51 protein-coding genes and 1 tRNA gene are annotated in these 53494 nt (G+C 51.2%); 39 read left to right on the forward strand and 13 right to left on the reverse strand.

The window, feature by feature from the left end:
• Positions 1 to 400: 400 nt before the first annotated feature.
• Positions 401 to 1849 (forward strand): decarboxylating NADP(+)-dependent phosphogluconate dehydrogenase, encoded by a 1449-nt coding sequence (gnd, locus tag ACI43T_RS09225; RefSeq protein WP_405386642.1) that lies wholly within the window; start codon positions 401 to 403, stop codon positions 1847 to 1849.
• A gap of 571 nt (positions 1850 to 2420) precedes the next feature.
• Positions 2421 to 2747 (forward strand): FKBP-type peptidyl-prolyl cis-trans isomerase, encoded by a 327-nt coding sequence (locus ACI43T_RS09230; protein ID WP_009175141.1) that lies wholly within the window; start codon positions 2421 to 2423, stop codon positions 2745 to 2747.
• A 76-nt stretch (positions 2748 to 2823) separates the two neighbouring features.
• On the opposite strand, the gene lpxC is transcribed toward ACI43T_RS09230, so the two are convergent.
• On the reverse strand, positions 2824 to 3741 hold the full coding sequence (lpxC, locus tag ACI43T_RS09235) for a UDP-3-O-acyl-N-acetylglucosamine deacetylase (protein WP_377082323.1): 918 nt from the start codon (positions 3739 to 3741) through the stop codon (positions 2824 to 2826).
• A 486-nt stretch (positions 3742 to 4227) separates the two neighbouring features.
• Between lpxC and gap the strand changes: the two genes are divergently transcribed.
• Entirely contained in the window at positions 4228 to 5232 is a 1005-nt protein-coding gene (gap, locus tag ACI43T_RS09240) for a type I glyceraldehyde-3-phosphate dehydrogenase (RefSeq protein WP_405386645.1), read from the forward strand.
• Positions 5233 to 5318: 86 nt separating this feature from the next.
• Here the strand turns inward: gap and tsaA are convergent, their stop codons facing one another.
• Positions 5319 to 5999, reverse strand: coding sequence for a tRNA (N6-threonylcarbamoyladenosine(37)-N6)-methyltransferase TrmO (gene tsaA, locus ACI43T_RS09245; RefSeq protein ID WP_314105341.1), 681 nt, complete (start codon positions 5997 to 5999; stop codon positions 5319 to 5321).
• A 111-nt stretch (positions 6000 to 6110) separates the two neighbouring features.
• Here tsaA and ACI43T_RS09250 point away from each other — a divergent pair, with 111 nt between their 5' ends.
• The 7 genes from ACI43T_RS09250 to ACI43T_RS09280 all read left to right on the forward strand — a co-directional run bounded on the left by ACI43T_RS09250 (position 6111) and on the right by ACI43T_RS09280 (position 12283).
• On the forward strand, positions 6111 to 6746 hold the full coding sequence (locus ACI43T_RS09250) for a nicotinamidase (protein ID WP_009175137.1): 636 nt from the start codon (positions 6111 to 6113) through the stop codon (positions 6744 to 6746).
• Positions 6747 to 6782: 36 nt separating this feature from the next.
• Positions 6783 to 7793 carry a lipopolysaccharide heptosyltransferase I gene (gene waaC / locus ACI43T_RS09255; protein ID WP_405386647.1) on the forward strand — a complete coding sequence of 337 codons (1011 nt, stop codon included), beginning with the start codon at positions 6783 to 6785 and terminating at the stop codon, positions 7791 to 7793.
• A gap of 47 nt (positions 7794 to 7840) precedes the next feature.
• The gene (locus ACI43T_RS09260; RefSeq protein WP_405386649.1) at positions 7841 to 8590 is read left to right on the forward strand and encodes an electron transfer flavoprotein subunit beta/FixA family protein; all 750 of its coding nucleotides are present in this window, start codon (positions 7841 to 7843) and stop codon (positions 8588 to 8590) included.
• Positions 8591 to 8605: 15 nt separating this feature from the next.
• Positions 8606 to 9541 carry an electron transfer flavoprotein subunit alpha/FixB family protein gene (locus tag ACI43T_RS09265; RefSeq protein ID WP_405386651.1) on the forward strand — a complete coding sequence of 312 codons (936 nt, stop codon included), beginning with the start codon at positions 8606 to 8608 and terminating at the stop codon, positions 9539 to 9541.
• An 86-nt stretch (positions 9542 to 9627) separates the two neighbouring features.
• On the forward strand, positions 9628 to 10242 hold the full coding sequence (locus tag ACI43T_RS09270) for an IMPACT family protein (RefSeq protein ID WP_405386653.1): 615 nt from the start codon (positions 9628 to 9630) through the stop codon (positions 10240 to 10242).
• 136 nt (positions 10243 to 10378) lie between these two features.
• Positions 10379 to 11650, forward strand: coding sequence for a phosphoribosylamine--glycine ligase (gene purD, locus ACI43T_RS09275; protein WP_405386655.1), 1272 nt, complete (start codon positions 10379 to 10381; stop codon positions 11648 to 11650).
• A 63-nt stretch (positions 11651 to 11713) separates the two neighbouring features.
• Positions 11714 to 12283 carry an L-threonylcarbamoyladenylate synthase gene (locus ACI43T_RS09280; protein ID WP_405386657.1) on the forward strand — a complete coding sequence of 190 codons (570 nt, stop codon included), beginning with the start codon at positions 11714 to 11716 and terminating at the stop codon, positions 12281 to 12283.
• A gap of 89 nt (positions 12284 to 12372) precedes the next feature.
• Here ACI43T_RS09280 and ACI43T_RS09285 read toward each other — a convergent pair whose 3' ends face one another.
• Positions 12373 to 12804: a surface-adhesin E family protein gene (locus ACI43T_RS09285; RefSeq protein ID WP_405386659.1), complete on the reverse strand. Its 432-nt coding sequence runs from the start codon at positions 12802 to 12804 to the stop codon at positions 12373 to 12375.
• A gap of 169 nt (positions 12805 to 12973) precedes the next feature.
• Between ACI43T_RS09285 and recQ the strand changes: the two genes are divergently transcribed.
• Positions 12974 to 14842, forward strand: a complete 1869-nt coding sequence (gene recQ / locus ACI43T_RS09290) for a DNA helicase RecQ (protein WP_405386661.1) — start codon at positions 12974 to 12976, stop codon at positions 14840 to 14842.
• A gap of 12 nt (positions 14843 to 14854) precedes the next feature.
• Here recQ and ACI43T_RS09295 read toward each other — a convergent pair whose 3' ends face one another.
• On the reverse strand, positions 14855 to 16192 hold the full coding sequence (locus ACI43T_RS09295) for a M16 family metallopeptidase (RefSeq protein WP_405386663.1): 1338 nt from the start codon (positions 16190 to 16192) through the stop codon (positions 14855 to 14857).
• A 69-nt stretch (positions 16193 to 16261) separates the two neighbouring features.
• Complete coding sequence (locus tag ACI43T_RS09300) at positions 16262 to 17578, reverse strand: M16 family metallopeptidase (RefSeq protein ID WP_405386665.1); 1317 nt, start codon at positions 17576 to 17578, stop codon at positions 16262 to 16264.
• Positions 17579 to 17811: 233 nt separating this feature from the next.
• On the opposite strand from ACI43T_RS09300, the gene ACI43T_RS09305 reads away from it, so the two are divergent.
• The gene (locus ACI43T_RS09305) at positions 17812 to 19371 is read left to right on the forward strand and encodes a diflavin oxidoreductase (RefSeq protein ID WP_405386667.1); all 1560 of its coding nucleotides are present in this window, start codon (positions 17812 to 17814) and stop codon (positions 19369 to 19371) included.
• A gap of 159 nt (positions 19372 to 19530) precedes the next feature.
• Complete coding sequence (locus tag ACI43T_RS09310; RefSeq protein ID WP_003779993.1) at positions 19531 to 20709, forward strand: phosphoglycerate kinase; 1179 nt, start codon at positions 19531 to 19533, stop codon at positions 20707 to 20709.
• Positions 20710 to 21644: 935 nt separating this feature from the next.
• Here ACI43T_RS09310 and ACI43T_RS09315 read toward each other — a convergent pair.
• The 3 genes from ACI43T_RS09315 to ACI43T_RS09325 form a co-directional block, all read right to left on the reverse strand.
• On the reverse strand, positions 21645 to 22166 hold the full coding sequence (locus ACI43T_RS09315; protein WP_314105318.1) for a c-type cytochrome: 522 nt from the start codon (positions 22164 to 22166) through the stop codon (positions 21645 to 21647).
• A gap of 187 nt (positions 22167 to 22353) precedes the next feature.
• Complete coding sequence (locus ACI43T_RS09320; protein WP_314105316.1) at positions 22354 to 22638, reverse strand: GIY-YIG nuclease family protein; 285 nt, start codon at positions 22636 to 22638, stop codon at positions 22354 to 22356.
• Positions 22635 to 23525, reverse strand: coding sequence for a LysR family transcriptional regulator (locus tag ACI43T_RS09325; protein WP_314105314.1), 891 nt, complete (start codon positions 23523 to 23525; stop codon positions 22635 to 22637). Before ACI43T_RS09325 ends, ACI43T_RS09320 begins: the two co-directional genes overlap by 4 nt.
• Before the next feature lie 120 nt (positions 23526 to 23645).
• Here ACI43T_RS09325 and ACI43T_RS09330 point away from each other — a divergent pair, with 120 nt between their 5' ends.
• The 4 genes from ACI43T_RS09330 to adhE all read left to right on the forward strand — a co-directional run bounded on the left by ACI43T_RS09330 (position 23646) and on the right by adhE (position 30217).
• Positions 23646 to 24302 carry an NAD(P)-dependent oxidoreductase gene (locus ACI43T_RS09330; protein WP_405386671.1) on the forward strand — a complete coding sequence of 219 codons (657 nt, stop codon included), beginning with the start codon at positions 23646 to 23648 and terminating at the stop codon, positions 24300 to 24302.
• Positions 24303 to 24389: 87 nt separating this feature from the next.
• Complete coding sequence (locus ACI43T_RS09335) at positions 24390 to 24875, forward strand: nuclear transport factor 2 family protein (protein WP_405386673.1); 486 nt, start codon at positions 24390 to 24392, stop codon at positions 24873 to 24875.
• 120 nt (positions 24876 to 24995) lie between these two features.
• On the forward strand, positions 24996 to 27146 hold the full coding sequence (dinG, locus tag ACI43T_RS09340; protein ID WP_405386712.1) for an ATP-dependent DNA helicase DinG: 2151 nt from the start codon (positions 24996 to 24998) through the stop codon (positions 27144 to 27146).
• A gap of 455 nt (positions 27147 to 27601) precedes the next feature.
• Positions 27602 to 30217 carry a bifunctional acetaldehyde-CoA/alcohol dehydrogenase gene (gene adhE, locus ACI43T_RS09345; protein ID WP_405386675.1) on the forward strand — a complete coding sequence of 872 codons (2616 nt, stop codon included), beginning with the start codon at positions 27602 to 27604 and terminating at the stop codon, positions 30215 to 30217.
• Positions 30218 to 30344: 127 nt separating this feature from the next.
• Here adhE and ACI43T_RS09350 read toward each other — a convergent pair whose 3' ends face one another.
• Together ACI43T_RS09350 and bioH are read right to left on the reverse strand one after the other, a co-directional pair.
• Positions 30345 to 31139, reverse strand: coding sequence for a class I SAM-dependent methyltransferase (locus ACI43T_RS09350; RefSeq protein WP_405386677.1), 795 nt, complete (start codon positions 31137 to 31139; stop codon positions 30345 to 30347).
• Positions 31140 to 31396: 257 nt separating this feature from the next.
• Entirely contained in the window at positions 31397 to 32143 is a 747-nt protein-coding gene (gene bioH / locus ACI43T_RS09355; protein WP_405386679.1) for a pimeloyl-ACP methyl ester esterase BioH, read from the reverse strand.
• On the opposite strand from bioH, the gene ACI43T_RS09360 reads away from it, so the two are divergent.
• The 10 genes from ACI43T_RS09360 (at position 32142) to purB (ending at position 41770) form a co-directional block, all read left to right on the forward strand.
• Positions 32142 to 32864, forward strand: a complete 723-nt coding sequence (locus ACI43T_RS09360) for a ComF family protein (RefSeq protein ID WP_405386681.1) — start codon at positions 32142 to 32144, stop codon at positions 32862 to 32864. The two genes, bioH and ACI43T_RS09360, sit on opposite strands and share 2 nt — an antisense overlap.
• Positions 32865 to 32927: 63 nt before the next feature.
• Positions 32928 to 33392, forward strand: a complete 465-nt coding sequence (gene trmL / locus ACI43T_RS09365) for a tRNA (uridine(34)/cytosine(34)/5-carboxymethylaminomethyluridine(34)-2'-O)-methyltransferase TrmL (protein ID WP_293278115.1) — start codon at positions 32928 to 32930, stop codon at positions 33390 to 33392.
• Between the two features lie 147 nt (positions 33393 to 33539).
• Positions 33540 to 34208, forward strand: coding sequence for a septal ring lytic transglycosylase RlpA family protein (locus ACI43T_RS09370; protein WP_405386714.1), 669 nt, complete (start codon positions 33540 to 33542; stop codon positions 34206 to 34208).
• 206 nt (positions 34209 to 34414) lie between these two features.
• Positions 34415 to 34996 carry a Holliday junction branch migration protein RuvA gene (ruvA, locus tag ACI43T_RS09375; RefSeq protein ID WP_405386684.1) on the forward strand — a complete coding sequence of 194 codons (582 nt, stop codon included), beginning with the start codon at positions 34415 to 34417 and terminating at the stop codon, positions 34994 to 34996.
• Positions 34997 to 35054: 58 nt separating this feature from the next.
• Positions 35055 to 35282, forward strand: coding sequence for a methionine-binding protein (locus ACI43T_RS09380; RefSeq protein WP_377081146.1), 228 nt, complete (start codon positions 35055 to 35057; stop codon positions 35280 to 35282).
• Positions 35283 to 35436: 154 nt separating this feature from the next.
• The gene (locus tag ACI43T_RS09385; RefSeq protein ID WP_405386686.1) at positions 35437 to 37293 is read left to right on the forward strand and encodes an ABC transporter ATP-binding protein; all 1857 of its coding nucleotides are present in this window, start codon (positions 35437 to 35439) and stop codon (positions 37291 to 37293) included.
• A 47-nt stretch (positions 37294 to 37340) separates the two neighbouring features.
• Positions 37341 to 38258 (forward strand): patatin-like phospholipase family protein, encoded by a 918-nt coding sequence (locus ACI43T_RS09390; RefSeq protein WP_405386688.1) that lies wholly within the window; start codon positions 37341 to 37343, stop codon positions 38256 to 38258.
• A gap of 153 nt (positions 38259 to 38411) precedes the next feature.
• Positions 38412 to 39515, forward strand: a complete 1104-nt coding sequence (gene prfB / locus ACI43T_RS09395) for a peptide chain release factor 2 (protein ID WP_377081143.1) — start codon at positions 38412 to 38414, stop codon at positions 39513 to 39515.
• Between the two features lie 139 nt (positions 39516 to 39654).
• Positions 39655 to 40254, forward strand: a complete 600-nt coding sequence (locus ACI43T_RS09400; RefSeq protein ID WP_377081141.1) for a YdcF family protein — start codon at positions 39655 to 39657, stop codon at positions 40252 to 40254.
• 145 nt (positions 40255 to 40399) lie between these two features.
• Positions 40400 to 41770 carry an adenylosuccinate lyase gene (purB, locus tag ACI43T_RS09405; RefSeq protein ID WP_405386691.1) on the forward strand — a complete coding sequence of 457 codons (1371 nt, stop codon included), beginning with the start codon at positions 40400 to 40402 and terminating at the stop codon, positions 41768 to 41770.
• Between the two features lie 101 nt (positions 41771 to 41871).
• On the opposite strand, the gene ACI43T_RS09410 is transcribed toward purB, so the two are convergent.
• A complete protein-coding gene (locus ACI43T_RS09410) occupies positions 41872 to 42489 on the reverse strand; it encodes a tellurite resistance TerB family protein (protein WP_009175104.1) in 618 nt (205 codons plus the stop codon).
• 158 nt (positions 42490 to 42647) lie between these two features.
• Between ACI43T_RS09410 and rsgA the strand changes: the two genes are divergently transcribed.
• The 3 genes from rsgA (at position 42648) to ACI43T_RS09425 (ending at position 44758) form a co-directional block, all read left to right on the forward strand.
• Positions 42648 to 43514 (forward strand): ribosome small subunit-dependent GTPase A, encoded by an 867-nt coding sequence (rsgA, locus tag ACI43T_RS09415; protein WP_405386694.1) that lies wholly within the window; start codon positions 42648 to 42650, stop codon positions 43512 to 43514.
• A gap of 136 nt (positions 43515 to 43650) precedes the next feature.
• Entirely contained in the window at positions 43651 to 43878 is a 228-nt protein-coding gene (locus ACI43T_RS09420; RefSeq protein WP_452299607.1) for an exodeoxyribonuclease VII small subunit, read from the forward strand.
• On the forward strand, positions 43862 to 44758 hold the full coding sequence (locus ACI43T_RS09425; RefSeq protein ID WP_405386698.1) for a polyprenyl synthetase family protein: 897 nt from the start codon (positions 43862 to 43864) through the stop codon (positions 44756 to 44758). The genes ACI43T_RS09420 and ACI43T_RS09425 overlap by 17 nt, the downstream gene beginning before the upstream one ends.
• A 97-nt stretch (positions 44759 to 44855) precedes the next feature.
• On the opposite strand, the gene ACI43T_RS09430 is transcribed toward ACI43T_RS09425, so the two are convergent.
• Positions 44856 to 45068: a glycine zipper 2TM domain-containing protein gene (locus tag ACI43T_RS09430; RefSeq protein WP_039851165.1), complete on the reverse strand. Its 213-nt coding sequence runs from the start codon at positions 45066 to 45068 to the stop codon at positions 44856 to 44858.
• Positions 45069 to 45242: 174 nt separating this feature from the next.
• Between ACI43T_RS09430 and ACI43T_RS09435 the strand changes: the two genes are divergently transcribed.
• A complete protein-coding gene (locus ACI43T_RS09435; RefSeq protein WP_009175100.1) occupies positions 45243 to 45692 on the forward strand; it encodes a CopD family copper resistance protein in 450 nt (149 codons plus the stop codon).
• Positions 45693 to 45764: 72 nt separating this feature from the next.
• A complete protein-coding gene (locus ACI43T_RS09440) occupies positions 45765 to 46748 on the forward strand; it encodes a TerC family protein (RefSeq protein WP_405386701.1) in 984 nt (327 codons plus the stop codon).
• 86 nt (positions 46749 to 46834) lie between these two features.
• On the opposite strand, the gene ACI43T_RS09445 is transcribed toward ACI43T_RS09440, so the two are convergent.
• Positions 46835 to 47248, reverse strand: coding sequence for an Ag473 family lipoprotein (locus ACI43T_RS09445; RefSeq protein WP_405386716.1), 414 nt, complete (start codon positions 47246 to 47248; stop codon positions 46835 to 46837).
• A gap of 164 nt (positions 47249 to 47412) precedes the next feature.
• Here ACI43T_RS09445 and ACI43T_RS09450 point away from each other — a divergent pair.
• The 7 genes from ACI43T_RS09450 to ACI43T_RS09480 all read left to right on the forward strand — a co-directional run bounded on the left by ACI43T_RS09450 (position 47413) and on the right by ACI43T_RS09480 (position 53441).
• Positions 47413 to 47488 (forward strand) — tRNA-Lys (locus tag ACI43T_RS09450).
• Between the two features lie 283 nt (positions 47489 to 47771).
• Complete coding sequence (locus tag ACI43T_RS09455) at positions 47772 to 48488, forward strand: hypothetical protein (RefSeq protein WP_405386703.1); 717 nt, start codon at positions 47772 to 47774, stop codon at positions 48486 to 48488.
• Positions 48485 to 49162: a lytic transglycosylase domain-containing protein gene (locus ACI43T_RS09460; protein WP_009175096.1), complete on the forward strand. Its 678-nt coding sequence runs from the start codon at positions 48485 to 48487 to the stop codon at positions 49160 to 49162. Before ACI43T_RS09455 ends, ACI43T_RS09460 begins: the two co-directional genes overlap by 4 nt.
• A gap of 77 nt (positions 49163 to 49239) precedes the next feature.
• Complete coding sequence (locus ACI43T_RS09465; protein ID WP_405386705.1) at positions 49240 to 49593, forward strand: TrbC/VirB2 family protein; 354 nt, start codon at positions 49240 to 49242, stop codon at positions 49591 to 49593.
• A 14-nt stretch (positions 49594 to 49607) separates the two neighbouring features.
• On the forward strand, positions 49608 to 49922 hold the full coding sequence (locus ACI43T_RS09470; protein WP_314105295.1) for a type IV secretion system protein VirB3: 315 nt from the start codon (positions 49608 to 49610) through the stop codon (positions 49920 to 49922).
• Positions 49923 to 50099: 177 nt separating this feature from the next.
• Entirely contained in the window at positions 50100 to 52538 is a 2439-nt protein-coding gene (locus tag ACI43T_RS09475; protein WP_293278103.1) for a VirB4 family type IV secretion/conjugal transfer ATPase, read from the forward strand.
• 24 nt (positions 52539 to 52562) lie between these two features.
• Positions 52563 to 53441: a hypothetical protein gene (locus tag ACI43T_RS09480; protein ID WP_405386708.1), complete on the forward strand. Its 879-nt coding sequence runs from the start codon at positions 52563 to 52565 to the stop codon at positions 53439 to 53441.
• Positions 53442 to 53494 lie beyond the last annotated feature (53 nt).

Below are 53494 nucleotides of genomic sequence, written 5' to 3' on the forward strand. Positions count from 1 at the left end.
CTAACCCGTCTTGAAACTATACATGAAAAGATTTTCAGGAGCTAAGGATAAAACGGTCCCTTACTGTGGGAACTGCCTGACTTATACACAGTATTTCGGCTAAAACCAAAATCATCCACATTTTTTAACAATGTCCGGTATGAATTGTCCCAAGCAAAATTTACCAGCTAATAATTTGAAAAATAAGGTTTTTAAAACTTATCCACAAAACAGGGATACACTCAATATCAAAATCTTTTTATATTTTAAATTCTAGTTATATTCAAACCATTACTCTGCCGTAGCCCTCTTTTAAACGTAAACCCATCTTTTCAAAAAATTAAATAGTTAATGATTGTTAAACAAATGTAAATGAAGTAGAGTTACAGCCTACAAACAATCTAGTAACGGAGTAGTCAAGATGAAAGGCGATATTGGCGTAATCGGTTTGGCCGTAATGGGGCAAAATCTGATTTTGAATATGAACGACAACGGATTTAAGGTAGTGGCTTTCAACCGTACAGTCAGCAAAGTAGACGATTTTCTCAACGGCGCAGCCAAAGGCACCAACATTATCGGTGCCTATTCATTGCAAGATTTAGTGGACAAACTGGAAAAACCGCGCAAAATCATGATGATGGTACGCGCAGGTTCTGTCGTGGACGACTTTATCGAGCAACTTGTCCCGCTTTTGGAACAAGGCGACATTATTATTGACGGCGGCAACGCCAACTATCCCGATTCCACCCGCCGCACGCACGAGCTGGCGGCAAAAGGCATCCGCTTTATCGGCGCAGGCGTTTCCGGTGGCGAAGAAGGCGCGCGTCACGGCCCGTCCATCATGCCCGGCGGCGACGAAGCCGCATGGCCTGCCGTCAAACCCATTTTCCAAGCCATTGCCGCCAAAACCCCGCAAGGCGAACCCTGCTGCGACTGGGTCGGCCGCGACGGCGCAGGCCATTTCGTCAAAATGGTGCACAACGGCATCGAATACGGCGATATGCAGTTGATTTGCGAAGCCTACCAATTCATGAAAGACGGCTTGGGTCTGAGCTACGACGAAATGCACCGCATTTTCAGCGAATGGAACCAAACCGAGCTGGATTCCTACCTGATTGAAATCACCGCCGCGATTTTGGGCTACAAAGACGAAAACGGCGAACCTTTGGTCGAAAAAATCCTCGATACCGCCGGACAAAAAGGCACAGGCAAATGGACCGGCATCAACGCCCTCGACTTGGGCATCCCGCTGACGCTGATTTCCGAAGCCGTGTTCGCCCGCTGCGTGTCCGCGTTCAAAGACCAACGCGTTCAAACCGGCGGCTTGTTCGGCAAAACCGTTACCCCCGTCGAAGGCGACAAAGCCGCATGGGTCGAAGCCCTGCGCCAAGCCCTGTTGGCATCCAAAATCATTTCCTACGCACAAGGCTTCATGCTCATCCGCGAGGCCAGCGAAAACAACGATTGGGTATTGAACTACGGCAACACCGCCCTTCTGTGGCGCGAAGGCTGCATTATCCGCAGCGCGTTCTTGGGCAACATCCGCGACGCATACGAAGCCAATCCCGATTTGGTGTTCTTGGGTTCCGACCCCTATTTCAAAGGCGTATTGGAAAACTGCCTGCCCGCATGGCGCAAAGTCGTCGCCAAAGCCATCGAATGCGGCATCCCCATGCCTTGCATGGCTTCCGCGATTACCTTCCTCGACGGCTACACCACCGAACGCCTGCCCGCCAACCTGCTGCAAGCCCAACGCGACTACTTCGGCGCGCACACCTACGAGCGCACCGACAAACCGTGCGGCGAGTTCTTCCATACCAACTGGACAGGCAAAGGCGGCGATACCGCATCGACCACTTACGATATTTGATAAGTTACATTGCAGCAGCCGTCCGAACGTGTTTCGGACGGTTTTTTATTTTATCCACAAATTTTTCGGTAAATATTTCCACAGGATTTTCGTTTTTCTTTGAATGTCGTAACAATATTATCCTTTTGATAAACATATAAATAATAAGGCCGTCTGAAAAATTTTCAGACGGCCTTTCTGATTGTGCACAAAATTATCCACAATATATCCCGCTAATGGGGTGTTATTTAATTAATACTATTTATTTTTATAAAATAATATCTATAAACTAAAACAATATAAATACAATCAACTGTACCCATTCGAGAATAATTACTATTATTTTTGTAATAAATAACCATTCAGACGGCCTGTTTTTAGTTTAAAAGCCATCCGGAAACAGATAGGAAACATATCATGTTGAAAACCATAACTTTTTCCGTTTTACACTTCAGCACCGCTATGAAATGAGGAAAAACGGTAAACGGCAGGAATCGGCCGGACCGCTACGCCAATGCGTGAACTGCGGTTGAAAATATGCTAACCTGACGTCTTCTTTCACCCGATTAGCGGAAAATATCAAGGAAAAACCATGAGTTTGATTATCGAAGACTTACAGGAAGGTTCCGGCAAAGAAGCCGTCAAAGGTAAAGAGATTACCGTCCACTATACCGGTTGGCTGGAAGACGGCACCAAATTCGATTCAAGTTTGGACCGGCGCCAGCCGCTGACCATTACTTTAGGCGTCGGCCAAGTGATTCAGGGCTGGGACGAAGGTTTCGGCGGTATGAAGGAAGGCGGCCGTCGCAAACTGACTATTCCGGCAGAGATGGGATACGGTGCGCGTGGAGCGGGCGGCGTGATTCCGCCGAATGCCACTTTGGTTTTTGAAGTAGAATTGTTGAAGGTATATGATTAAGGTTTGATGCAAGTCTAAAGGCCGTCTGAAACAGATTATTCCGTTTCAGACGGCCTTTTTCCGTTCAAACGATACATCAGGCGACGCTGGGCAGCTCGTGAAAAGCTGAAGGCAGGTCGGCATCGTTTGGAAATTCCACCCATTCGTAACATGATTCGTCAGCCAAAATCGCGCGCAACAGGGCGTTGTTGATGGCATGGCCTGATTTATAGCCTTCGAATGCACCGATAATCGGGTGGCCGACGATGTATAAGTCGCCGATGGCGTCCAAAATCTTATGGCGGACGAACTCGTCGGGATAACGTAGGCCTTCCGGATTCAGAACGTCGGTGTCGTCGATGACGATGGCGTTGCTCAGGTTGCCGCCCAAACCGAGATTGTGGGCGCGCATCAGTTCGACTTCCTGCATAAAACCAAAGGTGCGGGCGCGGGCGATTTCATCGATGTAGGATTTTCCGGCGAAGTCGATTTCAAACGTCGGCGCACTGCGGTTGAACACGGGATGGTCGAATTCAATGGTCAGCGTTACTTTGAAGCCGTCGTAAGGAGTAAAACGCACCCATTTGCCGGTTTCTTTGATTTCTACGGGTTTGAGAATTTTCAAAAACCGTTTCTGCGCCTTTTGGTCGATGATTCCCGCGTCTTGCAAAAGATAAATGAACGGCAGGCTGGAGCCGTCCATAATCGGAATTTCGGGTGCGTTCAATTCGATGAGACAGTTATCCACACCGTAGGCCGACAATGCGGACATGATGTGTTCGATGGTGCCGACGCGGACGCCGTCTTCGGTTACAACGGTGGATGACAGGCGTGTATCGTTAATCAGATACGGACTCAGCCGGATAATTTCGCCTTGTTTGCCACCTAAGTCGGTACGGCGGAAAGCAATGCCGCTGTTTTCTGCCGCAGGATGGAGGGTAAGCGCGACCCGCTCGCCCGAATGCAGGCCGACGCCGGTTACGTTAATGGATTTGGCAAGGGTTCTTTGCAACATATTTTTGCTTCTTTCAATAGTTTATGTGCGGATAATACGATAAATTGGAACCAATCATCTATTATTTTTCATAGAATTTACTTATCGTCAGCCGAATCAAATAATAGGCCGTCTGAACAATTAAGGATTCACATGTAGATAAACTTGGTGTTATCCACAGATTTTTGTCTCAATGCAAAGTTATCCCAAATTGCACTTCACGGAAAATGGGGATTGCACTATACTTTAATGGTAATATATCTTTTTGTTTATATAAAATAATGTTTCGTTATCCACAAATATGGTCCTGATTCATCTAAATCATAATATTTATTTCAAAATTTAAAAATTAAAACCGGCTTATCTTTTTCAGACGGTCTCCTTTTAAAAGTTTTCCAATCAAACGGAAACCGGTAAGGAATCAATGTAATACTAGGTAGTAGTTTTATTTCAGGCTACAATGGATTGAAAATATTCTTTTCCCTTCTAAACCTTAGGAGAATACAAATGAGCATTAAAGTTGCAATTAACGGCTTCGGCCGTATCGGACGTCTGGCCTTACGCCAAATCATAAAAACGGAAGGTATCGAAGTTGTCGCCGTAAATGATTTGACGCCGGCAGAAATGTTGCTGCACTTGTTCAAATACGACAGCACCCAAGGCCGTTTTCAAGGCGCCGTCGAATTGAAAGAAGATGCGATTGTTGTAGATGGCAAAGAAATCAAAGTATTTGCCAAACCTAATCCGGAGGAGCTGCCTTGGAGCGAACTGGGTGTCGATGTGGTATTGGAATGTACCGGTTTCTTCACCAGCAAAACCAAAGCCGAAGCCCATATCCGCGCAGGCGCACGCAAGGTAGTGATTTCTGCTCCTGGTGGTAATGACGTGAAAACGATTGTATACGGTGTGAACCAAAATACGTTGGACGGTAGCGAAACCGTGATTTCGGCCGCTTCCTGCACCACCAACTGCTTGGCGCCGATGGCTGCGGTATTGCAGCGCGAATTCGGTATCGTCGAAGGTTTGATGACAACCATTCACGCCTTTACCGGCGACCAAAATACTTTGGATGCTCCACACCGCAAAGGCGATCTGCGTCGCGCCCGTGCCGCTTCGCTGAATATTGTGCCGAACAGTACCGGCGCTGCCAAAGCCATTGGTTTGGTCATCCCTGAATTGAATGGTAAATTGGACGGTTCCGCCCAGCGCGTGCCGGTGGCTACCGGTTCGCTGACCGAATTGGTATCCGTACTGGAACGCCCCGTTACCAAAGAAGAAATCAATGCGGCGATGAAAGCGGCCGTCAGCGAATCTTACGGTTATACCGAAGAACAGTTGGTTTCTTCCGACGTAATCGGTATGGAAGAAGGTTCTTTGTTTGACGCCACTCAAACACGCGTGATAAACGTAGGCGACAAACAGTTGGTCAAAACTGTGGCTTGGTATGATAATGAAATGTCTTATACCTGCCAGTTGGTCCGCACTTTGAAATATTTTGCGACTAAAATCTAGTTTGTTTTAGTTGTGGATAATTGAGAGGCCGTCTGAAAACTTAAAATACGGGTTTTCAGACGGCCTTTTTTGATTTTCAAACTGTGTTATGGTTTTTGGTAGGTATCGGTGCTGATGATAAAGGCGGTTTTATTCCGAATTTGGAATTTTACTTCATAATCTAAAATATTCATTACATAAATTCTCTCGGGAATATTTTGATAAGCCGGACGTGGGTCTTGCGCAATACTTTGACTGATGATTTCGCGTTCTTTATCGGATAATTCTTTACCGCAATTTTCTGCCCATTCGATGTTGAGTTGCTCAGGCTTTTCCGTTGCAAACCCGCTGCGGGCATCAGGTTTGGACTCGATGAAAGGAATATAGGGTTTGATATCCGTTACAGGTGTACCGTCCAGCAAATCCGCTCCGCTGCAATAGATTTTGACCGGCCGTCCGGTTTCTATTCGTTCTAGTTTCAATAACGATAAGCCCATATGGTTCGGCCGGTGCGGGCTGCGCGTGGCAAATACGCCCATTTTCTGCCTTCCGCCTAATCGTGGCGGGCGCACCAGCGGCGACCAACCTTCTCCGATAACTGAGTGAAAAATAAAACTTATCCACACATATTCAAAGGCTTCTAATCCGCGTACGCTGTCGGCAGTAAATTTGGAATTTAATTCGATACATACTTCTGCTGCCGGTACCAATCCGGGTTGGCGGGCAATGCCGAATTTTTGTTTGTAGGGGGAATGTACGGTGGCGATGGCGTCGATAGTATGCCGCATGATTTGTAAATTCAAATAAAACAAATCATATCACAGTATCCGTATGACTTTGCCGCCCTTTCCCTATGGTGATTTGCTATAATGAAAGCCGTTTGTTTCGGATGTGCTGATATGATTGTTTCAATAGATGTAGACGCTCAGAAAACATTTTCTCCCCTGTGTCCGGCAGAATTACCGGTAATGGAAGGAAATCTGATTGTTGAAGAATTGAATGCACAGGCTAAATTGGCCGATTTGCGTGTTATGACCAAAGATGCACACAGTCCTTCAGCTAAATGGTTGGTAGAAAATCCGGCGGATATGCTGAAACCGACCGGCTTGAACGATGCCGATTTGACATGGGTATCTCATGCAATAGTAGGTACTTACGGTTATGAATTACTGGATGGGCTGCCTCAGACTAAAGAATATGACTATTGTGTATGGAAAGGTGTTGATCCCGAACTGCATCCTTATGGCGCATGTTTTCACGATATAGAAGAAAAATTAAGTACGGGTTTGCTTGAATGGTTGAAATGCAAAGGTGCGGATACGGTTATTGTCGGAGGTCTGGCAACAGATTATTGTGTGAAAACAACGGTATTACAGTTGCTTAAAGGTGGAAAGTGGAAGGTCATCGTTAATGCTGCCGCATGTCGTGGTATTGCTCCGGATACAGTTAATGCTGCTTGGAAAGAAATGTCTGATGCCGGTGCAGTTATTTTAGAGAATACTGAAAAAATATATAATTACATTAATAATCAATAAGTTATTTTTGTTTCACGTGAAACATCAGGATTTTTTATGAAAATACTGCTTGTCCGGTTATCTAGTATGGGAGATTTAATTCATACGCTTCCTGCTGTTGAAGATTTATCCCGTTTACGCCCGGACATTCGATTGCATTGGTTAAGTGAAGCAGGTTTTGCAGATATTGCTCGATTGCATCCGTTTGTGAAGAAAATACATGAGATGCGTTGGAGAAAATGGCGCAAGCAGTTGTTTAAATCCGAGACATGGCACGAGATAGGTCGTCTGAAAAAAGAGTTACGGCAGGAAAAGTTTGATTTTGTATTAGATAGCCAGGGGCTCATAAAAAGTGCTTTATTTGCAAGAATGGCTGACGTACAAGTTAAAGGTTTGGATAAAAACAGTTCCCGTGAGAGATTGGCCGCACTGGCGTACGGCCAAACGTTTAATGTCCCGAAAGGTAAGAACGCAGTATGGCGTAATCGTGAATTGTTCGCTCAAGTGTTTAATTATCAAATACCGCAACTTCAACGATTTGGTTTATATGTTCCAGCAGAAGGCCGTCTGAAGAATTTAAAAACACCTTATTATGTCGCTTTGCATGCTACCAGTAGAGACAGTAAATTGTGGCCTGTTGAAAATTGGTTGGATACGCTGACTAAGCTACACAACGATAGTGGCTATTCTATTTATTTGCCGTGGGGTAACAATATAGAAAAACAGCGTGCACAAGTGATTGCTGCAGAACTTCCGTTTGCCGTTGTATGCGATAAAATGAATTTGTTGCAGGCTGCTTCTCTGTTAGAGCAATCTGTCGGTGTCGTTGGCGTGGATACTGGTTTGTTACATTTGGCTAATGCATTGGATAAACCTGTAGTCGGTATTTATACTGATACTGATCCGATAAAAACCGGAGTGCAGGTTTCTGATTGGGCAAAAAATTTAGGCGGAATGGGACAAATTCCTTTATCCGAAGAAGTTTATCAGGTATTTACAGATTGTGTAGCTGCCAAGAAGTTTGATTTAGAACACAAATCAAAATCGGCTAGTATTGAGACTGATTGAAAAATTGTCGGTAGAAGACTGAATTCAAATCCTTTAAAGGAGAATTTATGAAAGCATTGGTCGCAGTAAAACGCGTAGTAGATTATAACGTTAAAGTACGCGTCAAGGCGGATGGGTCGGATGTAGACATCGATAATGTCAAAATGTCAATGAATCCGTTTGATGAAGTTGCAGTGGAAGAAGCGGTTCGTTTGAAAGAAGCCGGTAAGGTTAATGAAATTATTGCCGTGTCTTTAGGTAATAAAAAATGTGAAGAAACATTACGTACGGCTTTAGCTATGGGAGCTGACCGTGCAGTACATATTGAAACCGATAAAAAATTGGAGCCATTGACAGTTGCCAAATTGTTAAAAGCATTGGCAGATAAGGAAAATCCGCAGATTTTGCTGTTAGGTAAACAGGCGATTGATGATGATGCAAATCAAACAGCACAAATGTTGTCTGCCCTATTGAATGCAGCCCAAGGTACGTTTGCTTCCAAAATAGAACTTAATGCTGATGAAGTTTTGGTAACACGCGAGATTGATGGCGGTGAAGAAACGCTTGCTCTGAAATTGCCTGCGGTAATTAGTGCGGATTTACGTTTAAATGAGCCGCGTTTTGTAAAATTGCCTAATATCATGCAGGCAAAGAAAAAACCATTGGAAAAATTAAGTCCTGAGGAGTTAGGCATTAGTATTGTCCCCCTTATTCGTACGATTAAAGTAGCTGAACCCAGAGAGCGTCAAGCAGGTATAAAAGTCGGCAGCGTTACCGAATTGGCTGATAAATTGAGAAATGAAGCTAAAGTGATTTAATGGAGGGAGAGGAAAATGAGTGTATTGATTATTACCGAACACAATAACCAGCAGTTAAATCCTGCTACACTTCATGCAGTTGCTGCTTCTGCCAAATTGGGTGAAGTTCATTTGTTGGTAGCGGGGAAAGATACTACTTCTGTTGTTGAAGCAGCCAGACAGGTACAAGGTATTAGCAAAGTATTGGTGTCGGATGCATCTCATTATGCAGAGGGTTTGGCAGAAGAATTGGCACCGCTAGCCGTTAAATTAGCTGGTGATTATCGCTATATTGCCGCTACTGCAACTGCTTTCGGTAAAAATCTGATGCCACGTATAGCTGCTTTATTGGATATACCGCAGATTTCTGATTTAACTGAAGTGGTGGATGCAAATACTTTTGTACGGCCTATTTATGCCGGTAATGCGTTTGAAACGGTACAAAGTCAATCTGAGAAAGTAGTATTGACTTTCCGTGCAACGGCTTTTAATGCTGCGGCCCTTGTTGGAAACAATGCAGAAATTGTAAAAATTGATGCTATTCCGGCACAAAATTTAAGCCGTTTTGTATCACGCAATTTGTCTCAATCTGATAGACCGGAACTGACTCAAGCTAAAGTTGTTGTATCGGGCGGACGTGCATTAGGTAGTGCCGAAAACTTTAATTCTGTTTTGACGCCGTTGGCCGATATATTAAATGCGGCAATTGGTGCATCACGTGCGGCAGTTGATTTGGAATATGCGTCAAACGATATACAAGTTGGACAAACCGGTAAAGTTGTTGCCCCTCAGTTGTATATTGCGGTGGGTATTTCAGGTGCGATACAGCATGTTGCAGGTATGCAGGATAGTAAAGTTATTGTTGCCATCAATAAAGATGCCGATGCACCTATTTTTAATGTAGCGGATTATGGGTTGGTTGGAGATTTGTTTGAAATAGTTCCGCAACTGGTTGATGCCTTAAAAAGCTGATGTCTGTTTCACGTGAAACGCTTTTCAGACGGCTTCTTAGTAATCTTATTAAGGCCGTCTGAATTTTTTTAGATTTGGTGAAATAAATGGATATTGCTATTTACAAGACCATTGCTTCAACTACTCAAGCCGAATTTAAGGATAAAGGAAGCCGTTTTATTGCGTTTGCGTATCCTATTCAGACATTAGAAGAAGTTAAACAGTACGTTTCAATTCTTAGAGAAGAACACCATAAAGCAAGGCACTGGTGTTACTCATATCGTTTGGGTGTTGATGGTACGCAATTCCGTGCTAATGATGACGGAGAACCAGCGGGCAGTGCAGGGCGTCCGATTTTAGGGCAGATTGATTCAGCAGGCCTAACGGATGTATTGGTGATTGTTGTACGGTATTTCGGCGGTACATTATTAGGTGTGCCAGGTTTGATTCATGCTTATAAAACAGCGGCAGCGAAGGCTTTGACCGTTGCGGAAGTGATTGAAAAAAACGTTGAAAAAATGGTATGGTTGCGTTGCGAATATCCCTATCTTAATGAGGCTATCAGAATTACCAAACAAAATCAGGGCAATATTATCGAGCAAGATTTGCAATTGGATTGCAGATTAACTGTCCGACTTCCTTTGGCCTGTTATACGTTATGTATTACGGCATGGGAGAACACTCGCAATATCGAAATTTATACTGAAAATCCTTATTTATAGAGGCCGTCTGAATTTATTTATTAATATGTTTTCAGACGGTCCATTATATTGTTGAATACAGATATAAACCTGTCTAATTAAAGTTAAATGGGCTATAATCGTACAATTTAAAAACTTTATTTATCAAGGAGAAGGCATGAAATTACTCGTTGTCGGCAGTGGTGGCCGTGAACATGCTCTGGCTTGGAAATTGGCACAATCCCCAAAAGTAGAAACCGTTTTCGTTGCGCCTGGTAATGCCGGTACATCGATTGAGCCTAAATTGAAAAATCTGACTTTAACAGCTCATGCCGACCTGATTGATTTCTGTAAAAAAGAACATATTGCTTTTACTGTAGTAGGTCCGGAAGCGCCGTTGGCCGCTGGTATTGTGGATGATTTTCGTGCTGAAGGTTTAAAGGCTTTTGGTCCCACCCAGTATGCGGCCCAGCTGGAAAGTTCGAAAGATTTTGCCAAAGCATTTATGAAAAAATACGGTATTCCTACCGCGCAATATCAGACTTTTGAAAATGCAGAAAAGGCACATGAATATGTAAATCAGAAAGGTGCACCGATCGTTATTAAAGCAGACGGCTTGGCAGCAGGTAAGGGAGTGGTTGTGGCCGTTACTTTGCATGAGGCACATGTTGCGATTGATGATATGTTGCTGGGTAACAAAATGGGCAATGCGGGCGCAAGAGTGGTTATTGAAGATTTTCTGCAAGGAGAAGAGGCCAGCTTCATTGTGATGGTGGACGGTGACAATGTGTTGCCAATGGCGACCAGTCAAGACCACAAACGTTTGCTGGATGATGATTGTGGTCCGAATACGGGCGGTATGGGTGCGTACAGTCCGGCGCCAGTGGTAACGTCAGATGTATACGAACGTGCTATGAACGAGATTATCTTGCCTACAGTCAATGGTATGAAGGCGGAAGGCCACAAATTTACCGGTTTTCTGTATGCCGGTTTGATGATTGATAAAACCGGAGCACCATATACGGTTGAATTTAATTGTCGTTTCGGTGATCCTGAAACTCAACCGATTATGAGCCGTTTGAATAGCGACTTGGTTGATTTGTTGGAAGCTGCAATAGACGGCAAACTGAATAGTACCATTGCGGAATGGAATCCTCAGACTGCAGTCGGCGTGGTATTGGCAGCCGAGAATTACCCTGATATGCCTAAAAAAGGCGACATTATTACCGGTTTGGACGAAGCAGATCGAATTGGAAAAGTGTTTCATGCCGGCACTGCTTTAAACGAAAACGGTAAAGTTGTAACCAACGGCGGCCGAGTATTGTGTGTCGTCGGTTTGGGCGATAATGTGGCTGCTGCCAAAACCAAGGCTTATCAGGCAGTACAAAAAATCAGTTTTGACGGAATGCAGTATCGTAAAGATATTGCGGATAAAGCCATCAACCGTTAATTATTTTTTAAAGATATAGAGAGGCCGTCTGAATTTTTCAGACGGCCTTCAAACCATTCCATTATGTTGTTTCCACGAATACTTACTGCATCGGCGCAGCGCAAATTGAAAATCCACCTTAAACGGGGCGGATTGGTTGCATATCCGACCGAGTCTTGTTATGGGTTAGGCTGTATTCCAACTTTTCCCAGAGCGCTAAGTCGGGTGGTCAGTTTGAAAAAACGGCCGCAGGATAAAGGTATGATTGTTATCGGCAGCCGTTTGGAACAATTACAGTCGCTATTGGAAAGGCCGTCTGAAAAAACAATTTTTATGTTGGAACGAGAATGGCCGGCACCGAAAACCTTTTTGCTCCCCTCTCGGGCTGGAATACTGCCTTTACTGAGAGGGAAGGGGAGGAATAAACTGGCTGTGCGCGTTCCCGCCCATCAAGGTGCGCGGAGGTTGTGTAAGGTACTGGGAACACCGTTGGTGTCAACGTCGTGCAACCGTGCCGGCAAACGGCCGTGTAAAACCGAGCGCGAGGTCCGGCGGCAATTTGGTAGGAAAGTGTGGGTGGTAAGCGGTTTAATCGGAGGGCAAGAAAAACCAAGTCAGATTATTGACGGAGAAACGGGCGTCCGTTTAAGGTAAACCGTAACTATGATTTAAGAAAAGAAAGGCCGTCTGAAACCTTATGACACGAGTTTCAGACGGCCTCTCTTTTTAGATGAATTAAACTGTTACAACTTTTTGCCGCAAACAGTTTCAAACTGTTTTTCAATGATAGTGCCGTTCATTACGCTCATAGGACGCACGCTGACCGTAGTATATTTCTGATTAGAAATAGTCTGCCCGCGTTCGTCTAAGAGCTGTAAAGCCGTCAGGCGGTAGGTTTTATTGGTGCAGTGAACTTCCCATTCTCCGATGGCTGTTTTATATTTAGGCGTATTTGAAAAACTTTCCTCACTCATTTTAGAGATGACTTTTTTATCGCGGAAAGTAGCCAGAACGCCGTTTTTCTTGATGCTGTTTTTGTCTAATGTAACTTTGATATTGCCGTTGGAAATGGTGCCGATGCTTTCCCAATCGCCGCTGACGGAAGGACCGGAAGAAGCACAGGACGCCAACAGTATGGCGGGCAGCGTGAGTGCGGCCAAACGCAAAATCTGCATTTTGTATCATCCTTATAAAAATAATTTCGCGTATTATCCGTTAATACCGCTGCCTAAGTAAATCGACTTTGCAAAGCTTACCCTTTCAGATGTCCCGATCCATGCAAAGCATGTCTAAAAACGCTAAAATAACACTTCCAATCATTATTACTTTCGGGACAGACATTCCATGACCACGCCGACGGCCAAACAGATTTTGCACGAAGTATTCGGTTATCCCGAATTTCGCGGCAATCAGGAGGCCGTAGTCAACACTTTGGCCAAGGGAGAAAGCCTGTTGGTGCTGATGCCGACTGGTGGTGGTAAATCGCTTTGTTACCAGATTCCCGCCCTGATGCGTGAAGGAGTGGCTATCGTTGTATCGCCGCTGATTGCTTTAATGAATGACCAAGTAGCCGGTTTACATGCGGCGGGAATCGAAGCCGCCAGTGTCCATAGCGGTACTACCGCCGAAGAAGCGCGTGAAGTGGCGGAAAAATTGGCACAAGGCCGTCTGAAACTGCTTTATGTTGCGCCCGAGCGTTTAGTCAGCGACCGTTTCCTACGGTTTCTTGATCAGCAAACGATCAGCCTGTTTGCCATTGATGAAGCCCATTGTGTCAGTCAATGGGGACATGACTTCCGCCCTGAATACCAACAGCTAGGCATGTTGGCCCAATGTTATCCGCAAATTCCCCGCATCGCACTGACCGCGACCGCTGATGCGGCAACACGGGCGGACATCAAACATCATCTGTGTCTGGAAAATGCGCCCGAATATATTTCCAGTTTCGACCGCCCGAATATTTATTATCAGGTTATCGAAAAAAACAACGGTAAAAAACAACTCCTAGACTTTATCCAAAAACAAATGGGTGGTCAGAGCGGCATTGTATATTGCTTGAGCCGGAAAAAAGTGGAAGATGTAACCGGATTTTTATGCGAAAACGGTTTGGACGCCATCCCCTATCATGCCGGATTGAGTATGGAAATGCGCGAAACCAACCAGCGCAAATTTACGCATGAAGACAATATTATTGTTGTGGCTACCGTCGCTTTCGGCATGGGTATAGACAAACCTGATGTGCGTTTTGTCGCCCATCTCGATATGCCGCAGAGCATCGAACATTTCTATCAAGAATCGGGTCGCGCCGGACGTGACGGATTGCCTGCCGCAAGTTGGTTGTGCTACGGCCTTAACGATTGGGTTTTGTTGCGCGAACGCATTGCCGAAGGTCAGACTGACGAAACGCAAAGACAGATAGAAATGCAAAAGCTTGACGCTATGTTGTCCGTATGTGAAACGGCGGATTGTCGGCGGGTTTTGCTGCTCAGGCACTTCGGTGAGAATTCACAGCCTTGTGGCTATTGCGACAACTGTCTGCATCCGCCCGTCCGTTTTAACGGCACGGTATTGGCACAAAAACTTTTGAGTTGTGTATACCGCGTCGGCCAGCGTTATGCCGCCGGTTATGTTATTAACGTATTACGCGGCAAAAGTGACGATTGGATACGGCGCAACCGGCATCACGAATTGTCCACTTACGGTATAGGCGGCGATTTGAGCGATAAAGAATGGCGCAGCGTCATCCGCCAATGTATCAGCGCAGGTTATTTGACCGTTAATCCCTTGCTGCATCAATCGCTGCAACTGACTGAAAATGCCAAACAGGTTTTGAAAGGCGGGTCGGAAGTGTGGTTTAGGCCGCTTAAACGCGAAAAAGCAGCGACGCAGAAACCTAAAGAAGAATGGTTACGTACCGAACGCGAAGAGCGCCTGTGGCAAGCATTGCGAAGCTGGCGACAGCAAAAGGCAAAGGCGGACGAAGTGCCGGCTTATGTGGTGTGCGGCGATAAAACTTTGCGCGACATTGTTGAAAAGATGCCGCAAACGCTGGAAGAGCTACATGAAATTTACGGTTTGGGCGAAGCCAAAATCAGTAAATTCGGTTTGGAAATTTTGAACGTATGCGGGGCAGTCAACCAATCGGACGACAGGCCGTCTGAAAATCGTGAAGCCGTATTGGACGAACCTGATGAGCGTGAACAGCAGCTATAATATGTCTGCGGTTTATTTCTTCGCGGCCTTCGCCGGTTTCGCGTCTTTGGTATCCGCGCCCACGACGACGATGTTCAGGTCGCTGAATTTCACCCGCCGCCGCCATGCGTCCCGGACTTGCGCCACGGTTAGCTTGTTGATGGCTTTCGGGTAGGCTTCCAAATAGTCGTCCGGCAGGTCGTGCACGCCGATGAGGGAGAGGTAGTCCAGCAGTTTGGCGTTGGTGTCGAAACGCAGCGGGAAGCTGCCGGTGATATTGGCTTTGGCCTGTTTCAACTCGGCTTCGGTCGGGCCTTCGGCGATGAATTTTTCCACCACGGCGCGGGCGTCGGCAAGGGCGGCGCGGGTGTTTTTCTTCTGAGTGGAGAAGCTGATGCCGAACGGCCCTGCTTGTGTGGCCGGTTCGAGGGTGCTGAACACGCCGTAGGTGTAGCCGTGGCGGTCGCGCAGTTCTTTCATCAGCCGGCTGTCGAAGCTGCCGCCGCCGAGGATGTAGTTACCTGCGACCAGTGCGTAGTAGTCGGGGTCGTGCCGCTTGATGAGCGGCATACCGAGCAGGACTTGCGCCTGTTCGCCGGCAAACGGGATGTCGCGCCGTTGCGCGGGGTGGTTGCGGACGTCCGGTGCGCCGTTGCCCGCGCTGCTTTTGGCAGGCAGTCCTTTGAGCGCGTCTTCGGCCAGTTTTTCGGCGCGGCGGCGGCTGATGTCGCCGACGATGGCGACGATGGCATTGTCTTTACCGTAGCGGGTGCGGTGGAAGGCACGGACGTCGTCGAGGGTAACGTTACGGATGGTGTCGACGGTGATGTCGGCGCCGCGGCCGTAGGGATGGTCGGGGTAGTTGAGTTTGGTCAGGGTGCGGCCTGCGATGAAGCCGGGGTCGGTTTCTTCCTGCTGCAAAGTGGTGATGCCTTGTTTTTGCAGGCGGGCGAAGGCGGCGGAATCAAATCGCGGCCGGGTCAGCGCGGCGTTGAAGAGGGCGGCGGATTGCTTGAGGACCGAGGGCTTGCTCAGGCTGCGCATTTCGACGGACGAGGTCTCCAGATCGCTGGCGGAGGCGAGGTTGGCGGCGATGTCGTTGGTGCGGGCGTTGAACGCTTCTTCATCAAGCTGTTTGGTACCCGAAGTCAGCAGTGCGGCGGTGAATTCGGATACTTCGCTTTTGTTTTGCGGGTCGAACGCGCTGCCTGCGCCTTTGAAGCTGACTGCCATGTCGACTATCGGGTTTTCGTGGTGTTCCACCAGCAGAATCTGCGTGCCTTCTTTGGTTTTCCAGCGCTGGATGTTGACGGCGGCCTGTGCGGTCAGGGGCAGGACGGCGAGGGCGAGGATGAGGGTTTTCAACTGCATGTGTCTGTCGCTTTCGTGTGATGAGGCCGTCTGAAAAAAACGTTAGGCATTTTCAGACGGCCTGTTGCGTTATGGACGGGCGGTTTCCGGTCTGACCGTAACGACGCTGGAACGGCTGTCGGTCAGGAGTTTGGCCGCCGCCCGCACATCGGCGGCGCTGACTTGGCGCAGCCGGCGGCGGATGGCGGCTTCGTCGCTGTATTTGAAGCCGCGCGTCTCCAGCAGCCCCATCAGCGAGGCTTGGGAAACCATGGAATCGCGGGCGTATATTTCGGAGGCCTCCATGCGGGTTTTGACGCGTTTGAGTTCTTCGTTGCCGACGCCGTTGTCGGCGATGTCTTTGATTTCGGCGCGGATGGCGGCAAGCAGGCTTTGTTCGCTGACGCCGTCGTTGGGCATGGCCATAATGCTGAACAGGGGCATTTCGCGGTTGAAGAGGTCGTAGCCGACGTCTGCGTTCAGGGCGACCTGTTTGCCGCGCACGAGGTTTTTATCCAGGCGGCTGGAGGAATTGCCGCCGAGGATGTCGGACAATACGTCCAGCGCGTAAGGCATGTTGCCGGCGGATTTTTCCAGTTTGGGCACGCGGTAGGAGAGGGCGATAATCGGCTGGCGGGTCATGGCGGAAGTGGTTTGGGCGGTAACCGGTTCGCGTTCGGCTTTTTCCGTCAGATTGTTGCGTGCGGGCAGGGTTTTGGCGGGAATGCCGCCGAACAGTTTTGCCGCCGTTTTGAGCGTGGCGGTGGCGTCGACGTCGCCGACGATGACCAGCGTGGCGTTGTTGGGTGCGTACCATTGTTTATACCATGCGCGCAGGTCGTCCGCCTTGAGCGTGTGCAGGTCGTCCATATAGCCGATAATCGGCGCGCGCAGGGCGGGTACGGTGAAGCTGTTGAGGTAGACGTGTTCCCACAGTTTGCCCGAAGGGTTGTCTTCCGTGCGCTGGCGGCGTTCTTCCCGAATCACATTCATCTCGTTGGCGAAGTCTTTGTCGCTGAAATTCAGGTTCTGCATCCGGTCGGCTTCGAGCTTCAGCACTTCCGGCAGCTTGGCTGCGGCGATGTTTTCGTAGTACACCGTTTCACTGCGGTTGGTGTAGGCGTTGTTTTGGCCGCCCAACTCGGCGATTCGGCGGTTGAACTCGCCGGAGGGCACGCTCGGCGTTCCCTTGAACATCATGTGTTCCAGCGCGTGGCTCAGACCGGTTTTACCGGCCTGTTCGTCGATGCTGCCGACTTTGTACCAAATCTGGGAAACCGCCACCGGCGCGCGCCGGTCTTCTTTGACAATGACTTTCAACCCGTTGGGCAGCGTCTGCGACAAGGTTTTCGCCCAAACCGGAACGGCGGCGAGTGAGAGGGCAAGCAGAAGGATACGGCGCGGCATAAAGTTTCCTGAAACGGGATAATAAGAATGCGCATTATAACCGATATGTTCGGACAGCAAAAACAGGCCGTCTGAAACCGGTTTTTAGACGGCCTGCCTCAGCCGCAACGGGTCAACAGATACGGAAAATCCTGTTATGATTCCGTTTTTTCCCGCTATGGCCGGACAGCCGTTTCAGACGGCCCCGCGCGTCCCGCCCCTTCAATCCAACCAACCACGGTATCTGACACACCATGACCGACCCCATTCGCTCCATCCACATCGCCTACGGCTCGGAATCGGGCAACGCGCAGGCACTGGCGCAAGACCTGCATGGGCAGGCGTTCCTGCAAAAATACGACCTGCACCTTTCCGATCTCAACAGCCTCGATTTGTCCGCCCTCGGCGCAGACAGCCTGCTGCTGGTCATCACCAGCTCGTTCGGCGAAGGCGGGCCGCCGTCCAACGCCGACGGCTTTTCAGACGGCCTCCGCGCCCTCGGCAGCCTGCCGGTACGCTATTGCGTGTTCGGACTGGGCGATACTTCGTATCCCGCGTTTTGCGGCTTCAGCAAATCCCTTGCCGCCGCACTTGTGGAGAAACAGGCGCAAGCGCTTATCGACCCCGTCGAAGCCGATTTGGACTACTGGGCCATTTACCGCCAATGGCTGCCGCTGCTGCAAACCGCGCTGGAAAACCCGACCGGCCGGCCGCTGACGCACCGCCTCTCCGTTACCGCATACGGTAGAAACACCGCGTACAGCGCACAAGTGCTCTCGTGCGAACGCATGGCCGCCTCCGAGCCGGAGGTATACCGCCTGCGCCTCGACCTGACCGGCAGCGGCATCGCCTATCAGGCGGGCGACCTGCTCTACGTCAACGCCTCCCAACCCGACGCGCTGCTGGACGAATACGCCGCCTATTTCGGCAGCGAAGAAGCACGCACGCTGCTGAAACACAAAGAACTCCGTCTGTTGGACAAAACCCTGTTGCGCGGTTTGGCCAAAATCTGCGACAACGCCGAACTGAAAAACCTGTTGAAAATTTCCAATAAAAAAGCGTTGGAACAATACATCCACGGGCACGATCTGCTCGACGTGCTGCGCACTTTCGACCCCGACAAAAAAATCACGCTGGCACAACTGGCCGAAGCCGCCGCCGACATCAACCCCCGCGCCTATTCCGCCGCCACCTGCGGCCGTACCCATCCCGACCACATCGAAATCTGCGTCCGCCGTATCCGCTACCGGCTCGACGGCAGGGACTACCAAGGCACCGCAAGCAGCCTGTTGTGCGGCATCGGAGCAGGCAGCCGCATCGAAGTGTTCGCCAAATCCAATACCAACTTCCACCTGCCCGCATCCGGCAACGCCCCCATAGTGATGATAGGTGCAGGTACCGGCATCGCACCGTTTGTCGGCTTCCTGCAAAACCTGACCTCCGCCGCACCGCGTCCCGAAAGCTACCTCTTTTTCGGCGAACGCCGCGAAGCCGCCGACTTCCTCTACCGCGAAGAGCTGCAAGCCTACCTTGAACAGGGCGTACTGACCGGACTCTACACCGCCTTTTCGCGCGACGGCGCGGAAAAATATTATGTGCAGGGCGCCCTCCGCGCCCAAGGCAGACTGGTTTGGGCGCTCATAGAACGCGGCGCATATTTCTACATCTGCGGCGGCAAAAACATGGCCAAAGCGGTTGAAGAAACCCTCATCCGCATTTCCGAAGAAATCGGCGGGCGCACCGGCGGCAACATGTTCGACAACATCGTCGCCGACCTCACCGGTGCGGGCAGGCTGCTGAAGGATATTTATTGATATCCGCAATCGCATAAGGCCGTCTGAAACCTTTTCAGACGGCCTTTTTCTTCTGACCGAAGTCAAGCGCAGGCAAATCCCGCCTTTACCGATGCGCCCCGTTCGCGGATAATTGAGAACATTCCCATTTCCGTTTCCAACTTTGATAAAGGATACATCATGGCATTTCTGAAACTGACCGAACAAAACGTGCAGGGCAAAACCGTCCTCATCCGCGCCGATATGAACGTGCCGTTCAAAGACGGCAAAATCAGCGACGACACCCGTATCCGCGCCTCGCTCGCGTCCATCAAATACTGCCTGGACAACGGCGCGTCCGTTATCGTGATGACCCACTTGGGCCGTCCGACCGAAGGCGAGTTCCACCCCGAAGACGATGTCGCCCCCGTTGCCGCGCACTTGGGCGGCCTGTTGGGCAAAGACGTGAAAGTATTGAACGACTGGCGTGAAAACAAACCCGCCCTGAACGCGGGCGATGTCGTCATGCTGCAAAACGTGCGCATCAACAAAGGCGAGAAGAAAAACGATTTGGAACTGGGCAAAGCCTATGCCGCCTTGTGCGACGTGTTCGTTAACGACGCGTTCGGCACCGCCCACCGCGCCCAAGCCTCGACCGAAGCCGTCGCCCAAGCCGCGCCCGTTGCCTGCGCCGGCGTATTGATGGCAGGCGAACTCGACGCTTTGGGCAAAGCCCTGAAACAGCCTGCGCGCCCGATGGTGGCGATTGTCGCCGGCAGCAAAGTGTCCACCAAACTGACCATTCTCGAATCGCTGGCGGACAAAGTCGACCAACTCATCGTTGGTGGCGGTATCGCCAACACCTTCCTGTTGGCGGAAGGCAAAGCCATCGGTAAATCGCTGGCGGAACATGATTTGGTGGAAGAATCCAAAAAAATCATGGCGAAAATGGCGGCCAAAGGCGGCTCCGTACCGCTGCCGACCGATGTCGTCGTTGCCAAAGCCTTTGCCGCCGATGCTGAAGCGGTCGTGAAAGACATTGCCGACGTTGCCGAAGACGATATGATTTTGGACATCGGCCCGAAATCCGCCGCCGCACTTGCCGAACTGCTCAAAGCCGCTGGTACGGTGGTGTGGAACGGTCCGGTCGGCGTGTTCGAGTTTGACCAGTTCGCAGGCGGCACGAAAGCCCTTGCCGAAGCCATCGCCCAAAGTAAAGCGTTCTCGATTGCGGGCGGCGGCGACACGCTGGCGGCGATTGCCAAATTCGGCGTTACCGACCAAATCGGCTATATCTCCACCGGCGGCGGTGCGTTCCTCGAATTCTTGGAAGGCAAAGAGTTGCCTGCCGTAGCCGCTTTGGAAAAACGCGGCGCGTAGGTTACGGGTTGCCCAAATCCGGTCAGAAGGCCGTCTGAAAGATGTTTTCAGACGGCCTTTGCTATATCGTATACGCCCGTGTATGTGCTGTGAAATGAAACGGCACGGCTTCCTGTCATTCCTGCCTACGCGGGAATAACGGGAGGAATCGGATAAGCCGCCGGTATTTATGATTTTGTGGTAATAATAAATTAGTTTATTTTTTCAATAAACAACAGAACTGAACAAACTGAGTCGAAAATTTGTTGTCCTATTGATGAACAGGCTTCCCGAGGCAGGCTTGTTTTGCGACGGTGTCGTATTTTTCTGTTGAATCCGAAATTAAAGAAATTGTTTTGAAAGATTGTGAATCGGGACATGTTTCAGGCGGATTTGCCGGTGGTGGAGAAATCCATAGCGGGCCGCCCCCTTTTTTCGGAAGTTGGGAAGATGCGGAAAATAAATATGACCCGTTACATCTGTGTAAGTGTCGGGCTTCTGTAATGCGGGTCGGGATAATGTTCAACCGCCCGTATGATTAATTATCTGAAGGAATTGTTATGAAAAAAATCTGTTCTGTTTTGATGTTGGGATGCCTGCTGACCTTTCCGGTAATTGCTCAATCTTCGATATTCGGAGGAACCGCACCGGTCTGTCCCCAAGGCAGTAGAGTCCAATCCGTACAATCCGTAAAAGAGGGCTTCTGGCATTGGTTGCGGCCCGTCGACTACGACCCGTGCCGTCCCCCCTTCTTGACATGGTAAAACGAAATCCGAACGAAAGGCCGTCTGAAAAATCTTTTCAGACGGCCTCCTGTTTCGTGCGCGGATTTCGCCGTTCATTTACACAGACAAACCGAAGCTGCTTTCGGTTAAATAACGAACGGCGGCAAGGCAATCAGCAGTTTTACCATAAAAAACGCACCTTATTACAAGGTGCGTTTTGATCGACACGATTTAGAATTTGGCGCCGGATTGGTTAGCCATGTAGTCAACCGCAGCTTTCACTTCGTCGTCGCTCAGGCTTGCGTTACCGCCTTTTGCCGGCATAGCCTTGAAGCCTTCGAGCGCATGTTTGTGCAGGGTTTCTTTACCTTGTTTGATCCGCGGCGCCCAATCGTCATTTTTGCCTACAACCGGAGCGCCGGGAATGGTACCGCCGTGACACATCTTACAGTTGGCTTCGAAAACAGCTTTACCGTCTGCTTTGGCAGAAGAAGCATCCGCTTTCTCTTCCGGTTTGGCTTCGACAGCAGACGCTTCAGCCTTCTCTTCAGGTTTGGCTTCGGCAGAGGCCGGTTCTGCTGCCGGAGCTGCCGTTTCTGGAGCGGCCGAAGCAGCAGAACCGGCGGTTGAAGCCGCTTCGTTTTGAGCTTCAGAAGCAACGGCCTGAGCCGGCTCTTGAGCCTCCTGCTTGTTCTCTTGGGAACAGGCCGCCAGACTGGCCGCCATCATCAAAGTAATCAGTAATTTGTTCATGTTCAGCCTTTCTTGAATTTTATGATTGGATTACCGTTTTTATATAAAAACAGCTTGAATATTTTAACATACAATTCCAATAGCCTAACTCTTTAGAACTAGAAGTTTTGGCATAAATCATATTTTGTTCAAAAAGCCGGAACTTCGAACATCAAACGGTAGAACCCATAAAATTAGGCATTTATTTCTACTGCGACTGTTCGTGCAGATTTGCATGTTCGGCTTCCGCCCACAATTCCCGTTTCTTTCCTGCCGTCAGTTTTTTGATGGCGATTTCCTGTTTCAATGCCTCGCTTTTGGAGAGGCCGTCTGAAACGATACGCATCGCCGTGGGTTTGTTCAGCCGCGTATATTTCGCGCCTTTACCTGCGAGGTGGGCGGCGAACCGCTCTTGCGGGCGGTTGCTGATGCCGCAGTAGAGTGCGCCGTTTTCGCACAAAATCAGGTAAACGCGCCAATTTTCCGCGCTCATGCGTCTGCTTCCTTGGCGAAACTTTCTGTGAAAATACGGACGGCGGCTTCGGTTTTGGCGGACTGGACACGATAAGGCGTCACCAAATAGAGGCTGACCGGCGGCAGCGTCCATTCGGGCAAAACGGTTTTCAGACGGCCTTGGGCGATTTTTTCCCGAACTTCGCCGCCCACTTGCAAAGACAAACCGAAGCCGCTTTCGGTCAGGCTGCACACGGCGGCAAGATGCGTGCAGGCAATGCTGTCGGCGACGTCGAGAAAATAGCTTTCGCCGCCGTGTTGCAAGGTCGTGCGGACGGGCAGGAAGTGCAGCCAGCGGTGGGCATGAAGCTGCGAGGGATGGGTAATGGGCGAATGTCGGTCGAGATAATCGGGTGCGGCGCAAATGCTGTACGGCCAGGTAACGAGATGACGCGCAACCAAATTGGGATCGTCCAAAGCGCGGTCGCCGCCGCGTATGGCGATGTCGGTTTGGCTGTGTTGCAGGTCGTCCAAAGTATCGCTGAAATTGAGGACGGGGCGGATTTTGGGAAACTCGGTTTGCAATCGTGAAAACGCCGTCTGAAAAGCGCGGGAACCGATGACGCTGGAAGTCAGGGAAATACGCAATTCGCCGACAGGTTCGGTTTTGAGGTTGTCGATAACGGTACGCGTATCGGTAAGGGTGGCGGCGAGGCGGCGGCAGTATTCGCCCAAGGCGCGGCCGGCATCGGTCGGCGAAAGGCTGCGCGTGCTGCGGTTTAACAGCTTGATGCCGTGCAGGGTTTCGAGGCGGTTGATGTGCTGGCTGACGGCAGACGGGGTCATGCCCAGCGCGGCAGCGGCGGCGTTCATGCTGCCGTGTTCGAGGACGGCGGCGAAAACGAGCAGGGGTTTGATGTCTTGCATTCTATTTCTATTGTTTAGTTCAACTTCACAATCATAACAGCAAATCAGGGATTATCAAGCGTTTCAGACGACCTTACAATGCGTTCATCTAATCAATCACATCCCAACAAGGAGTCAAACATGAAAATCGCAGTCATCGGTGCAACAGGTTACGTCGGCAACGCAGTGGTTCAAGAATTGGCAGGTCGCGGACATGAAGTGACCGCTTTCGCCCGTAACACGGATAAAGTGTTCCAAGCGCAAAATGTTGCCGCCGTCTCCGCAGATGTCAACGCGGCGGACTTCGCCGGCAAGCTGGCAGGCTTTGACGCCGTGGTCAGCGCGTTCAATCCCGGCTGGACCAATCCCAATATCGGCGCGGATTTTACACGCGGCGCAAACAGCATCGTCGAAGCGGCAAAAGCGGCGCAAGTGCCGTATCTCTTAATCGTCGGCGGCGCAGGCAGCCTGTATGCCGCACCTGATTTGCAAGTTATCGATACGCCCGACTTCCCCAAAGAAATTTACGACGGCGCCAATGCCGCACGCCATCTCTTGACCGCACTCCTGCCGCGCCGCGATGTGAACTGGTCTTTCGTTTCTCCTCCGGCACGACTGGGCGCGGACGGCGGTTTCAGCGAAAACAAAACCGGCAAATACCGCTTGGGCAAAGACGATTTGCTGATGGACGGTGAAATTCCGGCAGGCATCAGCGTGGCGGATTTGGCGGTTGCCATCGCTGACGACGCAGAAAACAAAGCGCATTTGTTTGAACGCTTTACCGTTGCCGCCGCTTAACCGCCATCTAGTGCAAAGGTCGTCTGAAAAACTTGTAAATCAAGTTTTCAGACGACCTGCCCCTCCCAATTAAAAGGAAATCGAAAAATGAAAAAAATCATCGCCGTCTTACTGACCGCAGCAGCCCTCTCATCAACCGCCGCATACGCCGCCCCCAAAGCCAAACCCGCCCGCATCAAAGCCGCGCAAACCGAAGAAGCGCGCAACAAAGCCAACGCCCTCGCCTTCTACGACCTCGCGTTCAACCAACACAAACTGCAAGAAGCCGTCAGCAAATATGTCGGCAAAACCTACATCCAACACAATCCGACCGTTGCCGACGGCGGACAAGCCTTCATCGACGCCTTCGCTCCGTTCTTGAAAGAAAATCCCGGCTCGCGCGCCGCAGTGAAACGCATCGCGGCGGAAGGCGATTTGGTGTTCATGCATGTCTTCAGCCAAACCTCTGCCCAAGACCGGGGCGAAGCGGTCGTCGATATTTTCCGCTTCGACCGCAACGGTAAAATCGTCGAACATTGGGACGTGATTCAAACAGTGCCGGAAAAAACCACCAGCGGGCATTCTGTGTTTTAACTCGGTAAAAATCAAAAAGGCCGTCTGAAATGTTTTCAGACGGCCTTAATTTATGTACCGAAAAATGTTAAAATGACACTTTCAAAATATTCAGATCCGCAATATTCCAAAATGGTTTCGATGCTCACCGATTTAGAAAAAAATGCCATCCGCGACCATTACCAAAATATCGGCAAAAACCTGCACGGTTTCCGTCCGCGCGCTTCGCAACGGGAAATGATTGCGGCGGTTGCCAACGCTTTTTCGCGGACGTTGACGCGCGAAGAAGGCGGCGAGCCGCCCAAGCGCGAGGGCGAGAGCATTGCCGTTATCGAAGGGCCGACCGGCGTGGGCAAATCGCTTGCCTACCTGCTGGCGGGCGGCATTATGGCGCAGACGCGCGGCAAGCGGCTGATTGTGAGCAGCGCGACGGTTGCCTTGCAGGAGCAGCTGGTGGACCGCGATCTGCCGTTTCTGGTCGAAAAAAGCGGTTTGGAACTGACCTTCGCGCTTGCCAAAGGGCGCGGCCGCTATCTCTGTCCTTACAAACTCTACCAACTCACGCAAAGCAACGCCCAGCAAAACCTGCTCGGCTTTGAAGCCCCCGCCGTCTTGTGGGACAGCAAACCCAAGCCCGAAGAATTGAAGCTGCTGCACGACATCGCTGACGAATTTTCCGCCCGACGGTTCAACGGCGACCGCGACACTTGGCCGGAAAAAATCGACGACACCATCTGGATGAAGGTGAACAACGACAACTACGGCTGTCTCAAAGCCGCCTGCCCGAACCGCCCGGAATGCCCGTTTTACCTTGCCCGCGACACGCTGGAAACCGTCGATGTCGTCGTAACCAACCACGATTTGCTGATGGTCGACATCAGCATGGGTGGCGGCGTGATTTTGCCCGACCCTGAAAACAGCTTCTACTGCATCGACGAAGCGCACCACCTGCCCAAGAAAGCACTCAGCCAGTTTGCCGCCGAGCATTCATGGAATCAAGCGGTGTGGGCATTGGAAAAACTGCCGCAGGTTACCGGCAAAATTGCCGCACTCACCGACAAAGGCGAGTTGGCGAACCTTGCCGACGAAGCTGCCGCCGCGCTGCTCGAAAGCCTGCACGAATGGCAGTTCCACCTCGCCGAAGAGCCGTCTTTGGGCTTGGGGTCGTCTGAAAACGACAGACGGACCAACAGCGAACCGACTTGGCTGTGGGAAGACGGCAAAATCCCCGAAGGCCTCGAAACCACCGTTTCCAACACCGCCATCGCCGCCCGCAGCCTCTACAAACACATCAACAGCCTCAACGACGCATTGTCTGCCGCCCGCCGCGACAAAGACCAAAACAGCGCACAAATCGACCGCCTGAGTACCGAATTCGGCGTATTCCGCGCCCGCATCGAACAAATCACCGCCACATGGGATTTGCTCTCTACCGTCCCACTCGAGGGCGAAGAACCGTTGGCAAAATGGATAACCCGCCGTGCCGACGACAAAAACGACTACATTTTCAACGCCAGCCCCATCAGCAGCGCGTCCCATCTCGCCAACAGCCTGTGGCGGCGCGCGGCAGGCGCAGTGTTGACCTCCGCCACCCTGCAATCCTTGGGCAGCTTCAACCTGATCCTGCGCCAAACCGGACTGCAATGGCTGCCCGAAACCACCACCCTCGCCCTAGAAAGCCCGTTTGATTTCGACGCGCAAGGCGAACTCTACATCCCGCCCGTACACGCCAGTCCCAAAGACCCCGCTGCGCATACCACCGCCATCGTCGAATGGCTGCCCAAGCTCATTTCGCCTACCGAAGCCATCGGCACGCTCGTCCTGTTTTCCTCGCGCAAACAAATGCAGGATGTCGCCCTGCGCCTGCCCGACGACTACCTGCCGCTCTTGCTCGTACAAGGCGAATTGCCCAAAGCCGTCCTCCTGCAAAAACACCACCAAGCCATAGAAGAAGGCAAAGCCAGTATCATTTTCGGACTCGACAGCTTCGCCGAAGGACTCGACCTGCCCGGCACCGCCTGCGTGCAAGTCATCATCGCCAAACTCCCCTTCGCCATGCCCGACAACCCCATCGAAAAAACCCAAAACCGCTGGATAGAACAGCGCGGCGGCAACCCCTTCATCGAAATCACCGTTCCCGAAGCCGGCATCAAACTCATCCAAGCCGTCGGCCGCCTCATCCGCACCGAACAAGACTACGGCCGCGTGACCATCCTCGACAACCGCGTCAAAACGCAGCGGTACGGCCAACAATTACTAGCCAGCCTGCCGCCGTTTAAAAGGATAGGGTAGGGCGGACTGGCAGAGAAGCAGTGTCGGATTTTTATGCTTTTTTGTTTTCTGAACTCAAAATCCGTTCCGTTCTGAAATATTTAGTTTGTCCTAGGATTTGAATAGCAAAAGGCCGTCTGAAACATACAGTTTTTCAGACGGCCTTTTGCCATGGTTTACTGTATTTTGTAATTTTGATACATCAAGCAGCCTGTTTTATTTCAATCTCAAACGAGGGCCTGTTGTTCGGTAATGGATGGTACGAAACCGGACAGTTTGCTCCGGGTCATTTTTAGTTAGCTAAAAATCCTTTATTTCAATGTTTTGAAAAAATAAAAAATCAAATAATAGGCCGTCTGAAAACAATAAGCACGGTGTGTGATATACGTCAAAGATGAAAGTAACAAAATTACTTATAGTTATGGTAGTGAAAATTTATTAATTCCGTTATTACTCTATCTTCAAGGAGATACATCATGAACGCACCCGCCGAACATGCCGCCAGTCCTGCCGTTGCCGAAGTCAACGGGCTGGTTGAAAGAGGTTTGCAGGCTCTGGAAGAATTCCGCGCGCTGAATCAGGAGCAAATCGACTATATTGTCGCCAAATCCTCGATTGCCGCGCTGGACAAACACGGCGCACTCGCCATGCACGCCGTGGAGGAAACCGGACGCGGTGTATTTGAAGATAAGGCGACCAAAAACCTGTTTGCCTGCGAAAATGTGATACGCCGCCTGCGCGATTTGAAAACCGTGGGCGTCATCAGCGAAGACGATGTAACCGGCATTACCGAAATCGCCGATCCGGTCGGGGTCGTCTGCGGTATCGTGCCGACCACCAATCCGACTTCCACCACCATTTTCAAATCCCTGATTGCGCTGAAAACCCGCAATCCGATTATTTTCTCGTTCCACCCTTCCGCCCAGCAGTGTTCCGCCCACGCCGCCCAAATCGTGCGCGATGCCGCAATTGCCGCCGGCGCGCCGGAAAACTGTATTCAGTGGATTGAAAAACCGTCTATGGAAGGCACTTCCGCGCTGATGAAACATCCGGGCGTGGCGACGATTTTGGCGACCGGCGGCAATGCGATGGTGGAAGCCGCTTATTCCTGCGGCAAACCCGCGCTCGGCGTCGGGGCGGGCAACGTGCCTGCCTATGTCGAAAAAACGGCAAACATCCAACAGGCGGCACACGACATCGTGATGTCCAAAGCGTTCGACAACGGCATGATTTGCGCCAGCGAACAAGCCGTCATCGCCGACAAAGAGATTTATAAAGAACTGGTCGAAGAGTTCAAATCCTACGGCGTGTACTTCGCCAACAAAAAAGAAAAAGCCATGCTCGAAGACTTCATCTTCGGCGTTACGGCAAACTGCGCCAACTGCGGCGGCGCGAAACTCAATTCCGCCGTTGTGGGCAAACCGGCGGCGTGGATTGCCGAGCAGGCCGGGTTTAAAGTCCCCGAAAAAACCAACATCATCATCGCCGAATGCCGCGAAGTCGGCCCCAACGAGCCGCTGACCCGCGAAAAACTGTCGCCCGTACTGGCAATGCTCAAAGCCGATTCCACCGAACAAGGCTTGCAGTTTGCCGAACAAATGGTCGCCTTCGACGGCTTGGGACACTCCGCCGCCATCCATACCGCCGATCAAGAATTGGCAAAAACCTTCGGCACCCGCGTCAAAGCCCTGCGCGTGATTTGGAACTCGCCCTCCACCTTCGGCGGCATCGGCGACGTTTATAACGCCTTCCTGCCGTCCCTGACCTTGGGCTGCGGCTCTTACGGCAAAAACTCCGTCGGCGGCAACGTCAGCGCAGTCAACCTGTTAAACATCAAAAAAGTAGGCCGTCGGAGAAACAACATGCAATGGTTCAAAGTACCCGCCAAAATCTATTTCGAGCGCGATTCCATCCAATACCTGCAAGACATGAAAGACTGCGAAAAAGTCATGATTGTGACCGACCGTTCGATGGTCGATTTGGGCTTCGTCGATAAAGTGACCCACCAGCTCCACCAACGCAAAAACAAAGTGACCATCCAGCTTTTCACCGACGTCGAAGCCGATCCGAGTGTCCAAACCGTCTATAAAGGCACGGATTTGATGCGCAGCTTCCAGCCCGACACCATCATCGCGCTGGGCGGCGGCTCGCCGATGGACGCGGCAAAAGCCATGTGGCTCTTCTACGAACAGCCCCAAGTCGATTTTGAAGACCTCGTCCAAAAATTCATGGACATCCGCAAACGCGCCTTCCGCTTCCCCGAGTTGGGCCGAAAAGCCAAATTCATCGGCATCCCCACCACATCGGGCACCGGCTCTGAAGTCACGCCGTTTACCGTCATCAGCGACGGCGACAAAAAATACCCCATCGCTGACTACTCGCTGACCCCGACCATTGCCATCGTCGATCCCGCGTTTACCATGACCGTCCCCGCCGGCGTAACCGCCGACACCGGTCTGGACGTACTGACCCACGCCGTAGAAGCATACGTTTCCGTGCTCGCCAACGACTTTACCGACGGTCTCGCCCTGCAAGCCATCAAGCTCGTGTTCCAATACCTCGAACGCTCCTACAAACACGGCGCGTCCGACCCCGAAGCGCGCGAACACATGCACAACGCCTCCACCATCGCAGGCATGGCGTTCTCCAACGCATTCCTCGGCATCAACCACTCGATGGCGCACAAAATCGGCGGCAAATACCACGTTCCGCACGGCCGCGCCAACGCCATCCTGCTGCCGCACGTCATCCGCTACAACGGCACGCGCCCGCAGAAAACCGCCACCTGGCCGAAGTACAACTACTACAAAGCTGACCTGAAATATCAGGAAATCGCCCGTACCTTAGGCCTGCCGTGCGCCACCCCCGCCGAAGGCGTGGAATCCTTCGCCCGCGCCTGTCATGAACTGGCAGTCAACGTCGGCATCAAAATGTCGTTCAAAGAACAAGGCCTCGACGAAAAAACCTTCATCGACGGCCGCAAAGAATTGGCACTGCTGTCCTTTGAAGACCAATGCACCCCCGCCAACCCGCGTCTGGCATTGGTTGCTGACCTGGAAGAAATCCTGACCAAAGCCTATTACGGCGAATAAAGCAGGGCTAGATGCCGGATGGGAAACCCGATTCCGGCAAACGGCGCAGAGGCCGTCTGAAACCAAGTTTCAGACGGCCTCTGCTTTTGGCGGCATCGGAAGTTGCGTTTGTTTGACGGTTTGTGTTTTACCCCTGCCCTTTCGGAAAAAAGCGCACCACATTTTCCCCCTGCGGCAACACCAGTTTTTTCACGGCATGACCGTACACGGTTTCGAGCGTGACGGTCAGACCGCCTTCGGTTTCAAAAATCTTATCCACAAACGCTTCAGCCGCTTGGTCATCGCTGAATTTCAAGGCGTGCCACAAGCCCAAGGTTTCCATGTCCTGCCGGAACGTCGCCGCCTTGCGGTAACTCAATTCGAGCTTGGCGGTATCGGTAACGGGGTCGTAGAAACCGTTGTCGGCAAGCATGTCGCCGAGGTCGTGCATATCGATTAAGGTCGGCGTTTCACACGCTATCCCTGCGCTTTTCAGACGGCCTGTCAGTTCGGTCAGGCTGTCGCGGCCGAAATGGGTGAAGAATAATAAACCGTCTGTTTTCAAAGCATTTGCCCAGTTTTTGAGGACGGGCAGGATTTCGTCTGCACGGGGCAGGCTGAGGTTCGCCCACAACATATCGGCAGAGGCTTCGGGCAGCGGGTCGGTCAGGGCTTGGCAGTGTTGCGGGACAGTTTTGCCGGTAAGTTTTTGCCAAAACCCGCTTTTGCGCGCGGCTGCGGCGGTTTGGAGGAAGTCGGCGCGCGGGTCGTATTCTTCGAATACCGCGTTCGGATAGCGCGCGGCAAGAAGGCTGCGGCTGATGTCTGCGTCCGCACCGACCAGCAGGATGCGCTTGGGCGCGTGGCGGACGATTTGCAGCCGCTCGTCAGTGTCTTGGGCGAGATGGCGGTGGATTTGCCAGCGTTTGTCTTGGGGGTTCATGTTTCAGACGGCCTTTTTTTCTTTTTTGAAGGGTTGGTTTTTGTACCGTTGTTGATGTTTGTATAGGGATGCGGTTCTATGTTCTTATGCCGCGTTCCGAAAACCACCCTAATCCTAACCTTCGTATGTCGTCATTCCTGCTTGCGCGGGAATGACGAAACGGGTGTTTTCTATTTTAATCTACTATAAATAGAAAATTTCCTTAATCCTTAAATTCCGGACTGATGTTTGTGCGGAAATAATAGCAAAAGAGCTTTTCAGACGGCCTTTTCGACGAATCCGCGGTAGCGTTCGGCAAATTCGTCGGCGTGGCTCAAAAACGGGGCATGTGCCGCTTTTTCCATCAATACCAATTCGCTGTCCGCCAGATGGCGGTTGAGGTATTCGCCCATGCGCGGCGGGGTGATGGCGTCTTTTTGTCCGAACACCAAAAGCGACGGGGTTCGGATATGGGCGAGCAGGGGGCGGGCATCGGCCTGATTGACGGCATCCAGCGCCGCTTGCAGGGCGGCAGGTGTGCCGTGGCGGGAGAGGTCGGGCAGGATTTTGTGTAAGATTTCGGCGGAATTAGGCGTATGCAGCAACTGTAATTGTAGAAACTGTTTAATATGTTTGGCATAATCCTGCTGGAACGCGCCGACCATCTTGCCCAAAGCGGGATTGGACAGGCCTTCGGGGTAATCCGTGTCGGCAGTGAGGCGGGCGAAACCGGCGGTCAGGCAGAGCGAACGGATTTTGTCGGGATAAAGCGCGGCGAGATACAGCGCGACCAGGCCGCCGAGCGACCAGCCGAGGATGTGGGCGGGCGCGTCGATTTGTGCGGCGAAGGTTTCGGCAATCGCGGCAATGTCGAAAGGTTCGGCAAAGGGCGCGTCGCCGTGTCCGGGCAAATCGAGCGCGCGGATTTGCCAGTCGGCGGGCAGGCGCGGGATGAGGTCGTCGAAGACGTGGCGGTTCGCCGCCCAACCGTGTATCAGATAAATTTTTTTGGCGGAGTGTGGCATGGGTGTTTTCTCTTGGTGGCGCAGATTGAAGCCGTCAAACGCGCGGCGTTGCGTATTATGCCATGATTCGGCACCGGCTTCAGACGGCCTGTGTGCGGGTTGTGCGGGCGATTTGGCATCGGCGTTTACCGATCCGGCGGCGAGTTGTCCGCTTTGTTTCGGGTTCAGTGCGGGCGCGGCGGTGTGCGGCCGGTGTCAGAAAAAGCCGCCGCGGTTTGAGCGGCTGTGGGCTTCGGTGTATTATGAGCCGCCCGTCAGCAGCATGATTCATCAATTTAAGCATCTGGCGGATTTGAGCATGTTGCCGCCGCTGGCCGGTTTGATGATGCGCCATGCGCCCGACTGGCTGCACGGCGAACGGATAGATTTCGTGCTGGCGATGCCGTTGAGCAGGGAGCGGCGGATTTACCGCGGTTTCAATCAGAGCGACGAGCTGGTTTCGCAACTGGCGGCGCATTACGGCTGGCAGGTTTTGCCGCGCGGCACGGTATCCCGCGTGCACGGGGCGCCGCAAAGTACGCTGAAGGGCAGCGAGCGGCTGCGCAATGTGAAAAACACATTTTCCGTAGAAAATGATGTTTTCAAAAAACGTAACATATTGTTAATAGACGATGTTGTAACGACGGGTTCGACATTCGGCGAACTGGCGCAAACGCTGAAAAAATCGGGCGCGGCGAAAGTTTTTTGCTGGTCGCTGGCTCGCGCGCAAATGAAAAAATAACCAAAGTTTTTTGACACAGGCCGCTCCCTGTGGCATTGTTCTAAGGCTAAGTAGCTGATTTATATGTTTACTATCGTTTTGTACCAACCCGAAATCCCGCCCAACACGGGCAATATCATCCGACTGTGCGCCAATACCGGCGCCGATTTGCACTTGGTCAAACCCTTGGGCTTCCCTTTGGATTCCAGCAAAATGAAACGTGCGGGGCTGGATTACCACGAGTTTGCAAAACTGACGGTACACGAGAATTTCGAAGACTGCCTGAAGGCGCTGGAAGGCCGCCGCATCTTTGCGTTGACCACCAAAGGCAAAACCCGCCCCGACGAGGCATCCTTCAAAGAAGGCGATGTTTTTTTGTTCGGCCCCGAAACACGCGGCCTGCCCGCCGAAATTCTCGACAGCCTGCCCGCAGAGCGTAAACTGCGCCTGCCGATGCGGCCCGGAAGCCGCAGTATGAACCTTTCCAACACAGCCGCCGTGATGCTGTTCGAAGCGTGGCGGCAAAACGATTATCAGGGCGGAATCTGATTTCCCGCGGCAACGGGGCCGTGCGGAGGCCGTCTGAAATCGAAACAGACGTTATCAACTCAAGAACGGAACTATGTTTTGACTTTCATCCGAAACACCTTTTTACACCATGCCTTGTTTATTGCGCTGACTGCTTTCGCAGTCGGTATGCTTCCTGCCGCGGCAAATGCGGCGGATACGGTAATCCGTGCCGAAAAGCTGCATTCTTCGGCCAACCTCAGCTATAAAGTAGCGGGTAAGCGCTACACGCCGTTAACCAAAGTTTCCTCATTCAGCCAAACCGGCAAAGCCTCATGGTACGGCAACCAATTCCACGGTCGTAAAACCGCCAGCGGCGAGCGTTACGACATGAACGCCCTGACCGCCGCCCACCGCACCCTGCCGATTCCCAGCTATGCCCGCGTAACCAATACCAAAAATGGTAAAAGCGTTATCGTGCGCGTCAATGACCGCGGTCCGTTCCACGGCAGCCGCGTGATGGACGTGTCCAAGGCCGCCGCGCAGAAACTGGGTTTCATTAGCCAAGGTACGACGCATATCAAAATCGAGCAGGTGCTGCCGGGCAGCGAAACCGCCATGTCGGATATGCTGAAAAAAGACATTTATGTCGATTTGAAGAGCTTTGGCAGCGAAAGCGAAGCCTTGGCCTATATGAACCAGACCGGCCGCAACCTGTCGTCCGCCGATATGGCGTCGAAAGTGTCGGTTGAAAAACGCGGAGGCAGTTATGTGGTGCGGATGGGGCCGTTTGCCGCGCAGGAGCGTGCCGACGAAGCCGAGAGCCGCGCGCGCATGGTGGTGCAGAACGCTATTTGAACCGCCTTGCGGTACGGGATGCCAGAGGCCGTCTGAAAGTTGTGTTTTCAGACGGCCTCTGATTGCGAGGAGGGTCTGCAGCATCGGAACGGCCGGTGCCGCCGCGCGATTTCGTCCCGTCGCGGCGATTAAAGTCTGATACAATTTAGGCCGTCTGAAACCGATGGTTTCCGTTTCAGACGGCCTTTTACATTCAGGAAAACAACATGATCGGCAGGCTCAAAGGCATACTTGTTGAAAAAAATCCGCCACAGGCCGTTATCGACGTCAACGGCGTGGGTTACGAGGTGGACGTGTCCATGCAGACTTTCTACCGTCTGCCCGCAACCGGCGAGGCGGTGCAGCTTTACACCCAGCTTGTCGTGCGCGAAGACGCGCATTTGCTGTTCGGCTTCGCCACAGCGGACGAACGCGCCACCTTCCGCCAACTGGTCAAGGTCAGCGGCATCGGCGCCAAAACCGCACTGGGCATCCTTTCGGCCATGAGTGCCGACGAGCTGGCGCAGGCCGTTGCCGAAGAAGACGTCAAACGCCTTTCCTCCGCGCCGGGCATCGGTAAGAAAACCGCCGAACGCATGGTGCTGGAGTTGCGCGGCAAGCTCGTTTCCGCCGTTTCAGACGGCCCGGCCGCGTTATCCGCCGCCGTAGACGAAACCGACGACATCGTCAGCACGCTGCTGGCGCTGGGTTACAGCGAGCGCGAGGCCAAAGCCGCCGTGAAAGGGCTGCCCAAAGGTACGGATGTCGGCGAAGGCGTCCGGCTGGCGTTGAAAAACCTGCTGAAATAAACCGGGGCCGTCTGAAAAACCAAACCGCCGCAGAGTTTCTTGAAAGATTGGGTAAAAAATGAGTATCAAGCCTCTCGCAGCCGCGGCCGCGTTCCTGCTCGGCGGCTGCGTTTACACCGAGACCCCTTACGGACGCATGGCAGTGGTGGACCTGCCCGTCCGTTCCGAAACCACCATCAACAAAAACGTTACCGTCAATGCGCCGCCGGGCACGACCGTCATCTATCAAGACAGCGTGCCCGTCGGCTACCCGCGCCCGTATCCTTACCGTTATTACGGTTATTGATTTCAGACGGCCTTTGCGATGAGAAATACGGATACGTTTTCAAAATCCGTTCCAAAGCTAAAGGGCGCCTCAAGGCAGAGGCGGCCAAACGGTATTGAGGCCGTCTGAAAACCGCGGACGGCTTTGATAATGAAAAACGAACACGAGCAACAGAATGATTAAAAAAATATTTTCATGGTTCGAATCCCGCGTCGAAACCTATCCCGAATCCGCACCGCTGACACCTGAGAAAGGGCTGTTGCCGTTTGTCTGGTCGGGTACGGAGGGCGTGCGCAAGTGGATTCTGATATTGGGTACGATGACGGCCGGTATCGGCATCATGGAGGCGTTGCTGTTCCAGTTTATGGGCAAGGTGGTGGACTGGCTCGGCAAATACACGCCGGCCACGCTGTTTGCCGAAAAAGGCTGGGCTTTGGCGGCGATGGCGGCGATGATGCTGTTTTCAATCGGCTGGATATTTATCGCGTCCAACGTGCGGCTGCAAACCCTGCAAGGCGTGTTCCCCATGCGCCTGCGCTGGAATTTCCACCGCCTGATGCTGGACCAGAGCCTCGGTTTCTATCAGGACGAATTTGCCGGACGGGTGTCGGCCAAAGTGATGCAGACCGCGCTGGCGCTGCGCGACGTGGTGATGACGGTTGCCGACATGGTCGTTTATGTGTTGGTGTATTTCATCACCTCCGGCGTGATTTTGGTCGCACTCGACGGCTGGCTGCTGCTGCCCTTTATCGGCTGGATAGCCGGTTTCGCGCTGGTGATGAGGCTGCTGATTCCCAAACTCGGCCGTACTGCGGCGGCGCAGGCCGATGCCCGTTCGCTGATGACCGGCCGCATTACCGACGCCTATTCCAACATCACTACCGTCAAACTCTTCTCCCACGGCGCGCGCGAAGCCGCCTACGCCAAGCAATCGATGGAAGAGTTTATGGTAACCGTGCACGCCCAAATGCGCCTGGCGACGCTTCTGCACACATGCAGTTTCATCGTCAACACCTCGCTGACCTTAAGCACCGCCGCACTGGGCATTTGGCTTTGGCATCAGGGGCAGGTAGGCGTCGGCGCGGTCGCCACCGCCACCGCCATGGCGTTGCGCGTCAACGGATTGTCGCAATACATCATGTGGGAGTCCGCCCGCCTGTTTGAAAACATCGGCACCGTCAGCGACGGCATGGGAACCCTGTCCAAACCGCACACCATCCTCGACAAACCCCAAGCCTTGCCGCTGAAAGTAGCGCAAGGCGAAATCAAGTTCGAACACGTCGATTTTTCCTACGAAGCCGGCAAACCGCTTTTAAACGGCTTCAACCTCACCATCCGCCCGGGCGAAAAAGTCGGCCTTATCGGACGCAGCGGCGCGGGTAAATCCACCATCGTCAACCTGCTCTTGCGTTTCTACGAACCGCAAAGCGGCACGATTTCGATTGACGGGCAGAACATCGGCGACGTTACCCAAGAAAGCCTGCGCGCCCAAATCGGTTTGGTCACGCAAGACACTTCGCTCCTGCACCGCTCCGTGCGCGACAACATCGTTTACGGCCGCCCAGATGCGACTGATGCCGAAATGATTTCCGCCGCCGAACGCGCCGAAGCCGCCGATTTCATCCCCAACCTTTCCGATGCCAAAGGGCGACGCGGTTATGACGCGCACGTCGGCGAACGCGGCGTGAAGCTCTCCGGCGGCCAACGCCAACGCATCGCCATCGCCCGCGTCATGCTCAAAGACGCGCCGATTCTGCTGCTCGACGAAGCCACCAGCGCGCTCGACTCCGAAGTCGAAGCCGCCATCCAAGAAAGCCTCGACAAAATGATGGACGGCAAAACCGTCATCGCCATCGCCCACCGCCTCTCCACCATCGCCGCGATGGACAGGCTCATCGTCTTGGACAAAGGCCGCATCATCGAAGAAGGCAGCCACACCGAACTCCTCGAAAAACAAGGCCTCTACGCCAAACTCTGGGCGCACCAGAGCGGCGGCTTTTTAAGCGAACACGCCGAATGGCATCAGGATTAAAATAGCAGAGGCCGTCTGAAAATACCTTAATCGTAAAGGAAAACAAGATGAATAAACTCACCCGCCGCGCCGCATTAACCGCACTTGCCGCCTTGGTATTGAGCGCCTGCCCGAGCACCCGCACCCCGCCGCCGGCTGTTGTCCCGGATCAGACCGCGCAACTTCCGCAACCCCAGCCATCCAAACCGGAAGCCGTTATCGGGCTGGCGCTCGGCGGCGGCGCCTCCAAAGGCTTTGCCCATATCGGCATTATCAAAGTATTGAAAGAAAACGGCATTCCCGTCAAAGTCGTTACCGGTACATCCGCCGGTTCCATTGTCGGCAGCCTGTATGCCTCAGGCATGTCGCCCGACCGCCTCGAACTCGAAGCCGAGATTCTGGGTAAAACCGATTTGGTCGATTTGACCCTGTCCACCAGCGGCTTCATCAAAGGAGAGAAGCTGCAAAACTACATCAATTACAAAGTCGGCAACCGCCCGATTCAACAATTCCCGCTGAAATTCGCCGCCGTCGCCACCGATTTTGAAACCGGCAAGGCCGTTGCCTTCAACCGCGGCAACGCAGGCCAGGCCGTGCGCGCCTCCGCCTCGATTCCCAACGTGTTCCAGCCCGCCGTAATCGGCAGCCGCAAATACGTCGACGGCGGCCTGTCGCAGCCCGTGCCCGTCAGCGCCGCCAAAGCACAGGGTGCCAACTTCGTTATCGCTGTCGACATTTCCGCCCGCCCGACCAAAAACGTCAACCAAAGTTTCTTTTCCTACCTTGACCAGACCCTCAACATCATGAGCACCTCCGCTCTGCACAACGAACTGGGCAAGGCCGACATCGTGATTAAACCCAAAGTGCTGGAGTTGGGTTCCGTCGGCGGATTCGACCAGAAAAACCGCGCCATCCAACTCGGCGAACAAGCTGCCCGCGCCGCTTTGCCCGAAATCAAACGGAAGCTGGCAGCGTATCGGTATTGATTAACAGAAATCGAACTGAAAGGCCGTCTGAAAGGAGAGTTGCAAACGGAATCTAATGTTTCCATCGGTTTTTTCAGACGGCCTACTTGCGTAGAAAAAAGCCCGCAAATCCCTTACAATACGCCCCTAAAATTTTGAAAGAACACAAGAATCATGGAAGCCGAAGTAATCAACCAGCTCAACAACACCCTGAATGATTTGGAAAAGCGCAGCGAAGACATCCGCGTCTATATGGACTATCAGGGCAAGAAGGACCGATTGGAAGAAGTCATCGGCCTTTCCGAAGACCCTGAGCTATGGAACGACCCGAAGCGCGCCCAAGAAATCGGCAAAGAGCGCAAAATCCTCGAAGGCATCGTATTGACGCTCGACAACATCGCCTCAGGCATCGAAGACAACCGTATGCTGATTGAAATGGCCGTCGAAGAAAACGACGAAGAAGGTTTCGCCGCCGTGCAGGAAGACGTGGCGGGACTGGAAAAACAGATGGCGGATTTGGAGTTCAAACGAATGTTCAACCAGCCCGCCGACCCGAACAACTGCTTTATCGACATCACCGCAGGCGCGGGCGGTACGGAGGCGGAAGACTGGGCGGGCATGTTGTTCCGCATGTACAGCCGCTACGCCGAGCGCAAAGGCTTTAAAATCGACATCCTCGAAGAAGACGACGGCGAAATCGCGGGTATCAACCGTGCCACCATCCGTCTGGAAGGCGAATACGCCTACGGCCTCTTGCGCACTGAAACCGGCGTTCACCGCCTAGTGCGTTACTCGCCGTTTGACTCGAACAACAAACGCCACACCTCGTTTGCCTCCGTGTTCGTCTATCCCGAAATCGACGATTCCATCGAAATCGAAATCAACCCCGCCGATTTGCGTATCGACACCTATCGCGCATCGGGTGCGGGCGGCCAGCACATCAACAAAACCGACTCCGCCGTACGCATCACCCACGAGCCGACTGGGATTGTGGTGCAGTGTCAAAACGACCGTTCGCAACACGCCAATAAAGCCGCTGCGATGGAAATGTTAAAATCCAAACTGTATGAATTGGAAATGCGCAAACGCAATGAAGAGAAACAGGCGTTGGAAGAAGGCAAGTCCGATGTGGGTTGGGGCAGCCAAATCCGTTCATACGTCTTGGACTCCTCGCGCATCAAAGACTTGCGTACAGGCTACGAAGTCGGCAACACCAAAGCCGTATTGGACGGCGATTTGGACGGCTTCATCGAAGCCAGCCTGAAACAGGGCGTTTGAGTCGCAAGATAAATCAGGTTTGATAGGCCGTCTGAAAACCTTATACAGGTTTTTCAGACGGCCTCATTATTTTTAAATGCCGAACTATTTGAAAGACTGAGTTGTCCCATTATTTTTGGCCTATGAAACAGGAAGACTAATGTTGAGGAAGATTTTATGGATAGGTACGGGTTTGGTCATATTATGGCTGTTGCTGTTCGGCTGGGTGTGGGGTAACAATTTCTATCGTTCGCGCCAAACGGTCGAAAGCATTGCTCCCGCCGATACGGCGGTAATCTTAGGTATAAGCGTTCACGATGAAGGGCGGCAGAATCCCTGCCTGATTTCCCGTGTAGAGGCAGGGGTTGAGCTTTGGAAAGCCGGTAAGGTAAAAAAACTGATTATGTCCGGTGGTATGAACCATGACGGTTACGTCGGAGCACAAAGCATGATGCAGACAGCGGAAAAAATGGGGGTACCGAGAGAAGTTATTGAACTTGAAGACCATTCGGAAACAACTCATCAAAACATCCTTTACACCGCGCCCATGATTGAACGGGACAAATCGGTCGTTATCGTCAGTTCGGCCTACCATATACCGCGTGCACGTTGGATTGCCGGCAAATTATGGCGCAGAAAAAACATTCAGACTTTTGCCGGAAAAATGTGTTTTGAAAATCAATTTCCCCGCCATATTGAGGAATTGGTACGCGAAACGGGAGCCATCGTGAAAAACGGATTATTAGGATATTATTGGTAGGTATGCAAAATTGATTTTTAAATAAGACGATGATGTTAAAGGGTTTGAAGCAGCCCATAAACTCTTGTCTAAGTAATGTATAATTACAGAATTTACAGAGATTTCCCGTTCCATCCCGCCAGCTATTCACAGACAGGACCCCCGCATGATCAACCCTATCGCTGCACTTTCACCCCTAGACGGCCGCTACGCCCAATCCGTTGAAGCATTGCGTCCGATTTTCTCCGAATACGGCCTGATGAGGGCGCGCGTCAAAGTCGAATTGAGCTGGCTCAAAGCCCTCGCCGCCGAACCGAAAATCACCGAAATTCCCGCCTTCAGCGATTTCACGCTTGCCGAAATCGACAAAGTCATCGAAAACTTTTCATTGGAAGACGCAGCCGCCGTCAAAGCCATCGAAGCGACCACCAATCATGATGTCAAAGCCATTGAATACTGGCTCAAAGAACGCTTCGCCGGCGTACCCGAAGTCGCCGCCGCCAGCGAGTTCATCCACTTCGCCTGTACCAGCGAAGACATCAACAACCTGTCCCACGCCCTGATGCTGCAAGAAGCGCGTGAAACCGTCATCCTGCCCAAACTTGCCGAAATCATCGAAAAACTCACCGATATGGCGCACGACCTTGCCGCCGTCCCCATGATGAGCCGCACCCACGGCCAGCCCGCCACGCCGACCACCTTGGGTAAAGAAACCGCCAACATCGTGTACCGCCTGCAACGCCAGTTCAAAAACCTTCAGGCGCAAGAATTCCTCGGCAAAATCAACGGCGCGGTCGGCAACTACAACGCCCACATGGTCGCCTATCCCGACGTCGATTGGGAAACCCACTGCCGCAACTTCGTCGAAATCAGCCTCGGCCTGACCTTCAACCCCTACACCATCCAAATCGAACCGCACGACTACATGGCTGAATTCTTCCAAACCCTCAGCCGCATCAACACCATCCTGATCGACTTCAACCGCGACGTTTGGGGTTATATTTCATTGGGTTACTTCAAACAAAAAGTCAAAGCGGGCGAAGTCGGCTCTTCCACCATGCCGCATAAAGTCAACCCCATCGACTTTGAAAACTCCGAAGGCAACCTCGGCATGGCAAACGCCGTATTGGGCTTCTTATCCGAAAAACTGCCCGTCTCCCGCTGGCAGCGCGATCTGACCGACAGCACCGTCCTGCGCAATATGGGCGTAGGCGTAGGCTATGCCGTATTAGGTTTCGCCGCCCACCTGCGCGGCCTGAACAAGCTCGAACCCAACCCCGCCGCACTGGTCGCCGATTTGGATGCCACTTGGGAGCTGCTCGCCGAGCCGATTCAAACCGTTATGCGCCGCCACGGCGTCGCCAATCCTTACGAAAAACTGAAAGACCTGACGCGCGGCAAAGGCGGCATCACGCCCGAAGTGCTGAAAGTCTTCATCGAATCGCTGGAAATCCCCGCCGAAGCCAAATCCCAACTGCTCGCCCTAACCCCCGCGCTGTACATCGGCAAGGCGGAAGAGTTGGCGAAACGGATTTGATACAGCCTTGATGATTTGAGATTGAGTTGCAATCAAAAGGCCGTCTGAAAACTGCTCTTCATGGTTTTCAGACGGCCTTTTTTTGTTTTCAAACCTGCTTATCAAGCCAAATCAAGCTGTTTTTCCAGATTCTCCACCAACTGGTCGTCCAACCCCAAAGCCTGCGACAGACGGGTTAAGAACACGATTTCTTTGCGCGACAAATCGGCGCACACCAATCTTGCCGCCAGATAGGTCTCCGCCGCCAAAGCCTCATCGTTGCCGACGGCTGCGGCGAGTTCCTCGACCGTTGCCGGTTTCTCATATTCGGCGGCAAGCCAAGCGGCAGTTTCCGCATCTGTGCCGCTTTCGCGGGCAATGACCTGCTTTTCCGCCTCGTCAATCAGCCCATCCGATGCCGCGGCCGCAATCATGGTGCGCAGAATCACGTGGCTGTGTGTCTCGGCAAGTTGTCCGGCAGGTTCGAACGCCTGCTGCGGCAATTCGGGTTGGTTGCGGTTTTGCTGCCAGCTTTGGTAGCCCTTGTAGGCAATATAACCCAAAGCCGCGACCGAACCGGCTTTGACCAGTTTTTGGGTGTTTTTCTTTTTCATCAGCATGGAAGCCAGCCCCGCTGCCAACGCGCCGCCGGTGAAAGAATTGAGCGGGCTGTTGGATACGGATTGACTGCCTTTTTGAACCGTTCCCAAAATTTGGTTGAGCAGGTTGTTGAAATTCATCGTGATTGTCCTTTTGAGAATATGGTTTGAAAAATATGGGGCGTTTTCAGGAAAAAATAAAGCGCCGATAGGTTAAATGGTGCAAGACACAAGTTTTCAGACGGCCTCCCGACTCTTTCGGTACAATTTCCCTTTTCATTCCGTCTTCGCCGAACTTTATGACCGATACCGCCCAAATCATCACCAGCTATGGCCGCCGCTACATTGTGCGCACGCCAGACGGCAAAACCTACGAAGCCAGCACGCGCAAAAAGCGGGTGGACTTCGCCTGCGGCGACCGCGTGCATATCCAAACTGTCAACGCCGAACAGGCCGTCATCGAAGACTACCTGCCGCGCGAAAGCCTGCTTTACCGCCAAGACGCATGGAAAACCAAGCTTATCGCCGCCAATGTCAGCCAGCTTCTTATCGTTACCGCCGCCGTTCCCTCGCCCAGCGAAGCCCTGCTGCAACGCGCCCTCCTAGCCGCCGAAGCCGCAGGTATCCAAGCCGTCATTATCCTGAACAAAGCCGACCTGCCCGAAACCGCCCTCTGGCGCGAAAAACTCAAATTCTACGAAACGCTCGGTTATCCCGTCATCGAAACCCGCGCGCTGGAAAACGCCGACATCCTGCGTCCCGTCCTACAAGGGCATACCAACATCCTGCTCGGACAAAGCGGCATGGGCAAATCCACCCTGACCAATGCCCTCCTGGGCAACCAAACCGCCCGCACCGGCGACATCTCCACCGCGCTCGATTCCGGCAAACACACCACCACCCACGCCCAGCTTTACGATTTAAATGAAGAAACCCAATTAATCGACTCCCCAGGTTTGCAAGAATTCGGCCTACACCACCTCCAAGCCGCTGACCTGCTGCAATACTTCCCCGACCTGAACCATCTTGTCGGGCAATGCCGCTTCCACAACTGCACCCACCGCGCCGAACCCGGCTGCGCCGTTAAAGCCGCTGCGGACAATCAAAAAGTCCTTGCCGAGCGGGTAGCCTTTTTACAGCGCATTACGGATGAATTACGGCGTTGAACAGCCGGCATTTTAAACCGCCGGTTGTTTGAGAAGATTGATTACCGTGTCGTCGTTGAGGCCGTCTGAAACAAGTTTCAGACGGCCTCAAGCATCTAAAAATGCTACAATACCGCTTTGATTTTTTGCCCGCATCATCATGAAAAAAGCCCCCAAATCTTTTGAAGAAGCCCTCGCCCGCCTCGAAACCCTGACCCAATCCATGCAAAGCAGCGAAATGCCGCTAGAAGATGCTTTGGCCGCCTATCAGGAAGGCAACGAACTGGTCAGATACTGCCAAACCAAGCTGGCGGAAATCGAACAAAAACTGCAAGTATTGGACGCGGGAGAACTGAAGGAGCTGAACCTTGAACCCGGCGAATGAATTGAAAGCATGGCAGCAAAAAGCCCAAGCGCAGACCGAATTGCTGCTGGAGCGTTTCCTGCCGTCTGAAAACCAAGTGCCGCACACGCTGCACGAAGCCATGCGTTACGTTACCCTCGGCGGCGGCAAACGGCTGCGTCCGCTCTTGGTGCTCGCCGCGTCCGAATTGGGCGATGCCGACCAAAACGCCGTTGAACAAGCCATGGCGGCGATTGAAATGGTGCACGTCTATTCCTTGGTCCACGACGACATGCCCGCAATGGACAACGACAGCCTGCGGCGCGGCAAACCGACCTGCCATGTGAAATACGACGAAGCCACCGCCCTCTTGGTCGGCGACGCGCTGCAAACCCAAGCCTTCGACGTATTGAGCCGTCCGACCGGACTGCCCGCCGAACGCCAAATTGCCATGTTGTCCACGCTCGCCAAAGCATCCGGCAGCCTCGGCATGGCGGGCGGACAAGCCATCGACCTTGCCAACGTCGGCAAAGCCATGAATCAGGCGCAGTTGGAACAGATGCACAGCCTCAAAACCGGCGCCCTCATCCGCGCCGCCGCCGTATTGGGCGCGCTTGCCTGCCCCGATTTGGATTCAGACGACGTCCGCACCTTGGACGACTACGCCACCAAACTCGGCTTGGCGTTCCAAGTCATCGACGACGTGTTGGACTGCGAAGCCGACACCGCCACCTTGGGCAAAACCGCCGGCAAAGACAGCGACAACGACAAACCCACCTACGTCAAACTGATGGGCCTGCAAGCCGCCCGCGCCTACGCCGAAACCCTGACCGCCGAAGCCGCCGTCCTGCTCGAACCCTTCGGCGAAAAAGCCCTGCGACTGAATCAGTTGGCACGGTTCGTTACAGCCAGGAAGAATTAGCGGGCTGAATAGGGCAGTGGATCTGAAAAAACATTAAGGCCGTCTGAAAACTCCGTTTCAGACGGCCTTACGCTGTAAATCTTAACCTACTAACAGACTAACGGTGTCTGTGTACCTGGCTGCCGATCACGCCGCCCAATGCGGCTCCGCCCAAGGTAGAACCGGTGTCGCCACCGATAAGATTACCAGCCACCCCGCCGATAACTGCGCCGGTAGCGGTGTTGCGTTGGGTCTGGGTCATGCCGGCGCATGCACTCAACGAAGCTGCGACAGCCAGCAAAGCAAAGGTTTTGGTAAACATAGATTTCATGGTTTTATCTCCATAAGGGGTTAAACTGCAAGCGAAGTATGGCACAGAGTTTGTTTAACGGCCTATTCTGTTTGGTAAAGAGAATTAAAGCAGGGAAAAGTTTTACCGTATCGTCGCTTATGCCATAATTCCCCTTATTAATTTAATGCTGTCAACGGAAAGCCTGCGTTCGTTATGAGTATCTACACTGTGGCCCATATCGTTCATCTTTATTGTGCGATTGCCTTTGTGGGCGGAGTATTTTTTGAAATGCTGGTATTGTCGGTCATGCACACCAAACGCGTGTCGCGCGAGGCGCGGCGCGAAGTGGAGCGGGCAATGTCGTACCGCGCGGTACGCGTGATGCCGCCGGTGGTGGCCGTCTTGTTTCTGTCTGGGCTGGTCATGGTGTTCGACCGCTATACTGATATTCTGCGCCAGCCGCTTGCTTCGTCGTTCGGCACCTTGCTGGCTTTGAAAATACTGCTGGCTTTCAGCGTATTGGTACATTTTGCCATCGCCGTCGTCAAAATGCACCGCCGTACCCTGACCGTCGGCTGGTCGAAATACATCCACGCCGTCGTGTTCACCCATATGTTGTTTATCGTGCTTTTGGCCAAAGGCATGTTTTATTTCTCTTGGTAACGGCGGTTTTCAGACGGCCTTGACGCCGCGTGTTAGAATGCCGTCTGAAAACCATTGAAAGGAACCGCACACATGGCCGCACATCCATCGGTCGGCACGCCGCTTTTTTACGGCGTATTTTTTATTGCCGTATGTATCATGATTGCCGTCGATATGTTGTCGCTGAAAAAAAGCGGCGCGCATAAAATCAGCGTTAAAGAAGCGCTGGCCTGGAGCTGCATCTGGATTGCCGTATCCTGCGGTTTCGCAGGCTGGCTGTATTTCGAACTGGCCGGCAATCCTGCCTACGGTGCCGTTGTTGCCAAAGAGAAGGTGTTAGAATTTTTCACCGGCTATATCCTCGAAAAATCATTGGCTGTGGACAATATTTTCGTTTTCCTGATGATTTTCGGTTATTTCAAAGTTCCGCAGCAATACCAGCACCGCGTATTGCTCTACGGCGTGTTCGGCGCCATCGCTCTGCGCGCACTAATGATTTTCGTCGGCGCAGTACTGGTGCAGCAGTTTGAATGGATACTCTATCTTTTCGGCGCATTCCTGCTGTATACCGGCATCCATATGATTAAGGCCGGCGGTGATGACAAAGATGAAGACCTGTCGAAAAACAAACTGTTGGGCTGGTTGCAAAAACACATTCCGGTCAGCCGCGTCCTCAACGGTGAAAAATTCTTCACGCTGGAAAACGGCAAACGCATCGCCACGCCGCTGCTATTGGTGTTGGTGATGATTGAATTGAGCGACGTGATTTTCGCGGTAGACAGCATCCCCGCCGTATTTGCCGTGACCACCGACCCATTCATCGTCCTGACGTCCAACATTTTCGCCATTCTCGGTCTGCGCGCCATGTATTTTCTGCTGGCCGATGTCGCCGACCGCTTTGTCTTCCTGAAATACGGTTTGGCCTTCGTTTTAAGTTTTATCGGCGTAAAAATGCTGGCGATGCACTGGATACACATCCCGATTTCCATTTCCCTGTCGGTCGTATTCGGCGCACTCGGTGCCTCCGTATTGATTTCGCTGATTTACAGCAAAAAGTTGGAAAAACGCGGGCATTAATCAGCAGATATAAAACGTAAAACAGGCCGTCTGAAACATTTTCAGACGGCCTGTTTGCATATCGGCGGTCAAAGCAAACAACCGGATTACTTATTGGCCGCATCCTTCATTTTGTCGGCGGCTTTCTGAGTAGCGTCCGCAGCTTTGTCCAGAGAGTCTTTCATTGCCTCTTTGGCCGCAGATTTGGCTTTGTCGGCTGTCTCTTTCGCATCCGCCATAGCTTTGTGGGCAGATTCCTTGGCATCAGCCATTGCTTTGTCGGCAGAGGCTTTCGCATCGGCCGTTGCCTTATCCGCCGTTTCCTTCGCATCGGAAACCGCTTTGTCCGCCGCATCTTTAGCCGCAGAAGTCGCAGAATCAACGGCGGAAGCCGCATCGGTCTGGGCAGCGCTCACATCGGAAGCCACCGCGTGCGCCGCTTCCTGGGTTTCTTGTTTCGTCTCTTGAGAACAGGCGGCCAAGGTGGCAGTCATCAAAGCAGCAAGCAGGATTTTTTTCATCATAAGGTTTGTCCTTTCATCGTAACTTTTATGCCGGAACCTGTCCGACGGAAAAATCATAGCACGTCATCCCGGCGTTACCGACTAATTTTACGTTTTCCGGAAAGTTTTTCCAAAAAACGATTGACACTCTAAAAACAAAATCGTAGAATGCGCAGCTTATCGGGTCGTTAGCTCAGCTGGTAGAGCAGCGGACTTTTAATCCGTTGGTCGAGCGTTCGAATCGCTCACGACCCACCAGTCATAAAAAAACCGCTCTGTTAGCAGAGCGGTTTTTTTATGAGAAATTTTTAGCACATTCTACATTCTATTTTCATTTTCAAAATAATAATTATTTTAGTATAGCAACTTTAAAAAATATTTTTAATTTGATTATTTTTAAAATAAAATACATTTATATACGTTTATTTGTAATAATGACCATTAGTCAGCATGACAAAAATTTATAATGACAATCTTCGTATGATCTATTAATATAAGGTAAATTTTTTATAAAACTAATTTTGGAGTCAAAGGACGAATCATGAAATTGACAAATGGAATGTTAGGCATTCTTGTAGCAGTATGCACCTCACCTGTTGTTGCTCATACTGACAACTACCAAGATTTTTACCGTACTAGTGGATGTCGTTTAATGCTTTGTTTGCAAAATCCCAATGGCCCAATGTCTGTTCAAGAATGTCAACAGGATGTCCAAGCATTTTTTACAGAGTTGGCGTTAGCTTATTATGGTCATGACGTTAGCATTCCAATTTGTACGCCAAGCTTGACTAATGGCAGTTTCTTTACCATAGGTACAGTTTCAGAATTTGTTAAGGTGGAGAGAAGAGATACTATTAGTTATGAATGGAGGCCTACCGGTATGTTTGCGGTTTCGACATACATTGGAAATAAACCATGGCGTCAATGGGGCTTTTCTGGTAGGGGGGAGAAGTTGACAGAAACTGGTTTGTTGAGCCAGATGGGGGAGAAGAAAGGAAGATTTCTAAGGGTTACTCCATTCTCAACAAAAGACATACCTAAATGGGGTCCATATGCCCAAGCACTTACTAATAAAGTCTCATACCAAGATGTTCCAAATGAAAAATTATTGAATAAAATAAAAAATCAAACAGGTAAATTTTCATCTCAAAATGAGTGGTTTGGTAATAGAAATGGGGGAGATAGAGAAACTAGGGATTACATTGATGCATGGATGAAATCTACAGGGTATTCATATCGAAATAAAGGCAAACAATGATAGATTGCGGCAATTTGCACGTCCCTCCAGCAGTGATGCAACATGTGGTACATGTTGAATCAAGTTTTAATCCTTATGCGATAGGTGTTGTAAAAGGAAGATTGACTAGACAGCCTAGAAATCTTCAAGAGGCTTTACAAACGGTAAAGATGTTGGAGGCAGGAGGATATAATTTCTCTGTGGGAATTGCCCAAGTTAATCGGTATAACCTAAAAAAATACGGTTTGGGTAGTTATGAGAAAGCATTTGACGCATGTTCTAATCTTTTGGCAGGATCAAAAATTCTGAAGGAATGTTATATTTCTGCAAAAAACGATTGGGGAAAGGCTTTTAGTTGTTATTATTCTGGAAACTTTATTACGGGATATAGACATGGATATGTACAAAAAATCTTTGATTCTATAAGGAAATATGGTAATTACGCTAATACCGTTGTTTCTAACCCTAATATTCAGATTATCGATTTAGATAAAAGTAAAAAGGTCTTTATACCAAATGGTGGTGCAGTACAAGCGACACGATATATTCAACCCAAAAATATGATAAATCCCAGCAGGATAGGCTATGCGGTCAAGCCTGCTAATGGTAGTAATCGTGCAGTAGCTCAAATTAGGGCGGATACTCACGAATCAGAAAATCGTAATTCTTCACAGGATAGTACATTTGTATTTTGATATCATAAATTAGCTTTAACCTATTCACTCCAATGTGAATTATTTTAATCACTGTCTGTTTTATAAAAGGAATTGTAATGAAACAAAACATTTTTAAATCCACCAAAGAACAATATCGCAATACTATGGCGGTTTTGGCCATGATGACTTTGTCGGGGAGCGCATTTGCTGATGGTGCTACTAAAAAAGGCGGTATTGGCGATGTAAAAGATGCCTGTGGCCAGGTAAGTGGATTTTTTAGTAATATACAAAGCATTTTGCAGGTCGCTTCTGTGGCTGTTGTAACTATTGCAGTTATTATGGCTGGCTATCAAATTGCATTTGCTCATAAGCGTGTTGCAGATGTGGCTCCTATATTGGTTGGTGCATTGGTAATTGGTGCTGCTGGTCAAATTGCAAGCTGGTTAATTACGTATAGTTCAAGCTGTTAAAAGTCGTTAACCTTATGAAAAAAAATACCTTGTTTAGAGGTTGTACGCGCCCCCCCATGTTTATGGGGGTGCCGTATGTGCCGTTTTTCATAGGAGCAGGAATTCCGTTGCTGTTCGCTATGTATTTTAATTTATTTTATTTATTGGCAATTCCAGTTATCATTATGATTTTAAGGCAAATTGCTAAACAGGATGAAATGGTTTTTCGGTTATGGGGGTTGAAACTTTTGTTTTTGTTTCAAACGAAAAACCGTTCAGTAAGAAAAGGTCTGTCTGTAACTAATCCAAATATTTATCGTAAAACACCAAGCAAAACCTATAATGGTTGATACGGTATGCTCAATTTTTTAATATATTTGGATGTTTCCAAGTTAATGGTTCTCTATATTAGAATATTAATATTTAGTTGCATTAGTGATAATTAAGTCAAAAGGAATTATTCCCAAGAATAATAAAAATATAAAATATGGGGTGTTTTATTCAGAATTTTAAGTGAATTTAAATCTATGTTTAGTCCAGATACTAGTAGTAGCCAGTTTATAACTCTATCAAGTCATGTTTCTCCGTTCGTCGTGAAAACAACAGGTGGCGATTATCTTATTTCATGGAGGCTTGGAGGTTTGCCTTTTGTTGGTAGAGATGAGTGGGAAATTGAACATAAACATAATACTTTTAACCGTTTGCTTCAAACATTAAGGGCGCCTGATTATGTAAATGTTGCTTTTTGGGTTCACGATGTACGTCGGCGTGGGAAAGTTCAGTTAGATGCAGAATTTACCGAACGGTTTAATCAAGAAGTTCAAGACCAATATTTTCATAGTCTGACAACTCAAAAAATTATGAATAATGAGTTGTATTTTACTATGCTATACCGCCCTATAGTGGCCAATAAGGGTTTCGCTGACCGCCCTTCGGAAGTTTCAATTTTAGAACATATGCAAAATCAGGCGATTGAGAAAATTACCGAGCTTGCTGCTAACGTTGAGGCGGTCCTGCGTGATTATGCACCATATAGATTAGGTATGTACGAAGGCAAGAATGGCGTAGTATTTTCGGAGACACTGGAATTATACGCATATTTGTTGAACCGTATCGAGGAGCCTGTACCTGTATTAAATGCCCCCGTATATGATTATTTGGCTGTTAGTAAGCAAACATTTTCTCCAAAGAATGGAGATTTTGTCGTAACTACCCCTGATCAGAAAAATTATTTTGGGGCAATTTTAAATATTAAAGAATACCCAGACAGTACGTGGCCTGGTATTTTAAATGGGTTGAAATATCTTGATTTTGAATATGTCATTACCCACAGTTTTAGTCCGAAAGGAAGGCATGATGCTCTAAAAACACTGGAGCGTACGCGCGGTATGATGATTTCCTCCGGCGATAAGGCCGTATCTCAGATATCGGAACTGGATAGGGCAATGGACGAAGTGTCGTCGGGCAATTTTGTGTTGGGGGAATACCATTTCACTATAGCGCTTTATGCTGAGAGTCAGGAGAAGTTGCATCAGCATATTGCGACAGCTCGTGCGGAATTGTCGAATGCGGGGTTTGTTTCGGCCAAAGAAGATGTTGCAATCATGGCGTCGTTTTATTCGCAGCTCGCAGGTAATTGGAAATACCGTACACGGTTGGCTAATGTCTCTTCGCTGAATTTTTTGGGTTTATCTCCGCTACACAACTTTTCTACAGGCAAAATGCACAATAACCCGTGGGGCGATGCCGTAACTGTATTGCAAACCACCAATGGGCAGCCGTACTATTTTAATTTCCACGCGACACATCCGAGTGAAAATTCGTTGGGAGAAAAAGCTATTGCCAATACAATGGTGATCGGCAAATCGGGTACGGGTAAGACAGCCTTAATCAACTTTTTGTTGAGTCAGGTACAGAAATTCGATCCCAAACCAACGATCTTTTTTTTCGACAAGGACCGCGGTGCGGAGATTTTCGTCAGAGCCTGCGGAGGCAACTATATGGCTTTGGATAATGGCCAGCCGACCGGTTTCAACCCGTTCCAATGCGAAAATAACGAAGCCAATATCCAATTTCTTGCCGGATTGATAAAACTAATTGCCGGTAAAAAGGAATACACCGCATCGGAAGAAGAAGATATCATGAGGGCGGTGAAAGCCATTTTGGATACGCCGTTGCGACTGCGCACCATGACCAACTTCCAGAAAAGCTTGCCAAACCTAGGTGATGATTCAGTTTTTGCCCGTATCCGCAAATGGACGCAGGAAGGTTCGCTCGGCTGGGTATTCGACAACCCGGTCGATACCATAGATTTGACGAGAGCCAGCATCATCGGTTTTGACTATACCGATGTGATTGACAACGACGAAGTGCGCACACCGGTTATCAACTACCTTATCCACCGGCTGGAAGAACTGATAGACGGCCGCCCGTTAATTTATGTGATGGACGAGTTCTGGAAGATTCTTGACGGCGAAGGCGGATTGAAGGATTTTGCCAAGAATAAACAGAAGACTATTCGTAAACAAAACGGATTGGGTATTTTTGCCACCCAGTCGCCGGAAGATGCGCTCAAGAGCGATATTTCTGCGGCCCTGATTGAACAGACGGCGACGATGATATTGTTGCCGAATCCGAATGCCGACAAGAAAGACTATATCGACGGGTTGAAACTGACCGAAGCGGAATTTAACGTGATCGTCAATCTGGACGAACGCTCCCGCTGCTTCTTGGTCAAGCAGGGTCATTCGTCTGCGGTGTGCCAGCTCAACCTGCGCGGGATGGACGACGTGCTGTCGGTCATCTCCGCCAGTACCGACAACATCGAAATCATGCACCGCATCATCGGGGAAACGGCGCAGGCCGAAGGTATCGAAGCAGACAGCCTGCATCCCGAGCAGTGGCTGGAACGCTTCTACCGCGAGCGCAAAGGATCGCGCAATAGCGGTGCTGCGGTTAAGCCATGATTATACGGATAAGGAACAGACTATATGAACCACAAACGGACAATAACCGCCCTTGCCGCTGCGCTGATGCTGTCGGCGGCATTGCCGGCGGGGGCGCAAAGCGTTCCGGTTATCGACGACAATTCCGGTGCCATCAAAACCAACACCAACAATATCAGCAACTACCTTAAAGATATCCGCCAGTTTCTCGGTGCCGACCAGCGCGACAAGACGGTAAAGGGCAGCGGATTGGAAACGGATGTGGCCGATTTCAAAAAAATCGAATCCCAGGCGAAGCAGCTGACTTCAGGGCAGTGGAGCAACGGCGATGAAGAGAAATTCCGAAAAGCCATCGAAACCTACTACGGCAAAGATGCCGCCACCAGCAGCATGTGCAACAAGGAGGGCGGCAAGTCGATGGTCAAAGGGACCAAGAGCGATGAAGAGAACATGCAGAAGGCCTGCAACAACGCGCGCAACCTGATCGCACTGAACCTGTACGAAATTCACCGGCTGGCCGAAGTATTGGAAGAACGCAACGAAGCGTTGCAGAAACTGGTCAAAAAATGGGATTACGGCACATCGGGCGAGTTGCAGAAGAAGCAATACCAGCTTGCGCTGATGCAGACGCTGATCCAAAACGACCTGAGCCGCCTTCAGGCCTCGTTGGCGGCCTACCAGACTAAAATCAACCTGTATAGGCAGATACAGGCCGAGTCTGAACGCAACATCCTGTATGGCAAGCAGACGGATAGCGCGTCTGCGAAACTTACTAGGTTGGCGCAGGGAGCAGGTGGCATAGCAGCAGCGGCGACGACTATCGTGGCATTGGAGAAATCCAACTCGCTGGTAGAGAAGCTGGTGGGCGGGGTAGGCAAAGGCATAGACAGCGCGAAGAAAGAAATTCGACGCGCATTGCAATAAAACGGATACGGACCGGTTGAAAACCGGAGGGCAAACAGGCAGAATATGGGCAA

This window comes from Neisseria oralis (assembly GCF_045062685.1).
Taxonomy (GTDB): domain Bacteria; phylum Pseudomonadota; class Gammaproteobacteria; order Burkholderiales; family Neisseriaceae; genus Neisseria; species Neisseria oralis.

What these genes read in the sequence shown, in the direction of transcription:
- gnd (WP_405386642.1), top strand. Translation starts at nt 401, where the DNA reads ATGAAAGGCGATATTGGCGTAATCGGTTTGGCCGTAATGGGGCAAAAT.
- ACI43T_RS09230 (WP_009175141.1), top strand. Translation starts at nt 2,421, where the DNA reads ATGAGTTTGATTATCGAAGACTTACAGGAAGGTTCCGGCAAAGAAGCC.
- lpxC (WP_377082323.1), bottom strand. Translation starts at nt 3,741, where the DNA reads ATGTTGCAAAGAACCCTTGCCAAATCCATTAACGTAACCGGCGTCGGC.
- gap (WP_405386645.1), top strand. Translation starts at nt 4,228, where the DNA reads ATGAGCATTAAAGTTGCAATTAACGGCTTCGGCCGTATCGGACGTCTG.
- tsaA (WP_314105341.1), bottom strand. Translation starts at nt 5,999, where the DNA reads ATGCGGCATACTATCGACGCCATCGCCACCGTACATTCCCCCTACAAA.
- ACI43T_RS09250 (WP_009175137.1), top strand. Translation starts at nt 6,111, where the DNA reads ATGATTGTTTCAATAGATGTAGACGCTCAGAAAACATTTTCTCCCCTG.
- waaC (WP_405386647.1), top strand. Translation starts at nt 6,783, where the DNA reads ATGAAAATACTGCTTGTCCGGTTATCTAGTATGGGAGATTTAATTCAT.
- ACI43T_RS09260 (WP_405386649.1), top strand. Translation starts at nt 7,841, where the DNA reads ATGAAAGCATTGGTCGCAGTAAAACGCGTAGTAGATTATAACGTTAAA.
- ACI43T_RS09265 (WP_405386651.1), top strand. Translation starts at nt 8,606, where the DNA reads ATGAGTGTATTGATTATTACCGAACACAATAACCAGCAGTTAAATCCT.
- ACI43T_RS09270 (WP_405386653.1), top strand. Translation starts at nt 9,628, where the DNA reads ATGGATATTGCTATTTACAAGACCATTGCTTCAACTACTCAAGCCGAA.
- purD (WP_405386655.1), top strand. Translation starts at nt 10,379, where the DNA reads ATGAAATTACTCGTTGTCGGCAGTGGTGGCCGTGAACATGCTCTGGCT.
- ACI43T_RS09280 (WP_405386657.1), top strand. Translation starts at nt 11,714, where the DNA reads ATGTTGTTTCCACGAATACTTACTGCATCGGCGCAGCGCAAATTGAAA.
- ACI43T_RS09285 (WP_405386659.1), bottom strand. Translation starts at nt 12,804, where the DNA reads ATGCAGATTTTGCGTTTGGCCGCACTCACGCTGCCCGCCATACTGTTG.
- recQ (WP_405386661.1), top strand. Translation starts at nt 12,974, where the DNA reads ATGACCACGCCGACGGCCAAACAGATTTTGCACGAAGTATTCGGTTAT.
- ACI43T_RS09295 (WP_405386663.1), bottom strand. Translation starts at nt 16,192, where the DNA reads ATGCAGTTGAAAACCCTCATCCTCGCCCTCGCCGTCCTGCCCCTGACC.
- ACI43T_RS09300 (WP_405386665.1), bottom strand. Translation starts at nt 17,578, where the DNA reads ATGCCGCGCCGTATCCTTCTGCTTGCCCTCTCACTCGCCGCCGTTCCG.
- ACI43T_RS09305 (WP_405386667.1), top strand. Translation starts at nt 17,812, where the DNA reads ATGACCGACCCCATTCGCTCCATCCACATCGCCTACGGCTCGGAATCG.
- ACI43T_RS09310 (WP_003779993.1), top strand. Translation starts at nt 19,531, where the DNA reads ATGGCATTTCTGAAACTGACCGAACAAAACGTGCAGGGCAAAACCGTC.
- ACI43T_RS09315 (WP_314105318.1), bottom strand. Translation starts at nt 22,166, where the DNA reads ATGAACAAATTACTGATTACTTTGATGATGGCGGCCAGTCTGGCGGCC.
- ACI43T_RS09320 (WP_314105316.1), bottom strand. Translation starts at nt 22,638, where the DNA reads ATGAGCGCGGAAAATTGGCGCGTTTACCTGATTTTGTGCGAAAACGGC.
- ACI43T_RS09325 (WP_314105314.1), bottom strand. Translation starts at nt 23,525, where the DNA reads ATGCAAGACATCAAACCCCTGCTCGTTTTCGCCGCCGTCCTCGAACAC.
- ACI43T_RS09330 (WP_405386671.1), top strand. Translation starts at nt 23,646, where the DNA reads ATGAAAATCGCAGTCATCGGTGCAACAGGTTACGTCGGCAACGCAGTG.
- ACI43T_RS09335 (WP_405386673.1), top strand. Translation starts at nt 24,390, where the DNA reads ATGAAAAAAATCATCGCCGTCTTACTGACCGCAGCAGCCCTCTCATCA.
- dinG (WP_405386712.1), top strand. Translation starts at nt 24,996, where the DNA reads ATGCTCACCGATTTAGAAAAAAATGCCATCCGCGACCATTACCAAAAT.
- adhE (WP_405386675.1), top strand. Translation starts at nt 27,602, where the DNA reads ATGAACGCACCCGCCGAACATGCCGCCAGTCCTGCCGTTGCCGAAGTC.
- ACI43T_RS09350 (WP_405386677.1), bottom strand. Translation starts at nt 31,139, where the DNA reads ATGAACCCCCAAGACAAACGCTGGCAAATCCACCGCCATCTCGCCCAA.
- ACI43T_RS09360 (WP_405386681.1), top strand. Translation starts at nt 32,142, where the DNA reads ATGGGTGTTTTCTCTTGGTGGCGCAGATTGAAGCCGTCAAACGCGCGG.
- bioH (WP_405386679.1), bottom strand. Translation starts at nt 32,143, where the DNA reads ATGCCACACTCCGCCAAAAAAATTTATCTGATACACGGTTGGGCGGCG.
- trmL (WP_293278115.1), top strand. Translation starts at nt 32,928, where the DNA reads ATGTTTACTATCGTTTTGTACCAACCCGAAATCCCGCCCAACACGGGC.
- ACI43T_RS09370 (WP_405386714.1), top strand. Translation starts at nt 33,540, where the DNA reads ATGCTTCCTGCCGCGGCAAATGCGGCGGATACGGTAATCCGTGCCGAA.
- ruvA (WP_405386684.1), top strand. Translation starts at nt 34,415, where the DNA reads ATGATCGGCAGGCTCAAAGGCATACTTGTTGAAAAAAATCCGCCACAG.
- ACI43T_RS09380 (WP_377081146.1), top strand. Translation starts at nt 35,055, where the DNA reads ATGAGTATCAAGCCTCTCGCAGCCGCGGCCGCGTTCCTGCTCGGCGGC.
- ACI43T_RS09385 (WP_405386686.1), top strand. Translation starts at nt 35,437, where the DNA reads ATGATTAAAAAAATATTTTCATGGTTCGAATCCCGCGTCGAAACCTAT.
- ACI43T_RS09390 (WP_405386688.1), top strand. Translation starts at nt 37,341, where the DNA reads ATGAATAAACTCACCCGCCGCGCCGCATTAACCGCACTTGCCGCCTTG.
- prfB (WP_377081143.1), top strand. Translation starts at nt 38,412, where the DNA reads ATGGAAGCCGAAGTAATCAACCAGCTCAACAACACCCTGAATGATTTG.
- ACI43T_RS09400 (WP_377081141.1), top strand. Translation starts at nt 39,655, where the DNA reads ATGTTGAGGAAGATTTTATGGATAGGTACGGGTTTGGTCATATTATGG.
- purB (WP_405386691.1), top strand. Translation starts at nt 40,400, where the DNA reads ATGATCAACCCTATCGCTGCACTTTCACCCCTAGACGGCCGCTACGCC.
- ACI43T_RS09410 (WP_009175104.1), bottom strand. Translation starts at nt 42,489, where the DNA reads ATGAATTTCAACAACCTGCTCAACCAAATTTTGGGAACGGTTCAAAAA.
- rsgA (WP_405386694.1), top strand. Translation starts at nt 42,648, where the DNA reads ATGACCGATACCGCCCAAATCATCACCAGCTATGGCCGCCGCTACATT.
- ACI43T_RS09430 (WP_039851165.1), bottom strand. Translation starts at nt 45,068, where the DNA reads ATGAAATCTATGTTTACCAAAACCTTTGCTTTGCTGGCTGTCGCAGCT.
- ACI43T_RS09435 (WP_009175100.1), top strand. Translation starts at nt 45,243, where the DNA reads ATGAGTATCTACACTGTGGCCCATATCGTTCATCTTTATTGTGCGATT.
- ACI43T_RS09440 (WP_405386701.1), top strand. Translation starts at nt 45,765, where the DNA reads ATGGCCGCACATCCATCGGTCGGCACGCCGCTTTTTTACGGCGTATTT.
- ACI43T_RS09445 (WP_405386716.1), bottom strand. Translation starts at nt 47,248, where the DNA reads ATGAAAAAAATCCTGCTTGCTGCTTTGATGACTGCCACCTTGGCCGCC.
- ACI43T_RS09455 (WP_405386703.1), top strand. Translation starts at nt 47,772, where the DNA reads ATGAAATTGACAAATGGAATGTTAGGCATTCTTGTAGCAGTATGCACC.
- ACI43T_RS09460 (WP_009175096.1), top strand. Translation starts at nt 48,485, where the DNA reads ATGATAGATTGCGGCAATTTGCACGTCCCTCCAGCAGTGATGCAACAT.
- ACI43T_RS09465 (WP_405386705.1), top strand. Translation starts at nt 49,240, where the DNA reads ATGAAACAAAACATTTTTAAATCCACCAAAGAACAATATCGCAATACT.
- ACI43T_RS09470 (WP_314105295.1), top strand. Translation starts at nt 49,608, where the DNA reads ATGAAAAAAAATACCTTGTTTAGAGGTTGTACGCGCCCCCCCATGTTT.
- ACI43T_RS09475 (WP_293278103.1), top strand. Translation starts at nt 50,100, where the DNA reads ATGTTTAGTCCAGATACTAGTAGTAGCCAGTTTATAACTCTATCAAGT.
- ACI43T_RS09480 (WP_405386708.1), top strand. Translation starts at nt 52,563, where the DNA reads ATGAACCACAAACGGACAATAACCGCCCTTGCCGCTGCGCTGATGCTG.